Source organism: Pseudomonas sp. fls2-241-TYG-175 (assembly GCF_030209155.1).
Lineage (GTDB): Bacteria > Pseudomonadota > Gammaproteobacteria > Pseudomonadales > Pseudomonadaceae > Aquipseudomonas > Aquipseudomonas viridiflava.
Genome location: NZ_JARVSO010000006.1, coordinates 113,603 through 171,273, shown reverse-complemented (window position 1 = coordinate 171,273; position 57,671 = coordinate 113,603). Strand labels below are relative to the sequence as shown.

Here is a 57,671-nt window from a genome sequence, read left to right as displayed (position 1 = left end):
GCGCAAGGCTGAAGCTTTCGCCGCTGCCTGATGCCGCTTCCACGCGAACGAAGCCTGCGGTCTCGCTGCCACACACGCCCAGCAATGGACGGCTACCGGGGTGCCAGACGACGGTGTTGGTGCTGTCGCCGGTGTCGATGTTCAACTGTCGCGCCCAGGCCGGATCCTGAAGCTGTAACGCGCCCTCGTGCTCGAAGACTCGCTGGCAGCCGCCCGCCACCCGCAGCGCACCGTGTTGTTGGCACGCCTGACGACTCAGTTCGTCATAGCCCGGCGCACCGTCCAGACCTTGCAGCGCCACCTGGGCAACGTCGCTGATGCGCCAATAGGCGTGCAGTGCATGACTGAAATGACAGGGTTCGCTGTCTTCATGGCAGGTGCTCAGGCTCAGCTCCATGCCCTGCCCCAGCTCGGCATGCAGGTCGGCCTGCCAGTCGCAGAGCTGCAAGCGCCAATGCAGGCTCACGCCCGCCTCGCTTTCGCTGCTGTCGATCAGCTTCCAGTCCAGCAAACGGCCCCAGCCATGGGCCGGCCAGCCGTTTTCGCCCGGATGCCGCCCGTACCAGGGCCAGCAAACCGGCACTCCGCCCCGAATCGCCCCTACCTGCGGCCATTGCGCCGCGCACCAGAGCCAGGGCTTCTGGTCGCGGGGCTGAAAGTGCAACAACTGCGCGCCCTGCCGACTGAACACCGCCTGACACTGCGGATGGTCGATCACCAGCACATCGCGCAACTGGTGGCGCTCCCACTCGAACGTCGGACGGGCGCGGCGGGATCGGAAGAAGCGTTGCAGGGGATGCTCGGAAATCTGCGCGTCGTCGGAAGTCATCGCCAGTCGCGTCCTGAAAAAAAGGGGAATTCAAGCCAATAAAAAACGGGCAGCCAGGCTGCCCGCAAAGCACACACGACCCTTGATCGCTCTATGCGTCATTCATGATTCATGTAAGTCCCGAATCAGAACTTCGACTGAATCTTCAGACCTGCCACGATGGCATCGTCAACCTTGTCAACACCGCCTGGGTGCTTGACGTACTGCAGGTTGGGACGCACGGTCAGCCAGTTGGTGACGTGGAAGCCGTAGTAGATCTCGGAGTTGTATTCGGTCTGCTGCACTGGCAGGAAGCCCGGATTGTCGTAGTCGTTGATGTTGTTGATCTGGTTCTGCAGACGGCGGCGATCCTGAACATCATCGTTTACGTGGATACGGGCGAAGCCGATGCCGATGTCATCCTTCGGACGGGAATCGAACGGACCTTTATAGGTGAAACCGATCTGCTGGTAGTTGTCGACAAAGTTGGTTTCCTTGTCGTGCACGGTGGCGTTGGCGAAGATGCTCAGACCGCGCGAGGCATCGCCGTTGTGTGCAGTCAGCTGTTGCTGAGCGACGACCCACCAGCCTTTCTTGCTGTCATGCGACTTGAACGCAGCGCCGGTAACAGCCTGAGGCTGACCGTTGACGTCTTCATAGACATCGTCGGCATTCGGCGTGCTCTTGTAGAAGCCGACACGGTACTCACCCGGCAACGAATTGACGGTAGGTGTCCAGACCAGTTCCACCGGCAGGATCATGCCTTTGGTGCCGCTGCCGCTGAGCTTGAAGCCGTTGCCGGTTTCCAGGTTCGACGGGTTCTGCTCGTACACGCCGATCTGCGCATACACTTCAGGCGTGATGTTGTACTTCACGCGCAAGGCCCACTGGCTGATTGGCCAGTTGTACCAGGTGTTCACGTAGTTACCGACCTGCGAGCCGCAGAACGACAGGTTCTGGAAATCGCACGGGAAGCTGTTGAAGTCTTCGCCCGGTCCGAAACGACCGACCTTGACGTCCAGCGCGCCGTCGAAGTATTTCTGCTTGACCCACATTTGCGTCAGACGCCAGGTCTGACCACGACCCCAGACTTCCTGCGAGGAGCTGAGGGTGCCGGCGCGAGGATCGCCGATGCGGTCGTTGGAGATGTTGCGGCCACTACGCTCAGTGATCGCCAGCTTGAATTCAGCGTCGTTCCAGCCCAGCACCTTCTCCAGATCGACCTTCATGCCCAGCGCGAACTGATCGCTGTAACGGCCGGTCTTGTCATCGTTGTAGCCGCCCTTGATGTTGCTGGCCATCTCGGACACGTATTCCAGCGAGAAGTCGTAACCCTTGTCGAGCAGCTCGGTACGTTTTCCGCCCCAGTCACCGGTCATCCATGGTGAGTCGTAGGAAAACGCATCTGCCGCATGAGCGCTACCTGCCAGGCTCATTGCACCAATAACGGACAGCTTGCCTACCAACTGCAGCCGGAAATGCGATTTAGCCTTGTTGATCTTCTTCATCCCATCAATCCTCGTTTTATTGTTATTAGCTTTGGTTTACGTCTTACAACACTGCTTCGTGTTCGCTGGTGGGTCGCTTGCCTGAGCGAAAGGCGACCCGCCAGCTGTGCTCGGGTGGATCAAGCTATCACTTGCGGCTCAACTGGGAAACATTGTTGACACGCTCAGCCGAAGGCTGACTTCCCAGCACGCCCAGACGCTCACCGCTCTTGGCGTCGAACAGCAAAACCTTCGAAGGATCGAATTGCAGGGTCAGGCTTTCGCCGACCTGTGGCGCAACGTCCGGCGCCAGACGGCAGCAGACTTTACTCTGATTCAGCGTGACGAACACCAGCGTGTCCGGACCGGTCGGTTCGGTGACCTGGACTTCGGCGCGAATGGTCGGCAGCGCGGTAGGTTCGCCGCTCGCCAGGGTGATCTGCTCGGGGCGGATGCCCAGAATGATTTCCCGATCCTCAAGACCCGCGTCGCTGACGCCAACCGGCAGCTCGCAGCGCGCCTGACCGCTATCGAGCAGCGCAACCAGACGGCCGTCCTGACGTTGCAGGCGCAGCGGGATGAAGTTCATCGGCGGCGAGCCGATGAAGCTGGCCACGAACAGGTTGGCCGGGTCGTTGTAGATCTGCTTGGGCGTACCGAACTGCTGGACGATGCCATCCTTCATGACCGCGACCTTGTCACCCAGTGTCATGGCCTCGATCTGGTCGTGGGTCACGTACACAGTGGTGGTTTTCAGACGCTGGTGCATCAGTTTCATTTCGGTACGCATCTCGACGCGCAGCTTGGCGTCGAGGTTGGAAAGCGGTTCGTCGAACAGGTAGATCTTTGGACGGCGTGCCAGGGCACGGCCCATGGCCACACGCTGTTGCTGACCACCGGACAGCTGGCCCGGCTTGCGGTTGAGCAGGTGCTCGATCTGCAGCAGCTTGGCGACCCGTGCCACCTCTTCTTCAATGGCAGCAGGCGCCATCTTGCGAATTTTCAGGCCGAACGCGATGTTTTCTCTCACGCTCATGGTCGGGTACAGCGCGTAGGACTGGAACACCATCGCGATGTCGCGATCCTTCGGGCTGGTGCCGCTGACGTCTTCGCCGTCGATCAGGATCGCGCCGCCAGTGATGTTTTCCAGGCCCGCGATGCAGTTCATCAGGGTGGATTTGCCGCAACCGGACGGACCGACCAGGATCAGGAACTCGCCGTCCTTGATCGACAGTTCGATGTTCTTCAGCGTGTCCGGCAGGTTGGTGCCGTAGGTCTTGTTGACGTTGCGTAGCTCGAGAGTCGCCATGATTACCCCTTGACCGCGCCGGCTGTGAGCCCACGCAGGAAATACTTGCCAGCCAGTACGTACACCAGCAGTGTCGGCAGCCCGGCGATCATCGCCGCCGCCATGTCAACGTTGTATTCCTTGGCGCCGGTGCTGGTGTTGACCAGGTTGTTCAGCGCCACGGTAATGGGCTGCGATTCGCCACTGGAGAACACCACGCCGAACAGGAAGTCGTTCCAGATCTGGGTGAACTGCCAGATCAGGCACACCATCACGATCGGCGTCGACATCGGCAGGATGATGCGGCCAAAGATGGTGAAGAAACCTGCGCCATCCAGGCGTGCGGCGCGCACCAGCGCATCCGGCACGCTGACGTAGTAGTTACGGAAGAACAGCGTGGTGAATGCCAGACCGTAGACCACGTGAACGAACACCAGGCCCGTGGTGGTGTTGGCCAGGCCCATCTTGCCCAGCGTGAAGGACGCAGGCAGCAGAACGGTCTGGAACGGCAGGAAGCAGCCGAACAGCAACAGGCCGAAGAACAGTTGCGAGCCGCGGAATTTCCACATCGACAGCACGTAGCCGTTGAGTGCGCCAATGGCGGTGGAGATGATCACCGCCGGAACGGTGATGCGCAGCGAGTTCCAGAAATAGCCGTCGACGATGTCCCAGGCCTTGACCCAGCCGATGACGGTGACGACGCTCGGCCAGCTCAACAGGTTGCCGGTGCCAATGTCTTCCGGAGTCTTGAAGCTGGTGAACAGCATGACCACCAGCGGAACCAGATAAATCAAACAGGCCAGCAACAGCACGGCGTGAATCACCACGCGGCTGAGGCTGATGCCTGGCTTGCCTACAAGACTAGTCATTGCGCTTGGTCCTCAGCTCGGAGTACAGGTACGGCACCAGAATCGCCAGGATCGCGCCGAGCATCAGAATCGCACTCGCCGAACCCATGCCCATCTGGCCACGGCTGAAGGTGAAGGAATACATGAACATGGCGGGCAGGTCCGAGGAGTAACCGGGGCCACCGGCCGTCATCGCGGCCACCAGATCGAAGCTCTTGATCGCGATGTGCGCCAGGATCATCACCGCACTGAAGAACACTGGACGCAGGCTTGGCAGCACCACACGCCAGTAGATCATCGGCAGGCTCGCGCCATCCATTTGCGCAGCACGGATGATCGATTGATCGACACCGCGCAGGCCGGCCAGGAACAGCGCCATCACAAAGCCGGACGACTGCCAGACAGCGGCGATCACCAGGCAATACACCACACGGTCAGGATCGATCAGCCAGTCCAGGCGGAAGCCTTCCCAGCCCCAGTCGCGCAGCATCTTGTCCAGGCCCAGGCCCGGGTTGAGCAGCCACTTCCAGGCCGTACCGGTGACGATCATCGAGAGCGCCATCGGGTACAGATAAATAGTGCGGATCGCGCCTTCGCGACGGATGCGCTGGTCCAGCAAGATCGCCAGAAAGACACCGATCACCAGACTGATGCCGATGAACATGCCACCGAACACTGCAAGGTTCTTGCTCGCGACCCACCAGCGGTCGTTGTCCATCAGGCGCGCGTATTGCGCCAGACCGACCCACTTGTAGGACGGCAGGAACGTCGAGTTGGTGAACGAAAGGACGAACGTCCACAGGATGTAACCGTAGAAACCAACCAACACGATGAACATGCTTGGCGCCAGCACCAGTTTCGGTAGCCAGCGTTGCAATGTATCCAGTGGCGAGGCTTTGCTGAACACAGCGACAGAGCTCATCGGGAGTATCCCATTCGGTGTATCGAATTCAGGCCACAGGCACGGGTGGAATCGGGTTTCGATTCCACCCGCACCAACTGCGGCGGTACGTCAGGTTATGCGGATTACTGGGCTGACTTGACGGCGGTGGCCAATTGCTTGGCGGTCGCGGCCGGATCGGCTGACGGGTTGTTGATGTAATTGGTGATCACATCAAAGAACGCGCCCTGGACTGCCAGCGAGGTGGCCATGTTGTGCGCCATGCTCGGTTGCAGACCGCCGGTTTTCGAATCCGCCAGGAAGTCCTTGGCTGCGGTTTGCGCGCAGGAATCGAAGCCGTATTTGGCCATGTCATTGAGCATGTCTTCACGAACCGGAATCGAGCCCTTGTTGATGCTGAAGACTTTCTGGAAGTCCTCACCCATCGCAACCTTGGCCAGGTCCTGCTGGGCAGCGGTCGTGCCCTTGTCCTTCTGCTTGAACACTGCCAGCGAGTCGATGTTGTAGGTGAACGCCTTGTCGGTGCCCGGGAAGGCTACGCACTGGTAATCCTTGCCCGCGACTTTCTTGGCGGCGGTCCATTCACTCTTGGCCCAGTCACCCATGATCTGCATACCGGCCTTGCCGTTGATGACTTTGGCCGCTTCCAGGTTCCAGTCCTGACCCTTCCCGTCGGCGTCCATGTAGGTCGCGACTTTCTTGAGTTCGGTGAGCGACTTGACCATGCCTTCGCCGGTCAGTGCGTCCTTGTCGAGGTCGACCAAGGCTTTCTTGTAACCGTCTGCCCCCATGACCGACATCACGACCGCTTCGAACACGGTGCTGTCCTGCCACGGCTGACCGCCGTGAGCCAGCGCAATGAAACCGGCTTTCTTCAGCTTGTCGCCAGCGGCATAGAACTCTTCGAGGGTGGTCGGCGCTTTTTCGATGCCGGCTTTCTTGAAGACCTCAGGGTTGATCCACAGCCAGTTGACGCGGTGAATGTTCACCGGCACGGCAACGTAATCACCGTCGTACTTCACGGTATCGGAGACTTTCTTGTCCAGCAGCGAGTCCCATTTTTCTGCCTTGGCGACGTCTTTCAACGCGTCGGTGTCGAGCAGACCGGTGGACGCCCATTCCTGAATGTCCGGGCCTTTGATCTGGGCAACGCCAGGCGGGTTGCCGGCAACGGCGCGGCTTTTGAGCACGGTCATGGCAGTGGAACCACCACCACCGGCCACGGCGCCGTCTTTCCAAGTGAAGCCGTCTTTTTCAACTTGCGCTTTCAGGACATCAACCGCAGCTTTTTCGCCACCCGAGGTCCACCAGTGCACGACTTCTACAGTGCCTTTGGCATCAGCAGCATGGGAGCTCAGCGGGAACAGGGAGGCGAGGGAGATGACAACGGCGAGGCGTGACATTGAATTCATCGAATTGACCTTTCTTGTTGTTATGCATGAGCAAGTCTGGTGCTTGCGCTTCGTGGGAGTCTAACCAAGCGAATCGCGAGGACGGTAACGAAGGGATGCGCGAATGTCACCGGATGGTTACATTCGATATCACTCTGATGTACGCGGCAGGTACAGCGTGACGCGCAGCCCGCCTTCGCGAAGATTCTGCAGGCTCACCTCTCCGCCATGGCTATGAGCGATATTGCGCGCGATACCCAGCCCAAGCCCGTAACCCTGCTGATTGCCGCCTGCCAGACGGAAATGCGGCTCGAATACATGCTCCAGCCTCTGTTCAGGCACACCCGGCCCTTCGTCATCGACATGCAGCACAAAGGCCAGCGCGTTGTCCTCGACCTTGAGGTGCGCCCGGTCACCGTACTTGAGAGCGTTGTCGATCAGATTGCCGATGCAGCGCCTGAGGGCCAGCGGCTTGCCGGGATAGCAGGACAGGGCTGCGCCGGTCTGAGTGACACGCCCTTCTCCGTCGGGACGCAGATAGGGCTCGACTAGACAGTCGAGCAGCACGTTGAGGTCCACCTGCTCGATGTTTTCATGGATATCAGTGTCCTTGACGCACTGCAGCGCGCCCTTCACCAGCAGCTCCAGTTCGTCGAGATCGCGTCCGAACTTGTATTGCATCTGCTCGTCTTCAAGCAGCTCGACACGCAGGCGCAGGCGAGTAATCGGCGTACGCAGGTCATGGGAAATGGCGCTGAACAATTGGCCGCGCTCGGTCAGGTAGCGACTGATCCGGGTGCGCATGGCATTGAAGGCACGGCTCACTTCGACCACTTCACTGCCGCCGCCCTCCACCACCGGCTCGACATCCGCGCCCAGTGACATGTCCCGCGCAGCACGCGCCAGACGCTTGAGCGGCCGGCTTTGCCAGTGCACCAGCAGGCCAATGAACAGCAGCAGAAACGCGCTGGTCAGGCCGATGAACCAGACCTGTTGAATCGGCAGATCCTGCTCTTCGAGGGTGGTGTAAGGCTCGGGCAGCAACGAGGCGATGTAGAACCATTCGCCGGGCGCCATTTCGATCTGCGTAACCAACACCGGCGGGTTGACCGGCTCCAGGGTCAGTGCGTAATGCGCCCAGGAACGCGGCAACTCGTCGAGCTTGAGCCCGCTGTTGAAGATTCGCAGATCATCGGGTTTGACGAACCACACGGCAATGTCGGGATCGTTGCCCAAGTGCTGACGCAGCACCTGGCCGACCACATCGAGCACCGCCTGTTTGCGCGGCGTGGGTTGCAGGATCTGCATGTCCAGCGGGTGATCGTTGAGCGACACCACGAAGCGCGTGCCGCCCATGCTGCGCAACTGATCCAGCACCAGCGGGCGATAGGCGAGCGGCAGGGAACGGAAGTAACTGACGCTGGCCGCCATCGAGTACGCCAGGCTACGCGCACTGGTCACCAGCCCTTCCATCTGGGTGGCTCGCAGTTGCGACAACCAGATCACGCTAGACAGCGTCTGGGCGATCAACACCGCCAACAGGGTCAACAGCAGCATTCGCCCGAGCAGCGAACGCGGTAGCGGCAGGCTGCGTTTTTTAGGGCCTGCCACCGGCGTGTTAATAGCCGCTGCCTGCTTGTGCGTTGACGTTGGCGGCCAGCAGATATCCGCTGCCGCGCACGGTCCGGATCAGACGAGGCGACTTGCCTGTGTCACGCAGCCGCTGACGCAGACGGCTGACCGCCATGTCAACGATGCGCTCCAATGGCATCAGCTCGCGGCCACGGGTGGCGTTGCCAATGGTGTCGCGATCCAGAATCTGCTGAGGGTTATCCAGAAACAGCTTGAGCAAGGCGAAGTCGGCGCCCGACAGGATCACTTCTTCGCCGTCGTTGTGAAACAGCCGGTGGCTGACCATGTCCAGGCGCCACTCGTCGAACAGGATAACGTCGCCACCGGGACGCTCCTGACCGAACTGCGCGCGGCGCAGCAGCGCCTTGATGCGCGCCTGAAGCTCGCGCGGGCTGAACGGCTTGCCCAGGTAATCGTCGGCGCCCAGCTCCAGACCAATGACCCGGTCGGCCTCGTCGGAACTGGCGGTGAGCATGATGATCGGCACATGCGGCTGACGCGGATGCTGGCGCACCCAGCGGCACAGGCTGAAGCCGTCTTCGTCGGGCAGCATGACGTCGAGAATCAGCAGGTCGCTGGACGCCTCGTTGAACGCCTGACGAAAACCTGCGCCGTCGCCGACCGTGCGAACCTGAAAACCGGCACGGCTCAGGTAGGTGTCCAGCAACTCCCGAATCTCCTGGTCGTCATCCACCAGCAGGATCGATTTACTGACTGAACTCACGTGAAGGCGTCCTCGTTGGCTGTTGATTTTGTTGTTAGGGACGCGGTTCAGATGTCTGAACCGAAGGCCTGTTGCAGCGCAACCCCCGCGCCCATCAGGCCGGGATATTCAGCGGTGACCAGCCAGACTGGCAACCCCTTGAAATAATCGCTCATCACGCCCTTTTCGGCGAGCGCGCGCTTGAAGCCGCTGTTCATGAAGAAGTCGGTAAAGCGTGGCACCACGCCGCCAGCGATGTAGACACCGCCCAGGCCGCCCACCGTCAGCACCTGATTGCCGACCACGCGGCCCAGAAACACACAGAACTGGTCCAGCACAGCCGCAGCCACCGGATCGCCTGCAAGCGCTGCCGTGGTGATAGCCGCCGGTGACTTGAGCTCAGGCTCGATGTCATCCAGCGCGCAACTGACCTGATAGAGCAGCAACAGGCCTGCACCGCTGAGCACCACTTCCGCGCTGACATGCTCGTGCTCGGCCATCAGCCGCGTCCACAGCAGCGCTTCACGTGCGGTACCGATCGGCAGGTCGACATGCCCCCCCTCGCCCGGCAACGCCAGCCAGCGCGTGTCACTTTCCTTGATCAGCGTGCCGACCCCCAGCCCGGTGCCAGGTCCGACCACGGCGCGTGGGCGATCCGGCTTGCCGACACCGTGACAGACCGTCAGGTACTCGTCGTCCTTGAGCCGGGTCATGCCCAGCGCCATGGCGGTGAAATCATTGATCAGCAGCAGGTGGTCGACTTTCAGGTCTTCGCAAAACGCCTTGCGGCTCAGCTCCCAATGACTGTTGGTGAACTGGAAAAGATCGCCATCCACGGGTCCGGCAACCGCCAGACAGACGTAGCCGATGTCGCCACGCTTGAGCTCGAGGTCCTGCAGGTAGACCTCGATGGCTTTTTCCGGACCGATGTAGTCGATGGTCGGGAATACGCGGACAGAATGCAGCGTGTCGTCTTCCCAGATGGCAAAACGAGCATTGGTACCGCCTATATCACCGACCAGGGCCAACTTCACTTAAGCGTCTCCAGACTAGAGGTAAAGGCGCAAGCGCCCTGCTCTGCGGAGCTGAAGGCCATGCGCATGAATCCAAACAGCTCCCGACCGCAGCCGACGCTGTTGTCGATCTGGCAGGTGGCGGGTTCTCTGGCGGCCAATTCTGACGCTTCGACCAGAACTTGCAACGTTCCTTTCACGCCATCGACGCGAATCACGTCACCCTCTTGCACCAGCGCAAGAGGACCGCCCACGTAAGCTTCCGGGCAAACGTGAATGGCCGCCGGGATCTTGCCCGAAGCGCCGGACATCCGTCCATCGGTTACAAGAGCGACCTTGAAGCCACGGTCCTGCAGCACGCCGAGGAACGGCGTCATCTTGTGCAATTCCGGCATGCCGTTGGAGCGCGGCCCCTGGAAACGCATGACTGCAACGAAGTCACACTCCAGCTCACCGGCCTTGAAGGCGTCGGCCAGTTCCTGCTGATCCTGAAACACCTTGGCGGGCGCTTCGACAATCTGGTGTTCAAGGGCCACGGCGGACACTTTCATCACACCACGGCCGAGATTGCCTTCCATGACGCGCAGACCACCTTCCGCTGAGAATGGACGGGACACCGGACGCAGGATGTTCTCGTCCAGACTTTCCAGCGGGCCTTCGCGCCAGACCAGCTTGCCGTCTTCCAGAAACGGCTCCTTGGTGTAGCGGCTCAGGCCATAACCGGCCACGGTGTTGACATTTTCGTGCAACAGGCCGGCCGCCAGCAGTTCGCGGATCAGGAACGACATGCCGCCCGCTGCCTGGAAGTGGTTGATGTCGGCCTTGCCGTTCGGATAGACGTGGCTGAGGGTCGGCACGACTTCCGACAGGTCGGCCATGTCCTGCCAGGTCAGTTTGATACCGGCTGCCATGGCGATGGCGGGCATGTGCAGGGTGTGGTTGGTCGAGCCGCCGGTAGCGTGCAGGGCCACGATGGAGTTGACCAGCGAGCGCTCGTCGACGATTTCGCCGATCGGCATGAAGCTGCCGCTCTGCTTGGTCAGGCGCGTAACCTGATGCGCAGCCTCAGTGGTCAGCGCGTCACGCAGCGGGGTGTACGGGTTGACGAACGAAGCGCCAGGCAAGTGCATGCCCATCACTTCCATCACCAGCTGGTTGGTATTGGCAGTGCCGTAGAACGTGCAGGTGCCGGGGCTGTGGTAGGACTTCATCTCCGAGTCCAGCAGCTCCTCGCGGGTCGCCTTGCCTTCGGCATAGCGCTGGCGAACGTCGGCTTTCTGCTTGTTGGAAATGCCGGACACCATCGGCCCGCCCGGCACGAAAATGGTCGGCAGATGACCGAAACGCAGTGCGCCCATCATCAGGCCCGGCACGATCTTGTCGCAGATGCCCAGCATCAGCGCGCCATCGAACATGTTGTGCGACAGCGCCACGGCCGTGGACATCGCGATCACTTCACGGCTGGCAATCGCCAGCTCCATGCCCGGCTCGCCCTGGGTCACGCCATCGCACATCGCCGGCACACCACCGGCAAACTGACCGACCGAACCAATGTCACGTAAAGCCTGTTTGATCTGGTTAGGGAAGTGTTCGTAGGGCTGATGCGCGGAGAGCATTTCGTTGTAGGAGGAGACGATGGCGATGTTGGCGGCGTTCATCATCCGCAGGCTCTGCTTGTCTTCCGGACCGCACGCCGCGACACCGTGAGCAAAGTTGGCGCATTGGAGTTTGCCGCGCATCGGGCCTTCGCTGGCTGCGCCGCGAATCAATTGAAGATAGCGCTCGCGGGTATCACGACTGCGAGCGATCAGCCGCTCGGTTACCTCAAGAATGCGGGGATGCATGTGATGAACTCCAGGCTAACGTCTATGGTCACCCGTAAAGACGGTTCCGATGATCGGGTCCGAATGCTGTCGCGCAAAGGCCTGGTTTCGATCAACGGGGCATGCCTTTCAGGCTTGTAGTTGTAGATAAAACAAAATATTGCCACTAAAAAGGCTTGTTTTCTATTTCTATGAGAATAATCTTGTAATTCCAACAACAAATTTATGAAGGACGGCTGTATGACTCTTCGTATCGCAATCAACGGTTTTGGCCGCATCGGCCGCAACGTCCTACGCGCACTGTATACCCAAGGTTACCGACAGGACCTGCAGGTCGTCGCCATCAACGATCTGGGCGACAGCGAAATGAACGCGCACCTGCTGCGTTTCGACACTGTACACGGCCCGTTCAGCGGCACCGTGGAGTGTGACAAAGAGAGCCTGACGGTCAACGGCGACCGTATCGCCGTGAGCGCGATCCGCAACCCTGCGGAGCTGCCATGGAAGTCGCAGAACATCGATGTGGTATTCGAGTGCACCGGCCTGTTCACCAGCCGCGACAAAGCCTCCGCCCACCTGACTGCCGGTGCGCGCAAGGTCATCATCTCCGCTCCTGCCAGCGGCGCAGATGCGACCATCGTCTATGGCGTGAACCACGACACGCTGCGTCAGTCGCACCAGATCATCTCCAGCGCTTCCTGCACCACCAACTGCCTGGCGCCGGTTGCCCAGGTGCTGCACCGTGAACTGGGTATCGAAAGCGGCCTGATGACCACCATTCATGCCTACACCAACGACCAGAACCTGATCGACGTCTACCACACCGACCCGTACCGCGCGCGCTCGGCCACGCAGTCGATGATCCCGAGCAAGACCGGTGCCGCCGAAGCGGTCGGCCTGGTGCTGCCGGAGCTGGCGGGCAAGCTTACGGGTATGGCGGTGCGGGTTCCGGTGATCAACGTTTCGCTGGTGGATCTGACCGTCACCCTGAAACGCGAAACCACTGCTGAAGAAGTCAACGCGCTGATGAAAGAAGCCAGCCAGCACTCCAAGGTACTGGGTTACAACACCCTGCCGCTGGTCTCCCACGACTTCAACCACAACCCGCTGTCGTCGATCTTCGATGCCAACCACACCAAAGTGAGCGGCAAACTGCTCAAGGTGCTGTCCTGGTACGACAACGAATGGGCATTCTCCAACCGCATGCTGGACAACTGCCTGGCGCTGCATAACGCTGAGTAATTCATCCTGCCTGATCGTGCCGATGCTTTGCGTCGGCATGCAGTCCATGACGCTTCGTGTCTTCAAGAGCGGACGCGGAGCGTCCTGAGAGGCATTCCCACGCAGAGCGTGGGAACGATCATGATCTCCAGCACACTGATCGTGCCCATCGCTCCGCGTGGGCATGCAGCCCGTGACGCTCCGCGTCACAAATGGCACAGACGCGAATTCAATAAGCCGAGTGCTCTAGCCTGCTGAGCATGTGCAACTTCAACACTCAAAATAAACCTGAATCCTCACTTGACCGATCACAAAGATGATAAGCATTATCATTTGAATAATTTGCCGGTCGAGCCCTTCTGTGTCGCAGTCTCACTTCAACGATGTCTTTATCGCCCAGCGCGATGTGCTATTGCGCACGCTGCAGCGCATGGTGGGTAACCGCAGTGCTGCCGAAGATCTTTTGCAGGAAACTTGGCTGCGTGTCAGCCGGGCGCTGACCGAGCACCCTATCGATCACCTTGAGCCATTTGTTTTCCAGACCGCCCGCAACCTGGCGCTGGATCATCTGCGCGCGCGGCGGATTCGTGGCCGTACGCTGATCGAGGACGTTCCGCTCGCCCAACTGGAAAGCGTCGTCGCCCAACTCAGCACGCCGGAAGATGCCGCCCACGCCAAACGTTTGATCGACAGCCTCAGCGCCAGCCTGAGTACCTTGACCCCGCGCCAGCAGACAATCTTCACCCTCAGCCGGCTCAACGGGCAGAGTTACCTGCAGATCGCCGAGCAGTTGAATGTCTCGGCCAGCACCGTACAAAAAGAACTGAAACTGATCATGGCGATCTGTGTAGGGGTCGTCTCAAGGCTTGACCCGCCCTGAGTGCTGCCGCAGGCTGCAAATCCTTCGCCCTTGCCGATACCGAATAAGAACTGTCGAGGAACACCGTGACTCCGGAAACATCAGCGCAAGACGTGCTGAGCAACCACGCAATGGATCAGGCGCTGAACTGGCTTATCGAGCTGGAGGGCGTCGATGAACAACAGCACATCCTCTTTCAGGAATGGCTCGGTGCCGATCCTGAAAATGCCCGCGCGTTCGACAGGGCAAAGTCGATCTGGAACGGTGCCTCCGTGATGCAGGCAGCTGCGCAGCTTGCCGAGCCGCGCAAGCCGACGAGGATGCAACGCATCCGCCGCCACTGGAAACCCGTAGCTACAGCGGCCGTTCTGCTACTGGCCGTATTGAACTTCAGTAACCTGCCGTTGCGCCTGCAGGCCGACCACCTGACTGTCGTGGGTGAACGTCAGCGTCTGGAGCTGGCTGACGGGTCGCGGGTACTGCTCAACACCGATTCGGCGTTGTCCAGCAATGTTGGCGACACCCAGCGCTCGGCGCGGCTGTATCAGGGCGAGGCGTATTTCAGCGTACCCGCCCGTCCCGGCCTGCCGATGGAAATCGAGGCCGGTCCGGTGCGCATGCGAGCTGACAGCACCGACTTTTCAGTGCGTTATCTGGATGGCATCGCTCAGGTGCAAGTGCAGCGTGGCGCTGTGAACGTACAAGCCATTCGTGGAGATTCCAGCGTCAGCCTCGGTGCCGGAGAAAGCGTGCGCGTGGGCCCTGGCGGTTTCGGCAGTCGGGAAAAACTCGACGCCAATCGCGATCTGGCCTGGGTGCAAGGCCGCCTTGTTTTCGATAACTGCCCTTTGAACGAGGTGTTGGCCGAACTGCGCCGCTACTACCCCGGCTGGATCATCAACACCAATGCGCAACGAGGCCATGTGGCGGTGACCGGTAATTACCGCCTGGACAACCCGCTGGACGTGATTCGCTCGCTGGCGCACATCACTTCTGCAAGCGTGCACGAGATGCCCGCACTGGTGATCATCAACTGACAGAAAGTTTTTTTACTCGATAGCTGCAGGTCGTTCGTCTAGTCATTGCCAATACAAATGATTCTCATATGAGAATTCTGCGCAATACTAGAACGAGACCTCACAGGGAGCGCTATCGATGTCGTCCACCACCACACCCACTGCCCGCAATCGAGCACGGTTCACCCTCTCCCTTCTGACGCTGGCAGTGCTGGGCGCGGGCCTGCCGATGACTTCGGCAAGCGCTGCCAATACACACGCTCAGCCCACGCGCGCCGTCGGCACTTATACATTTGCCATCGAGCGCCAGCCGCTGGTGTCGGCACTGAACGAGTTCAGTCGCGTGACCGGCTGGCAGGTGGGTGTGTCATCGGACCTCACGCAGAATGTGACCTCATCGGGCACCAGCGGCAACCTTACGCCTGCCAGGGCACTGGAAAACCTGCTGGCAGGCAGTCAGTTGAGCTATCGATCGCTGGGCAATAACAACGTGGTGCTGGAAAAACGTATCGCAGGCGTGATGTCGCTCGAACAGATCACTGTCAGCGCCACGCGTCAGGCGCAGGACGTGACCACCGTGCCCAGCACCGTCAGCGTGCAGTCGCGTGAGGAACTGGACCGGCGCAACGTCAACACCATTCGTGATCTGGTGCGTAACGAGCCGGGCGTCTCGGTCGGCGGCGCAGGTCAGCAAGCAGGCACCACCGGCTACAACATTCGTGGCATCGATGGCGACCGGATCATGACCCAGGTCGACGGTGTCGAAGTGCCCGACAGTTTCTTTACCGGCCCTTACGCGCAGACCCACCGTAACTACGTGGATCCCGAAATCGTCAAACGCGTGGAAATCCTGCGCGGCCCGGCCTCGGCGCTGTATGGCAGCAGCGCCATTGGTGGCGTGGTGAGCTATTACACGCTGGACCCGGACGACGTTATCAAACCCGGCAAGGACGTTGGTGCCCGCTTGAAAACCGGCTACAGCTCAGCCGACGACAGCTGGCTGAACTCCGCGACGCTGGCCGGACGTCAGGGTGATTTCGATGGGCTGTTGCACCTGAGCCAGCGTAACGGTCATGAAACCGAATCCTACGGCAGCACGGGCGGCACGGGCCTGAATCGCACCGAAGCCAACCCCGAAGACGTGCGTAGCACCAACGTGCTGGCCAAGCTGGGCTGGAACTACGGCGACGGCTCGCGCCTGGGCCTGACCTATGAAAAGTACAAGGATGACCGCGACACCGATCAGAAAAGTGCGGTGGGCGGGCCTTTCGCCAATGGCACCGGGCTGGGCATGTATCAGTCGCGGGAAGGCAACGACACCATTACCCGCGAGCGCTTCGGCATCGAAAACAGCTTCGCCCTCGACAGCCTGCTGGTGGACAACGTCAAGTGGAGCCTCAACTACCAGACCGCCAAGACCGACCAGACCACGCAGGAACGCTACTTCCCATTTTCGCGGGACGTGAACCGCTACCGTGAGACGGTGTATCAGGAAAAGCAGTGGATTTTCGATGCACAGCTCGACAAGGCGTTTTCGGTCGCCAGCACTGATCACGTGCTGACTTACGGCACCACCCTCAAACAACAGAAAGTCACCGGCCTGCGCAGCGGCAGTGGCACCTGTGCCCGTGTCTTCGGCTCGTGTCGCGTACTGGGCGCCGACAGCCCGAGCGACCGTCTGGTGGCGACCAGCGACTTCCCGGACCCGACCATCAACAGCTACGCGCTGTTCGCCCAGGACCAGATCAGCTGGAACGACTGGACCTTCATGCCGGGCGTACGTTACGACTATACGAAGCTCGATCCGAAGATCACCCCGGCGTTTCTCAACTCGGTCAGCCTCACTGACGCCAGCCAGGCGAGTGACGAGAGCAAGGCCTGGCATCGCGTCTCGCCCAAATTCGGCGTGACCTACGCGCTGACCGACGCCTACACATGGTACGGCCAGTACGCCGAAGGTTTCCGTACCCCGTCGGCCAAGGCGCTGTATGGCCGCTTCGAAAATCTCAATGCCGGTTATGTGGTCGAGCCCAACCCGGACCTGGACCCGGAGAAGAGCAAAAGTTATGAAACCGGGCTGCGCGGCCGCTTCGAGTCGGGCTCGTTCGACGTCGCGGTGTTCTATAACAAGTACCGCGACTTCATCAACGAAGACGCGATCACCCCCGGTTACAGCCAGACCACGTTCCAGTCCAACAACATCAGACACGCCACCATCAAAGGTGCAGAGTTCAAGGGCCGCTTGAACCTGGACAGCTTCGGTGCCCCGCACGGCCTGTACAGCCAGGCCTCCATCGCCTACGCCCAGGGCCGTAACAACGACACCGGCGAGCCGATCAACAGCGTCAACCCGCTGACCGGCGTACTCGGCCTGGGTTATGACCAGAACCAGTACGGGGGTCTGTTGAGTTGGACGCTGGTCAAGCGCAAGACCGCCGTGGATGACAGCAACTTCCACACCCCGGACGGCACCTCCAGCCAGTTCAAGACGCCCGGCTTCGGCATCCTCGATTTGACCGGCTACTACAAGGTCACCAACGACGTGACAGTCAACGCGGGCCTCTACAACCTCACCGACAAGCAGTACTGGCTGTGGGACGACGTGCGCGGCTACGACGGGGTCGGCGAGGCAGGCGTGACCGCGCCCGCCAACCTCGACCGCCTGACCCAGCCGGGCCGCAACTTCAGCGTCAACGTGGTGTGGGACATCTGAACCGTGACCGAAGAGCGCGCTGTCGAGGCTGATGGCGTGCTTTTTTTACGCTCACGAGGATGACCATTCGTCTATTCAACATGCCCTATTGATCAGCAAGGAAGACTTCGATGACACTTGATCCCACCCGTCCGGTCCTGCGTTCACAACGCCTCAATCACATCACCCACGCCCCGCACGAACAGCTCGACAAGGCAGTCAAGGCGCACGCCCCTTTCGAAACCCTAGGCAGCTACGCACGCTTCGTGGTTGCGCAGTACCTGTTTCAGGCTGAGTTGCAGGGCCTGTATAACGACCCGGCACTTCAGGCGATCATCGCCGACCTGCCTGAGCGCTGCCGGGCTGCACAGGCCAGAGACGACCTTGCCGATCTGAGCCTTGAAACGCCCTCGCCGGTTGCCGGGGCCGTGCATCAGCCGTCCCTGGCGCAGGCGCTGGGCTGGTTGTTCGTTTCAGAAGGTTCCAAGCTGGGTGCCGCGTTCCTGATCAAACGCGCCGTGGCGCTGAACCTCAGTGACAGCTTCGGCGCACGGCATCTGGGTGAGCCCGCTGGCGGTCGAGCGGCAGGCTGGAAAACCTTTGTCAAAATCCTTGACGAGCTGCCCTTCACGGCCGAGCAGGAAGCCGAACTGGATCAAGGCGCGGTCGCTGCATTCGAGCGTTTCAACGTTCTGCTGCAGCACGCCTATGCCGATGCGCCGACAGCCGAAGTGGCACACGCATGAAAAAGCGCCCGGTGCTGTTAAGCTGGCCGGGCTTTTCGAACCTGCCTGTAGAGACCATGACGTACAAACCACCCGGTTCCAGACTTTCACGCTTTCTGTTTGGCATTCTCGCGTATGCCAGCCTGGGCATTGGTATTGCCGCGATTTTCATTCCCGGCCTGCCGACCACCGAGTTCATTCTCCTGGCCGCCTGGGCTGCAACACGCAGTTCGCCGCGCCTGAATGCCTGGCTGGAGAACCACCGCGTGTTCGGGCCGATCCTTTACAACTGGCGCAACGGCCGACTGGTCACCCGGCGCGCCAAGATCAGCGCCACGGTCAGCATGCTGTTCTGCGCGGTGATGATGCTGAGCCTGCTGACTCATGTCTGGTGGCTGTATTTGGCAATCGCCGGGATGGCGCTGGGCAATCTGTGGATATGGTCGCGCCCCGAGCCGGTCAAGGCCGAGCGCCCGCCTTCGCGCTGAAGAGCGGTCCGATATCCGGCTGAACCGCCCTGATGCGAACAGTGTCCTACGTGGACACTCAATTTCAATGGGGCAATCTCCATGTTCGAGCCAGGCCATCTGCACATGACTCACGCGGCGTTCCAGCCATCGGAGATCGCTTACGACGTTCATCTGCGTTACGAAGTGAGTCAGGATCCCAAGCAAGGAACCGGCATGCACTTCACGATGGAGGGCGAGATCGATGGCAAGAGCTTTTCCGAAGCGTTCGACCTGCCCCGCGACCTGGCTTTCAACTTCGCCCACGACGCCGGACGCATCGCCCTCAAGCATGGTCTGCCCCACAGCGATTCCCTGCCGATCGCCAAACATCCGGACTACGACCGCATGTTCGAAGACATCCGCGACAAGCTGGACGCCAAGTCCGGCGAGCCGGTGAAGCCTGAACATCTGGAGTAAGGCATCTACCGGACGCGGAGCGTCCTGAGCGGCGTTACCACGCAGAGCGTGGGAACGATCAGTGCAAGGTTGATGATCGTGCCTTCACTCCGCGTGGGCATGCCGCCCGTGACGCTCCGCGTCACATTCTCGTCATCACGCTGAATTTCACCAAACGCCGCGCCACAGGGCATACTTGCCAGCCTCTCGTTTGCGAACCCGCTCTGCCTCATGCGTATCCATGTCAGTTTCATCGACCGTGTCGGTATCACCCAGGAAGTGCTGGCGATTCTGGGTGGGCGCAATCTGAATCTGGATGCCGTGGAAATGGTGCCGCCGAACGTCTATATCGACGCGCCGACCCTGAGCCATCAGATGTTGGAAGAACTCAAGGACGCTCTGTTCAGGGTGCGGGGTGTCGAGGCGATCACGGTGGTGGACATCCTGCCCGGTCAGCGTCGTCACCTGCAGCTTGATGCGCTGCTGGCCGCGATGACCGATCCGGTGCTGGCGCTGGACAGTGCCGGGCATGTGTTGCTGGCCAACCCGGCACTGATCGCGCTGATCGGCCGCGAACCCGCAGGCGAGCCCATTGGTGAACTGTTCGCCGACACTAGCCTGCACACTGCGTTGCTGGATAACGGCTTTCGTCTGCCGCTGCGCGAAATCACCCTCAACGGCGAAGCACTGCTGCTCGATGCCACACCGATCACCGAGGCGGGCGCGCTGATCACGCTGTACCTGCCCAGCCGGATCGGCGAACGCCTTTCAGCGCTGCACCACGACCACGCCGAAGGCTTCGATGCGCTGCTGGGCGAGTCACCGGCCATCCGCACCCTCAAGGCGCGTGCCCAGCGAATTGCCGCACTCGATGCGCCTCTACTGATTCAGGGCGAAACCGGCACCGGCAAGGAGCTGGTTGCCCGTGCCTGCCACGCCAGCAGCGCCCGGCATGGCGAGCCGTTTCTGGCCCTCAACTGTGCAGCGCTCCCAGAGAACCTCGCCGAAAGCGAACTGTTCGGCTACGCCCCTGGCGCCTTCACCGGTGCCCAGCGGGGCGGCAAGCCGGGCTTGATGGAGCTGGCCAACCAGGGCACGGTATTTCTCGACGAAATCGGCGAAATGTCACCCTACCTGCAGGCCAAACTGCTGCGTTTTCTCAACGACGGCAGCTTTCGGCGGGTGGGCGGCGACCGCGAGGTCAAGGTCAATGTGCGCATCCTCAGCGCCACCCATCGTGACCTGGAAAAGATGGTCAGCGAGGGCACCTTCCGCGAGGACCTGTTCTACCGCCTCAACGTCCTGAACCTGGAAGTGCCGCCCCTGCGCGAACGCGGCCAGGACATCCTGCTGCTGGCGCGCTACTTCATGGAGCAGGCCTGCGCGCAGATCCAGCGACCGGTCTGTCGTCTGGCACCCGGTACTTACCCTGCCCTTCTGGGCAATCGCTGGCCTGGCAATGTCCGGCAGCTGCAGAACGTGATTTTCCGCGCGGCAGCCATCAGTGAAAGCGCCGTGGTGGACATCGGCGATCTGGACATCGCGGGCACCGCTATTGCAGGCCAGAGCACGGTCGAAGTCGACAGCCTTGAGCACGCCGTGGAGTCTTTCGAAAAGGACCTGTTGGAAAGACTCTACGCCGACTATCCCTCCACTCGCCAACTGGCCACGCGTCTGCACACTTCGCACACCGCCATCGCCCACCGGCTGCGCAAGTACGGCATTCCCGGCAAATCCTGAAGGTAGCGTGCCTGCAGCGACAAACGGCCAATCTGAAGCAAACCATTGGTAGCTATTTAGTGGCAAACCACTGATAGTCAAGGTGTGACTGGCAACACTTTCTGGAGTGGCCGGTCGCTAGACCGATGGTCGCAGACGGTATAGCCTCGTCCTCAGGAAGGTTCACGAAGTCACGGGAGCAATGATGCAAACCCCGCAAGTAGAACCCGAGTCTCGCGACGAAAGGATCACGGAATCACGTCGTCAGAAATCCCTGCTCAAGACAGGCGCGCTGCAGGACGCGATTTTCAACAGCGCCTACTTTTCAAGCATCGCCACCGATGAGCACGGCGTCATCCAGATTTTCAACGTCGGCGCCGAGCGCATGCTCGGCTATCAGTCCGAAGATGTGGTCGACAAGATCACCCCGGCCGACATCTCCGACCCTACCGAGCTGATCGCCCGTGCGGCGGCCCTCAGCTACGAACTCAACACACCCATCACGCCAGGCTTCGAAGCACTGGTGTTCAAAGCGTCTCGCGGGATCGAAGACATTTACGAACTGACCTACATCCGCAAGGACGGCAGTCGTCTGTCGGCCATGGTCTCGGTCACGTCGTTGCGTGACAGCAACGAAACCATCATCGGTTACCTGCTGATCGGCACCGACAACACGGCGCGCAAGCAGGAAGAAGAAACCCAGGCCCTGCTCGACCAGCGGCTTCGCGATCAGCACTTCTACACCCGGTCGCTGATCGAGTCGAACACCGATGCACTGATGATGACCGACCCACAGGGCATCATTTCCGACGTCAACAAGCAGATGATGGCGCTGACCGGAAGAACCCGTGACGAACTGATCGGCGCGCCGTGCAAGAACTTCTTTACCGACCCGGCCAGCGCCGAAGCCGCCATCAAGCGCGTGCTCAGCGAACACACCGTCAGCGATTACGAACTCACCGTGCGCGCCTACGATGGCACCGAAACCGTGGTGTCCTATAACGCCGCGACCTTCCACGACCGCGACCGCAAGCTCAAGGGTGTGTTTGCCGCCGCCCGCGATGTCACCGAACGCAAGCGCTTCGAACGCACCCTGGAAGAGAAGAACGTCGAGCTGGAACACGCCAGCCACATGAAGTCCGAATTCCTGGCGACCATGTCCCACGAACTGCGTACGCCGCTCAATGCCGTGATCGGCTTTTCAGAGGCGCTGCGCGACGGCATGGTCGGCGACATGACCGACACGCAACGCAAGTACATCGGCGACATATTCAACAGCGGCCAGCACCTGCTGTCATTGATCAACGACATTCTCGATCTGTCCAAGGTCGAGGCCGGCATGATGGAACTGGAGCTGGAGCCGGTCGAGCTGAGCGAGCTGCTGAGCAACAGCCTGCTGATCGTTCGTGAGCAGGCTGCACTGCAGAGCATTCAGCTCAAACTGGAATCGGAAGCCGATTTCGGCCTGATGGAACTGGACCGGCGCAAGACCAAACAGATCGTCTACAACCTGCTGGCCAACGCGGTGAAGTTCAGTTCGCCCGGCGGCTGGGTCACGCTGGCCGTGCGTCAGGTGCCCCGCGCACTGGCCGGCACGATCAAGGGCGACTGGCCAACCCATGGCTTCGAGTTGCCCGCCGGCGAGCATGATCAGTTCCTGGAACTGAGCGTCAGCGACACCGGGATCGGCATTGCACAAAGCGACATGAGCAAACTGTTCAAGGCCTTCAGCCAGATCGACAGCAGCCTGTCACGCAAATTCGAAGGCACCGGGCTGGGCCTGGCAATGGTCAAACAGCTGGCCGAGTTGCACGGCGGCAGTGTCGCGGTCGCCAGCGTCAAGGACTTGGGCGCACGTTTCGTGGTCTGGCTGCCGATTCGCGCACACACACCTGTGGAGGCGCCGTGGCCCAAATCCTGATCATCGAAGACAACGCAGCCAACATGCGCCTGGCCGAGTTACTGCTGACCAGCGCCGGGCATGGTGTGACCGCAGCAACCGATGCAGAGACCGGCCTCAGACTGGCGCAGGAGGGTCACCCGCACCTGATCCTCATGGACATTCACTTGCCCGGAATGGACGGCCTGCAGGCCACCTCACTGCTCAAGAGTGATGCCAGGACCGCGACCATTCCAGTCATTGCCCTGACCGCCATGGCCATGAAAGAAGACGAAGAAAAAATCCGTCTGGCCGGCTGTGATGCCTACATCACCAAGCCGCTGAGTTACAAGGAACTGTATCGGGTCATCGAGACCTTGCTGGCAAAGAATCCGCCCGAACGGCCAACCACCTGAGTGCTCGTCATGCCCGAAACCAACGCAACGATATTGATCGTCGATGACGACGTCCATGTACGCGATCTGCTCGAAGTGCTCCTGCAGAATCAGCAGTATCGGACGCAGACGGCGGAATCTGGCGAACAGGCGCTGGAGATGGTCGAGAAGCATGCGCCTGACCTGATCCTGCTGGACATCATGATGCCGGGCATGGACGGCTACGAAGTGGCCAGTCGGCTGAAGTCCGGGAAGACCACTTCCAATATCCCGATCATCATGCTGTCGGCACTCGACGAGCGCAGCGCGCGCATTTCCGGGCTGGAAGCGGGCGCCGAGGAATACCTCAACAAACCGGTGGACAGTGCCGAGCTGTGGCTGCGGGTACGCAACCTGCTGCGGCTCAAATCGTTCGGCGACTACATGAAAGACCACAATCTGATCCTCGAGGATCAGTTGCAGCAGCGGACCATTGACCTGGAGCGCTTTCGCTCGGTGATGGACGCCTCGGACGATGCGATTTTCCTCATCAACCGCAACACCATGAGCCTGATCGAATTCAATCGGCGAGCCTGCCAGTTGCTGGGGTATACCGCAGACGAGTTGCAGCGCAAGACGCCTGCGGAACTGGGCGACAGCTCCATGGAACAGCTGGAAGTGGTCTACGACCAGATCATTGCCGGCAATGGCCCGAGCGAACCACTGGAAACCATGATCCGCGACAAGAGCGGTCGGGATGTGTCAGTGGAAATCCATCGCCAGGCCTATCAGGCGGGCAACGACTGGATCATCGTCGGCATCGTGCACGACATCACCCGGCGCAAGGAATCCGATCAGCGTCTGCTGAAAATGGCTCACTACGACAGCCTGACCGGCCTGCCCAACCGCGACCTGTTTTACACCAGCCTGCAGATGGGTCTGACCCAGGCCGCCGTCAGCCGCTGGAAGCTGGCGGTGATGACCGTCAACCTGGACGGCTTCAAGAACATCAACGAAACCTGGGGCCACGTGCTCGGTGATCAGACCCTGCTCGAAGTCAGCAAACGTCTGGCGCGGTGCCTGAATGCCAGTGACACGCTGGGCAGGGTGGACGGCGATGAGTTCGCGCTGATTCTGATGATCCGCGAAGGTCAGGCCGATACTCACCAGATACTGGAGCGCATCCGCACCACCTTGCGCACGCCCTTCCAGATCGAAGACCAGCGGGTGGTGATGACCGCCAGTATCGGCGTCGCGCTGTTCCCCGAGGACGGCGAGGACGCCCGTGAACTGGTGCGCCACGCTTACACGGCCATGAACAACGCCAAGAAGAAAGGGGTGGATGGCTATCGGTTCTACACCGCCCAGATGAACACCGAAGTCTCGGAGCGTCTGGACCTTGAAAACGCACTGCGTGAGGCCGTCCAGCAACGCGCTTTCGAAATCGCCTACCAGCCCAAGGTCAGCCTGGAAGACGGCAGCATCTGCGGACTTGAAGCCCTGCTGCGCTGGCCGCGCCCGGATCAACCCAGAATATCGCCCGCCGTGTTTGTACCGGTGCTGGAAAGCCTGGCGCTGATCGGTGAGGTGGGCAGCTGGATGATCGACAGCGTCTGCGCCCAGATTGCCCTGTGGCAACGTTCAGGACTGGGATCGTTTCAAGTGGCGGTCAACGTCTCCGGCCAGCAGATCGAGGGCAGCGGCCTGATTACTGACATCGGTCAGGCCCTTGAACGGCATCAGGTCGACCCAAAGTGGCTGGAGGTCGAGCTGACGGAAAGTTCGCTGATGGAGAACACTTCGCACACCATCACGACCTTGCAAACCCTCAAGAACATGGGCGTGAGAATTTCCATCGATGACTTCGGCACAGGCTACTCGAGCCTGGCTTACCTGCGCCGGTTCCCCATCGACAAGCTGAAAATCGATATTGCCTTCATCCGCGAAGTGACCAGCAACCCGCAGGACGCTGCCATTGCTCGAGCGATCATCGAGTTGGCGCACAGCCTGGATCTGAAAGTTATTGCAGAAGGTGTTGAGACCCCTGAGCAACGAGCCTTCCTGACCGAGAACCACTGCGATCAGATTCAAGGCTATCTGGTCAGCAAACCGTTGCCGTTGGACGAACTCGAACTCTATTTGCGGTCGCGTCAGGGTGTGCCTGCATAACGGAAAATCGACTGTTGCAGAGGACAACCGTCAGGCAGGCATCTTTCGTAATGAAATCATTCCATTGTAATGATTTCATTCCAGCAAGGGCTGACCCTGTGCAATCAAGGCCCTGATCGGAAGGGATTTTTCTGGAACGCAGTGACTGTAGCGATTTCGCTACACCTGCTGATTTCAAGGACGATCACAAAACGCTTAAACCATTGATTCAAAAAGATAAATACAAAGTGGCAACGATATTGCTTTGCTTCAGGGATAACGTCGCGCCCAGCGCGAGAATCTGTCCCGAGGAGTTTTTATGAGCGAGTTGCGCTTCACTGTCGATCACGAATGGCTGCGTGCCGAAGACGATGGCAGTGTTACGGTCGGCATCACACCCTACGCGCAGGAATCGCTTGGGGATGTGGTATTCGTACAGCTCCCGGAACTGCAGGCCTACACTCAACACGCCGAAGTGTCGGTCGTGGAGTCGGTAAAAGCCGCAAGCAGCATCAACATGCCGCTGGACGGTGAAGTGGTCGATGTCAATTCGGCCCTCGACGCCACGCCGGAACTGGTCAACGAAGACGCCCTCGGCGCCGGCTGGTTCTTCCGCTTCATTCCGCAAGATGCCAACGCCATCCACGGCCTGCTGAATCAGGACGCTTACGACCGCCTGATCAAAGCCAACGCCGAAGCCTGAGGAGCGAGCCATGACAGACCGTATTCAACTGAGCACCGCCAACGAATTCATCGCTCGCCACATAGGCCCGCGCGCCGACGACGAGCAAGCCATGCTGCAAACTCTGGGTTTCGATTCCATCGAAGCGCTGAGCGAAAGCGTGATCCCCGAGAGCATCAAGGGCACCAGCGTCCTCAATCTGCCAGCCGGGCAAAGCGAAGCCGACGCACTGGCCTCGATCAAGGCCATCGCCAGCAAGAACCAGCTGTTCAAGACCTACATCGGTCAGGGTTACTACAACACCCACACACCCGCGCCAATCCTGCGCAACCTGCTGGAAAACCCGGCCTGGTACACAGCCTACACGCCGTATCAGCCAGAAATCTCCCAGGGTCGTCTGGAGTCGTTGCTCAATTTCCAGACCCTGATCAGCGACCTCACCGGCCTGCCGATTGCCAACGCCTCGCTGCTGGACGAAGCCACCGCTGCTGCCGAAGCCATGACCTTCTGCAAACGCCTGAGCAAGAACAAGGGCAGCCAGCAATTTTTTGCTTCCAGCCACTGCCATCCGCAGACCCTCGACGTGCTGCGCACCCGTGCCGAGCCGTTGGGCATCACCGTTGTCGTGGCGGATGAAGCGGAACTGGGTGACGTGAGCGACTACTTCGGCGCTCTGCTGCAATACCCGGCCAGCAATGGTGACGTGTTCGACTACCGTGAGCTGGTCGAGCGCTTCCACGCCGCCAATGCACTGGTCGCCGTCGCCGCTGACCTGCTGGCCCTGACCTTGCTGACGCCTCCGGGCGAGTTCGGCGCGGACGTGGCCATCGGTACCGCCCAACGCTTCGGCGTGCCGCTGGGCTTCGGCGGCCCGCATGCCGCCTACTTTTCGACCCGCGATGCCTTCAAGCGTGACATGCCGGGCCGTCTGGTCGGCGTGTCGGTGGACCGTCATGGCAAGCAGGCCCTGCGTCTGGCGATGCAGACCCGCGAGCAACATATCCGCCGCGAGAAAGCCACCAGCAACATCTGCACCGCGCAAGTGCTGCTGGCCAATATCGCCAGCATGTACGCCGTTTACCACGGACCGCGCGGCCTGACGCAGATCGCCAACCGTGTGCATCACCTGACCGCAATTTTCGCCGACGGCATGAAACAGCTGGGCTACACGATCGAGCAGGAATACTTTTTCGACAGCCTGACCGTGCAGACCGGTAGCAAAACCGCTGCCCTGCACACTGCGGCCCGTGCCCAGCACATCAATCTGCGCGAAATCACCGATTCACACCTGGGTCTGTCGTTCGACGAAACCACCTCGCCGTCCGCCATTGAAACGCTGTGGTCGATTTTCGCAACTGACGGCCAGAGCGTGCCGGACTTCGCCGAGCTGTCGGACAATGTCCAGCCGCGCCTGCCTGCTGCGCTGACACGTCAATCGGCGATCCTCAGCCACCCGGTGTTCAACCGTTATCATTCGGAAACCGAGCTGATGCGCTACCTGCGCAAGCTGGCCGACAAGGATCTGGCACTGGACCGCACCATGATCCCGCTGGGCTCGTGCACCATGAAACTCAACGCCGCCAGTGAAATGATCCCGGTCACCTGGGCCGAGTTCGGCAACCTGCACCCGTTCGCACCTGCCGAACAGAGTGCGGGTTATCAGCAACTGACCGACGAACTGGAAGCCATGCTCTGCGCGGCGACCGGCTACGACGCCATTTCGCTGCAGCCAAATGCCGGTTCGCAGGGCGAATACGCCGGCCTGCTGGCGATTCGTGCCTATCACCAGAGCCGTGGCGATGAACACCGTGACATCTGCCTGATCCCGTCCTCGGCTCACGGCACCAACCCTGCCACCGCCAACATGGCAGGCATGCGCGTGGTGGTGACAGCCTGCGACGCACGCGGCAACGTCGACATCGAAGACCTGCGCGCCAAAGCCCTGCAACACCGCGACCAGTTGGCCGCGCTGATGATCACCTACCCGTCCACCCACGGCGTGTTCGAGGAAGGCATTCGCGAAATCTGCAGCATCGTTCATGACAATGGCGGCCAGGTGTATATCGACGGCGCCAACATGAACGCCATGGTCGGCCTCTGCGCTCCGGGCAAGTTCGGCGGTGACGTCTCGCACCTGAACCTGCACAAGACCTTCTGTATTCCGCACGGCGGCGGCGGTCCGGGCGTCGGCCCGATCGGCGTGAAATCCCACCTCGCGCCCTTCATGCCGGGCCACGCTCGCATGGAACGCAAGGAAGGCGCGGTCTGCGCAGCGCCGTTCGGCAGCGCCAGCATCCTGCCGATCACCTGGATGTACATCCGCATGATGGGCGGCGAAGGCCTCAAGCGCGCCTCGCAATTGGCGATCCTCAACGCCAACTACATTTCCCGCCGTCTGGAAGATCATTACCCGGTGCTTTACACCGGCAGCAACGGTCTGGTCGCGCACGAGTGCATTCTGGATCTGCGTCCTATCAAGGACAGCAGCGGCATCAGCGTCGATGACGTCGCCAAGCGCCTGATCGACTTCGGCTTCCACGCCCCGACCATGTCGTTCCCGGTGGCCGGCACGTTGATGATCGAGCCGACCGAAAGCGAATCCCGCGAAGAGCTGGACCGCTTCTGCGACGCCATGATCAAGATCCGCGAAGAAATCCGCGCAGTGGAAAACGGCACGCTGGACAAGGACGACAACCCGCTGAAGAACGCCCCGCACACCGCCGCCGAAATCGTCGGTCAGTGGACGCATCCCTACAGCCGCGAACAGGCGGTGTACCCGGTTGCGTCGCTGATCGAGAACAAGTACTGGCCACCGGTCGGCCGCGTGGACAACGTATTCGGTGACCGCAATCTGGTCTGCGCCTGCCCGTCCATCGAGAGTTATCAGGAAGCCTGATCACTCATGCCCGCACACTGCCCGCGCTGACGGGCAGTGTTGTCCCGCACGGCCCGTTCTACAAGGAATCGAACATGTCCACAGAATCCCTGCTGACTACTCCGCTGCACGCTTTGCACCGAGAACTGGGCGCAAAGATGGTGCCGTTCGCCGGTTACGGCATGCCTGTGCAATACCCGGCAGGCGTCATGAAGGAACACTTGCACACCCGCGCTCAGGCCGGTCTGTTCGATGTATCGCACATGGGACAGATTCGCCTAACAGGTGCCGATGCCGCCAAGGCGCTGGAAACCCTCGTCCCCGTGGACATCGTCGACCTGCCGGTCGGCATGCAGCGCTACGCAATGTTCACCAACGAAACCGGTGGCATTCTTGATGACCTGATGGTCGCCAACCTGGGCAACGAACAGCTGATGCTGGTGGTCAACGCCGCCTGCAAGGATCAGGACCTCGCTCATCTGTGCAAACATCTGGCCGGTCACTGCAAGATCGAACCCCTGTTCGAGGAACGCGCCCTGCTCGCCCTGCAAGGCCCTGCGGCGGTGACGGTATTGGCACGACTGGCCCCTGAAGTGGCAACCATGACCTTCATGCAGTTCGCCACCGTCAAGCTGATGGGTGTGACGTGCTACGTCAGTCGCTCGGGTTATACCGGCGAAGACGGTTATGAAATCTCGGTGCCTTCCGACAAGGCTGAAGCCTTGGCCCGCCGCCTTCTGGAAGAACCCGAGGTTGCCCCCATCGGCCTCGGCGCGCGCGACTCGCTGCGTCTGGAAGCCGGTCTGTGCCTCTACGGGCACGACATGAACACCGACACATCGCCGATTGAGGCCAGTCTGCTGTGGGCCATTTCCAAGGTCCGCCGTGCTGACGGCCCACGCGCTGGTGGTTTCCCGGGCGCCGAGCAGATTTTCGCCCAACAGCAGGCCGGGGTAGACAAAAAACGTGTCGGCCTGGTGCCACAGGAACGCACGCCGGTGCGCGAAGGCACACACATTGTCGATGCAGAGGACACCGTGATCGGTACAGTCTGCAGTGGGGGTTTCGGCCCGAGCCTGGGCGGTCCGTTGGCCATGGCCTATCTCGACAGCCGGTACACCGCCCTGGACACCCCCGTCTGGGCGATGGTGCGCGGCAAGAAGGTTCCGATGCTCGTCGCAAAAATGCCTTTTGTTGCACAGCGTTACTTCCGCGGCTAAATGCAGGCGTCAAAAGACAGCCACTATAAAAGTGTATCAGGCACTGTTTGCGCACCCTCTTTCGGGGGTGCGTACGACTGTCTGGATGGCTCGGAAATGCACCGACGAAGTGCAGAAAAACGCTGCAAAACATTTACTGCACTGATTCAGGGAAACAGTGCCCTGCAGGCTTCAACCCCCTGCAAACAGGGTGTCAAGCGGGGGCTTGTTTTTGTAACGAGACTTGGCGTAGAGTTTCTGAACTGTGTTTGCATAGGTCGCTGAATCGGGACCTGGGCAGTAGCTTTAGGTTTGCTACACCCGCTCTACGCTTCTTACTTCCTGCAACCAGCCCCAGTACTCTTTCATCTGAAAGGGACTGTCATCAATTCAAGCGTCAAGGAAATAAGAAAATGGCTGAACGTCAGAGCGGTACCGTCAAGTGGTTCAACGACGAGAAGGGTTTTGGTTTTATCACTCCAGAAAGCGGTGCGGATCTGTTCGTGCATTTCCGCGCTATTCAGGGTAACGGCTTCAAGAGCCTGAAAGAAGGCCAGAAAGTCACCTTCATCGCAGTGCAAGGCCAAAAAGGCATGCAGGCTGACGAAGTCCAAGCCGAAGGCTAAGCGAAACCCGAAAGCCTCTGGCAGCAATGTCAGAGGCTTTTTTGCAGGTCAAGTCGCGACAATCATCGTGATCGAGAGCCGCCAGATGCCCCGACACGTACTCCGGCCACAGGGCGATTTCCCGCCTGCAAGCCTCCCCCGCCGTCTGGCTGCCATCAGCTACGACGCACTGCTCATCCTCGCACTGCAACTCATTACAACATTCCTCTACAAGCTGTCGCAGATGGCCTTTATCGGCGAAGCACGCCTGCGCGAACTGTCCGAGTCTGGCGCACTGGATGGCGATCCGCTACTTTCGTCACTTCTGCTGGTGGTAACGTTCGCCTTTTTCGCGAAGTTCTGGACGTACGCTGGTCAGACCCTCGGCATGCAGGTGTGGGGCATACGCGTACAGAACGCTGACGGCACTGCCATTTCCCTGATGCAGGCGTTGCTGCGCTTTTTCAGCGCGATTGTGTCCTGGCTGTGCGTCGGGCTCGGTTTCATCTGGAGCCTGTATGACAAACAGCGTCTGACCTGGCATGACCGCTTCTCCGGCACCCGGCTGGTGCGAATCCCCAGGCGCACGTAAAAACAGTCGCCCACAAAAAAGCCGACATCGCGTCGGCTTTTTCGATGCTGCGGCTCGTCAACCGGCGCGGCGCAGTAACCACAGACCAGCGATGGCACAGGCCGTTGCCGGAACCAGTACCGCCAGGAACGGCGGAAAGCCGAACACCAGACTGGACGGCCCCAGCAGGTCCTGCACGATGCGGAACGTGAAGCCCACCAGCACACCCGTGAACACACGCTGACCGAGCGTGACCGAACGCAGCGGACCGAAGATGAACGAGATCGCCATCAGCACCAGCGCCACGGTCACGAACGGCTGCAAGACCTTGGTCCAGAACGCCAGCCAGTAACGGCCGTTGCTCAGGCCCTGATCAGCCAGATAGTGCGAATAGCTCCACAGACCGGTGATCGACAACGACTCCGGCGGCATGACCACGGTGCTCAGCAACTGCGGGCTCAGGGAAACGTCCCAGCGCTCGATCGGCGTATTGACGACCTCGGTCTTGCCTTCACGGAAGTACGTGGTAGCGACGTCGCTCAGCTCCCAGTAGTCCGTCTTGAAATTAGCCTGACGGGCGAAGCTCGCGGTCAGCATGTGACGCTGGTCGTCGAAACGGTAGCGCGTCACACCGTACATCAACCCATTGGGCTGGACCGTGTTGATGTGGATGAACTCGTCACCCTGACGATGCCACAGGCCGTGCTTGGCGCTCTGTGAATCGCCGGTGCCCTGCGCCAGCGAGCGATTGGCCTGAGCCTGATTCTCGGCGTAAGGCGCAACGTATTCGCCCACCAGTACACCGGCCACCATCAGGAACAACATGGGTTTCATGACGGCCCAGACGATGCGGCCGATGGAAACACCTGCCGCCCGCATGATGGTCAGCTCGCTGCTGCTGGCCAGACTGCCCAGACCAATCAGACAGCCGATCAGTGCTGCCATCGGCAGCATGTCGTAGACACGTCGTGGCGCGGTCAGCAACACGAAGCTGCTGGCATCCATCAGCGTATAGCTGTCCGAGATATCGCCCATTTCGTCGATGAACGCGAACAGCGAAGCGAGTCCCAGAATGATCCCCAGTACCGCGAGGATCGCCATGAAAACGCTTTTACCGATGTACCGATCGAGCTTAACCACGAGCCACCTCCGCAACGCTACGGCGACTCGCCATCTTCAGCCTCATCGGCTCCCAATAGAACAACCCCAGACCGATCAGCAGGAACAGACCGTGGACCCACCACATGCCAAGCGCCAGCGGCAGCTTGCCCTTCTCCAGCGCACCGCGGACTGCGATGAGGATGGTCAGGTACGACATGTAAAGCAGAATGGCGGGCAATAATTTCAGATAACGGCCCTGACGCGGGTTCACCCGAGCCAGCGGCACAGCCATCAGGGTCACGATGAAGACCAGAATCGGCAGCGAGATGCGCCACTGCAGCTCGGCGACATATCGTGGCGTGTCATTGCCGAAAAGTTCGCCGCTGGGAATCGCTTCACGATCACTGACATCGTTACTGATATCCGGCTTGGGCAGCTGTGCGCCGTAAGTGTCGTACTTGATGGCACGATAATCGGCCTGGCCCGGATTACCGTCGTAACGGTAGCCGTTTTCCAGAATCAGGAAGCGACTGCCGTCGGGCCGTACTTCCTGACGTCCCTTCTCGGCCACCAGAACCGTAATGCCACGGTCTTTGCTCTTGTCCGTGGACATCCGTTTTTCGGAGATGAAGACCCCGCTCAGCGTGGTGCGGTCTTCCGTCATTTCCTGGGTGTAGGTGATACGCGTACCGTCACGCAGCGCCTGAAAACGGCCCGGCACCAGCGTATCGAACTCGGTCATGGCGTCCTGCTTGTTGATGAGCAGCGAGAACTGCGTAGCCCCCTGGGGTGCAAGGCTGAAACTCAGCCAGGCCACCAGAAGTGCCACCAGCGCAGCCGGGGCCATGGTGATAGCCAGCAGACGCTGCTGACTCATGCCGGTGGCGGCAAGCACCGTCATCTCGCTTTCCAGATACAGACGACCATAGGCCAGCAGGATGCCGAGAAACAGCCCCAGAGGCAGAATCAGCTGCAGGAACCCTGGCAGGCGGAAGCCCATGATCATGAACAGCACACTCGGATCCAGTGCGCCAGAGGCGGCCTGGGCCAGGTATTTGATGAAGCGTCCGCTCATGATGATGACCAACAGCACAGCACTGACTGCGCTCAGGGTAACCAACACTTCTCGGGACAGATAACGAAAGACAATCAAACCAGACACTCCAGAGTTGTCAGGCTCAGGCAGCCAAACAAGGAAAATTGTGAGCCACGGCAACCGGATATTCACGCCCGCATAAACACGGGCCACCCAAAAATATGCGGCATTATCCTGTGAATGTACGTTTCTGTCACTGCGCACTCGGGATAGTTCGTACAGACACAGTCGACAAGCGGCCTTACGGGGTTGTCAGCAGTCATGCGCCGGGGTCAAACTGCGAGACTTGTCGCAGGCATTGTCCTTGAAAAGACCGCCGTTATGCCGCGTACCTTATTCGTATAGCGAATCTCATCGCTCAGCCGGGGACCCCACATGGAATTGGTTGTTAAAAGCGTAAGCCCAGAAACCTTGAAGACCGCAACGCTGGTTGTCACCGTGAGTGAGAACCGTGTGCTGGGCAATGCCGCACAGAACATCGATACCCTCAGCGGCGGTGCCATCGCAGCCGTTCTCAAACGCGGCGATCTGGCAGGCAAGGTCGGCCAGAGCCTGCTGCTGCACAACCTGCCGAACCTGAAAGCCGAACGCGTGCTGCTGGTCGGCGTCGGTAAAGAAGCCGAACTGTCCGATCGCCAGCTCAAGAAAATCGTGAGTGGCGTGCTTTCGACCCTCAAGGGTCTGGGCGGCACCGATGCGACGCTGGTTCTGGACGATCTGTCGGTCAAGAATCGCGACACCTACGGCAAGGCTCGCCTGCTGGTCGAAGCCCTGGCGGACGGCGAATACGTATTCGACCGCTTCAAGACCCAGAAAGCCGAAGTCCGCGCGCTGAAGAAAATCACCCTGCTGACCGCCAAGGTCAGCGTCGCCGATGTCGAGCGCGCCGCCACCCACGCTCAGGCAATCGCCACTGGCATGGCCCTGACCCGCGATCTGGGCAACCTGCCACCGAACATCTGCCATCCGACCTACCTGGGCGAAGAAGCCAAGGCGCTGGGCAAGGCACACAAGAATCTGAAAGTGGAAGTCCACGACGAGAAGAAACTCGCCGAACTGGGCATGGGCTCGTTCCTGGCCGTGGCGCAGGGCAGCGCCCAGCCACCACGCCTGATCGTCATGAACTATCAGGGCGGCAAGAAAAGCGACAAGCCGTTCGTGCTGGTCGGTAAAGGCATCACCTTCGACACCGGCGGCATCAGCATCAAGCCGGCGGCCGGCATGGACGAGATGAAGTTCGACATGTGTGGCGCCGCCAGCGTGTTCGGCACCCTGCGCGCCGTGCTGGAACTGAAGCTGCCGATCAATCTGGTCTGCATCCTGGCCTGCGCCGAGAACATGCCGAGCGGCACGGCGACCCGCCCGGGCGACATCGTGACCACCATGAGCGGCCAGACTGTCGAAATCCTCAACACTGACGCCGAAGGCCGTCTGGTGCTGTGCGACGCGCTGACCTATGCCGAACGCTTCAAGCCGCAGGCCGTGATCGACATCGCGACCCTGACCGGCGCCTGCGTGGTTGCACTGGGTGGCCACACCTCCGGTCTGCTGGGCAACAACGACGCGCTGATCAATCAACTGCTCGACGCGGGCAAACTGGCTGACGATCGCGCCTGGCAATTGCCGTTGTTCGACGAGTATCAGGAGCAACTGGACAGCCCGTTCGCCGACATCGCCAATATCGGCGGCCCGAAAGGCGGCACCATCACTGCAGCCTGCTTCCTGTCACGCTTCACCAAGGCGTATGACTGGGCTCACCTGGACATCGCCGGCACGGCATGGCTGAGCGGCGGCAAGGAAAAAGGCGCCACCGGCCGTCCTGTTCCCTTGCTGACCCAGTACCTGCTCGACCGCGTCGGGGCTTAAGCAAAGCGCTGCGGCGTATCGATCACTGATCGATACGCCGCACCTTGCGGAACAGACATGACCCAAGTCGATTTCTACATTCTTCCCAGCCCGGATCCGGCAGCTCGTCTGGATTTCGCCTGCAAGCTCACCGAAAAAGCCTGGCGCCTGGGCCACAAGGTCTACCTGCACTGCAGCGATGCGGCGCAACGTGCAGACCTCGATGCCCGCCTCTGGCGTTTCCGGGGCGAAGTCTTTCTGCCCCATGGCGATGCCGAGAGCGACCACGATGCACCCGTTGTCATGGGCCTGGGCGATGACGCTGGTACACATGACGACCTGCTGATCAATCTGGACCTGCGCATTCCGTCCTTCTTCAAACGCTTCGCCCGTGTGGCAGAAGTGGTTGTCGAAGACCCGGCCATACGTCTTGCCGCACGTGAGAGTTTCCGTTCTTACCGCGAACAGGGCTATCCTCCGCAGGATCACCGACTGCAGCGTCTTTGAGGACACGATGGACACTTCAAAAAAAGCTGAATCCGCGCACTTGCTGGACGACCTCGAATCGATCCGCCAACTGCTCGGCGACGACTCCCTTCAGCCCCCGCTGCTGACCGATACCGTCCACCGCGAAGGACAGATTCCTTTATTGTTCGACGTGGTCGGAACTAAAAATTCGAGTTCGCATGACGACGATGATTTCGACGAAGCGAACATCCCGACGCTGACTGCGGATTCGCCCGTGGTTGCAGAACAACCTGCCGCGCCACTGCTTCAGGCACCTGCACCGATCGAAGCATTGCCCAATCCGGACGCCCTGCTGCATCTGGATGCCGAGCTTCGTTCCGCTGCACAGCTGATCCTGCAGGACGTGATCGACGACTTCGCGCCGCACATCGAGACCGAGATCAAGCGTCGGCTCGAGGCGAGACTGGAGCGGTTGCTGGCGCAGCAGCAGAAGTAAGGTGGGCGCTCGATGTATAGCTCGGGCTCATGCCGGTATTTTGCTATCGAGGGTCAAGGTTGCGGCGTATGTCGTCTGCCAGACGCCCCAAGTCTGCTTGCTCATGAATGAGCGAGTTTTCGAGGCGGTCCAATTCACGATAGTTGCTCATTGCCCGATTAACACCCCGTAACGCAACAGCACTGTCAGCGTGACGCTGCCGATCACGAATGATCTGCGCCTCAAATGCGGAGTAACTGGCATTGGTCCGGTCTGCAACGCGATCAAGCAGTAACTGTTTTTGGTTGTGAACCCTTCCTATTTCACGACTCATCCTTTCCTGAGTGTTTACCGCCGCTCGCTCAAACCTTGCTCTATATAACGCGTTGCGCTTTAGCGCTGAAGGCAAAACACCTAGCGCCTCGCCACTCAGGTCGCCTTTAATTGTTTGTAGCGCCTGTGGAGCTTGGGTATCAACTGTGGGAATTTTTGAGACCCCCGAATTTGGCAATCCCGATGCAACCCTGGCCATCCTGGAAGACGTCCTGCTCATACTGACCAGGTCTTCTCCGCGCAGGTGCTTGAACACCTGTTCCAGAATCTCATCAGGAAAATGAGCCAGAGAAAAAATTGCAGGACTATGCCCGCTTGGGTCACTCCGGTTAACCGGATCCCCCAGACAATAGGCATAAGCGTTCAAGCCGCCCCGACCAAACGGGCTCAGGGTATCCGGCTGATTGAAACGCATCAGGACCGGATTGAAAGCTCGATAACCATTACCCAGCAAATAATGCCCGGTCACCGGATCAGCACGCTCCCCGTTGAAACCCGATACCTTAGCGCCTTGCAAGCGATGGCCATAAGGGCTGTAAACCAGCGACTGACGCTCATGCGCAGCCACAGCATGCAGCACGCTGCGCTGTGCGTCAGTCCCGAGCATGTCCACTCGTGCAGCGGAACCCTCCGTGCTGTGCTCAGCCAACAAATGGTCTCCACTTTGAAAGATGCGGCGACGCACCGCGCCTTGTATCTCGACCGTCAAACGACTCTTTTGATAGAAGCGCAACACTGAGTCTTGAGCGCCTGGGTCGACAATGGCAAGACGATCCTGCGCGTCATGGCGGTATCTACACAGTGTGCGTATGGTTTCGAGAGCATCGGTCATGGCGGCACACGCCCTGCAATCAGAGGCTGAAAACCTGATTGTTATTCCTCGCCCATCCGCTGTTAACTGACAGTTCTACGAGGAAAGCAGTCAACCAGTCGCCCAGCGCCTGTGGCTTGTCCCTTGCCCACAGGGCTATACTTGCCGGTTTCCGAATCAATGCCACAGGTTCCCGCCGCGCATGGACAAGACTTACCAGCCGCACGCCATCGAAACTTCCTGGTACCAGACCTGGGAGTCCGAGAACTACTTCGCTCCTCAAGGCGCGGGTGACTCGTACACCATCATGATCCCGCCGCCGAACGTCACCGGCAGCCTGCACATGGGCCACGGCTTCAATAACGCGATCATGGATGCCCTGATCCGTTTCCGTCGCATGCAGGGTCGCAACACCCTGTGGCAGCCGGGCACCGACCACGCCGGTATCGCCACGCAAATGCTGGTGGAGCGTCGTCTCGAAGCTCAGGGTGTGAGCCGCCATGACATCGGCCGCGAGAAGTTTCTGGACAAGATCTGGGAGTGGAAAGCCGAGTCCGGTGGCAACATCAGCCGTCAGATCCGTCGCCTGGGCTCGTCCGTTGACTGGAGCCGCGAGCGCTTCACCATGGATGACGGCCTGTCCGAGGCCGTAAAAGAAGCCTTCGTGCGCCTTCACGAAGACGGCCTGATCTATCGCGGCAAGCGTCTGGTTAACTGGGACACCAAGCTGCACACCGCCATCTCCGACCTTGAAGTGGAAAACCACGACGAGAAAGGCAATCTGTGGAACTTGCGCTACCCGCTCGCCGACGGCGCAAAAACCGCTGAAGGTCTGGACTACCTGATCGTTGCCACTACGCGCCCGGAAACCATGCTCGGTGACGCGGCTGTCGCGGTCAATCCACAGGACGAGCGTTACAAGGCGCTGATCGGCAAGTTCGTGGAACTGCCTCTGGTTGGCCGTCGCATTCCGATCATCGCCGACGATTATTGCGATCCTGAATTCGGCACCGGTTGCGTGAAGATCACCCCGGCCCACGACTTCAACGACTATGAAGTCGGCAAGCGTCACAACCTGCCGCTGCTGAACATCTTCGACAAGAACGCCGCCGTGCTGCCTGCCGCTCAGGTGTTCAACCTCGACGGCACACTGAACGACAGCGTCGACGGCACCCTGCCTGCCGAATACGCAGGTCTGGACCGCTTCGAAGCCCGCAAGCGCATTGTGGCTGCCTTCGACGCCGCAGGCCTGCTGGTCAGCGTTGACGATCACGCCCTGAAGGTCCCGAAAGGCGACCGCTCCGGCACCATCATCGAGCCGTGGCTGACCGATCAGTGGTACGTGTCCACCAAGCCACTGGCCGAGCCAGCCATCGCTGCGGTCGAAGACGGCCGCATCGCCTTCGTGCCCAAGCAGTACGAAAACATGTACTTCTCGTGGATGCGCGACATCCAGGACTGGTGCATCAGCCGTCAGCTCTGGTGGGGCCATCGCATTCCGGCCTGGTACGACGAGTCGGGCAAGGTCTATGTCGGACGCGACGAAGCCGAAGTACGTGCCAAGCACAATCTGGGGCCGGACGTTGCGCTGCAGCAGGACAACGACGTTCTCGACACCTGGTTCAGTTCGGGCCTTTGGACCTTCTCCACCCTCGGCTGGCCGGAAAAGACCGAAGCACTGAAAACCTTCCACTCCACCGACGTGCTGGTCACCGGTTTCGACATCATTTTCTTCTGGGTCGCCCGGATGATCATGCTCACCATGCACCTGGTGAAAAACGAGGACGGCACGCCGCAAGTGCCGTTCAAGACCGTCTATGTGCACGGTCTGGTGCGTGATGGCCAGGGCCAGAAGATGTCCAAGTCCAAGGGCAACGTGCTGGACCCGCTGGACATCGTTGACGGTATCGATCTGGAAACCCTGGTGCAGAAACGTACCAGCGGCCTGATGCAGCCACAACTGGCCAAGAAGATCGAGAAGCAGACCCGCCAGGAGTTCGCCGACGGCATCGCCAGCTACGGCACCGATGCCCTGCGCTTCACCTTCTGTTCGCTGGCGTCCACCGGTCGCGACATCAAGTTCGACATGGGCCGCGTCGAAGGCTATCGCAACTTCTGCAACAAGATCTGGAACGCGGCGCGCTACGTGCTCGACAAGGGCGAAGACTGCGGCCAGAACGGCGAAGCCGTCGAACTGTCCCTGGCGGATCGCTGGATCATCTCGCAGCTGCAACGCACCGAAGCCGAAGTGACCCGTCAACTCGACCAGTTCCGCTTCGACCTCGCAGCGCAAGCGCTGTATGAATTCATCTGGAACCAGTACTGCGACTGGTACCTGGAATTGTCCAAGCCTGTGCTGTGGGACGAAACCGCACCGGTCGAGCGTCAGCGCGGTACACGTCGCACTCTGGTGCGCGTACTGGAAGTTGCGCTGCGTCTGGCGCATCCGTTCATGCCGTTCATCACCGAAGAAATCTGGCAGCGCCTTGCGCCGCTGGCAGGCGTCGAAGGCAAGACCATCATGCTGCAGGCGTGGCCGGTGGCCAATGAAGCACGCATCGATCAGGCCGCCGAAGACGACATCGAGTGGCTCAAGGGCCTGATGCTGGCCGTGCGTAACATTCGTGGGGAAATGAACATCGGTCCGGGCAAGCCCCTGCAGTTGTTCCTCAAGAATGTGACCACCGAAGACCAGCGTCGCCTGAGCGAAAACGATTACCTGCTCAGGAAACTGGCCAAGCTGGAATCCATGACCGTGCTGACCTACGGTGCCGAAGCGCCATTGTCCGCGACCGCGCTGGTCGGTGACATGGAAGTGCTGGTGCCCATGGCCGGCCTGATCGACAAGGGCGCAGAGCTTGCGCGTCTGGACAAGGAAATCCAGCGCCTGCAGGGCGAAGTGCAACGCGTGGGCGGCAAGCTGTCCAATGCCGCGTTCGTCGACAAGGCGCCGCCTGAAGTCATCGCCAAGGAACGCGCCAAACTGACCGAAGCCGAACAGGCTCTGGGCAAGCTGGCAGAGCAACACGCACGTATCGCCAGTCTGTAAACGCAAGCCACCAACCTGAAAGGGCTGGTTGAGCTGAATCTGTAACAGCGCGCTTGCCCGCGCCCGCATCACGCCAGTCGAGCACCATTGGCTGAACGTACGCGGTCGCGGGCAAGCGCGTTATTACGGAACTCGGCATTCGCATCCTCAGAGCAACGCCCTCCATGACCACGTCTGAAAAACCCAAACCTCCCCGCAAAAAGCCCCAGCGCAACGTCAAGCCTGCGCCACCCCGCGAGAAAGCCACGTTGCACCCGCGCAACCGGCATCAGGGGCATTACGACTTTCCCAAGCTGATCAAGTCCAGCCCTGAGCTGGCGAAGTTCGTGATCCTCAATCCCTATGGCAAGGAAAGCATCGACTTCGCCAACCCGCAGGCCGTGCGGGTGTTCAACCGCGCACTGCTGAAGGCGTTCTACGGCATCGCCCATTGGGACATCCCGGCGGATTACCTGTGCCCGCCCATTCCGGGCCGTGCAGACTATCTGCATTTTCTGGCCGACCTGCTGGCCGAGGGCAATGGCGGCGAAATCCCGCGCGGCGCGTCCGTGAAGGCACTGGACATCGGCACCGGCGCCAACTGCATTTATCCGCTGCTTGGGCACAGTGACTATGGCTGGCACTTCGTGGGTTCGGACATCGACAGCACGGCAATCGCGGCAGCGACCACCATCGTCAAAGCCAACAACCTGCACAAGGCCATCAGCGTGCGCCTGCAGGCCAATCGCAAGCACATCCTCTCAGGGCTGCTCGACAGCGCCGAACGCTTCGACGTGAGCCTCTGCAACCCGCCCTTCCACGCTTCGCTGGAAGAAGCGCAGCGTGGCAGCCAGCGCAAGTGGCGCGCACTCGGCAAGGCCGACCCGAAACGCAAACTGCCGGTGCTCAATTTCGGAGGGCAATCCCAGGAGCTGTGGTGCGAAGGCGGCGAGATCCGCTTCGTCACTCAATTGATCCAGGAAAGCGCACTGATCCCGACTCAGGTTCTGTGGTTCAGTACGCTGGTATCCAAAGCTTCCAACCTGCCACCGATTCAAAGCGCCCTCAAGAAAGCCGGCGCGCTGGAGGTCAAGGTGGTGGAAATGGGTCAGGGGCAGAAACAGAGCCGCTTTGTGGCCTGGACCTTTCTGGACAAGGCGCAGCAGAGTGCATGGCGGCAGACCACTGCCTCGCAATGACGGAGTTACCTGCGGCTTGAGGTGCGTGGGATAGCAAGAGCGGACGCGGAGCGTCCTGGGCGTCGTTACCACGCAGGAACGTGGCGATCAGGGATACACAAGTCTGCCTCAACACTGATCGTGCCCATCGCTCCGCGTGGGCATGCCTCCCGTGACGCTCCGCGTCACAAATGGCACAGACTGCGGACTCAGTGAGCCGAGCGCATGGCTCCAGTCACCTTTTCGCCCCTCGGCGACCTACTTTGAGGGGCCAAAGTAGGCAAAGCCCGCTGCTCCGGTTCCGGCCCCGGCTTCGCCGGGGTTCCTTCGTCCTGACACTGATTCGGGGGTCGCTGCAAATGGGCCATCCATGGCCCAGTGCAGCTCAATCGGCATCCATGCCGATTGCCCCCCGAATCAGCGCCAGGACTCAGCCTTCACCCACGTCGCGATCTGCGGTGTTCTTACTACCGCGCTACAAAAGCACATGAGTGCCGCTGCCTTACTGGATAACCAGATGACTTGCATATAACGATGAGCGCAGCGGCGCGAGAACGATCAACCATGCATTCCATACACCCACAAAAAAGCCGTGCCCGGTTATCCGGTGCACGGCTTTTTCAACAGCAAGCGTATGCTTACTTGTTGATCGAGTCGGTCAGCACTTTGGCTGGTACGAACTTGACGACTTTCTTGGCAGCGATTTCGATGGCTGCGCCAGTCGAAGGGTTACGGCCAGTGCGAGCTGGACGCTCGGTGACTTTCAGCTTGCCGATGCCTGGCAGGGTGATTTCTGCGCCGTTTTCCAACTGGTCGGCAACGATTTGGCCCAATTGCTCAAGAGCATTACGCGCTGTGGTTTTTGGCGCGTCGATAGCTTCAGCGATATCGGCGATCAATTGGTCTTTAGTAAGAGCCATGGTGGTGTTCCTTCCCTATCAAATTCATTTGGATTGCAGAGCGCAACGTCGGCCAGTAGCCAGGCAATGAACCTGGCCACCCGCTAGCAGCCACGATTAATCGCGAAATGTAGATACTGAAACCGGATATTGGTTCGGCCTACGCGTACACAATCTGCATGCTTGACGCGCTAAGGTGCGCAAGACCGCGCAAAACTAGCACAGAGCCGGGTAAATATCCGCCTCTACCTATCCTTTTGGTCAGCTTTTAACAGTAATTGTGCAGTATTTAACCAGCTGCAGGGCCAGTACGGCGAAAACCAGCCCCTTCAAGGCCATTGCAGCCAAGCCTGCGTTACACTGACGACCTTGCACCGAGCTGCACGCTCTTCATCTTTTTTCAGCCGAGAAGCCCATGCCGATCCGTCATTGCATCGTCCACCTGATCGACAAGAAACCCGACGGTACGCCCGCTGTTCTCCATGCACGCGACTCCGAACTCGCTGAGTCTCAGGCCATCGAGAACATGCTGGCCGACCTCAACGAGAACTACAACGCTAAACAGGGCAAGGCATGGGGACTGTTCCACGCCGAATCCGGGGCGCACCCCTTCAGCGGCTGGCTGAAGGAATACCTGGAGGGCGGCAAGGACTTCACCGCGTTTTCCCGCGTGGCCGTGGAGCACCTGCAGAAGCTGATGGAAGAGTCCAACCTGTCGGTCGGCGGTCACGTTCTGTTCGCTCACTATCAGCAAGGCATGACCGATTACATGGCCATCGCCCTGCTGCACCACAGCGAAGGCGTAGCCGTGAATGACGAGCTGGACGTGACCCCGTCGCGTCATCTGGATCTGGGTCAGTTGCACCTCGCGGCGCGTATCAACATCTCGGAATGGCAGAACAACAAGCAATCCAAGCAGTACATCTCCTTCATCAAGGGCAAGAACGGCAAGAAGGTTTCGGAGTACTTCCGCGATTTCATCGGCTGCCAGGAAGGCGTCGACGGGCCGGGCGAAACCCGTACCCTGCTCAAGGCCTTCAGTGACTTCGTCGAAAGCGAAGATCTGCCCGAGGACTCCGCTCGCGAGAAGACCAAGACCCTGGTCGACTACGCCAGCAGCCAGAGCAAGATGGGCGAGCCGATGGGTCTTGAAGAACTGTCCGAACTGATCGATGAAGAGCGTCCGCGAGCGTTCTACGACCACATCCGCAACAAGGACTACGGCCTGTCCCCGGAGATCCCGGCGGATAAGCGCACCCTCAACCAGTTCCGCCGCTTCACCGGCCGTGCCGAAGGCCTGTCGATCAGTTTCGAGGCGCACCTGCTGGGCGACAAGATCGAGTACGACGAAACGGCAGGCACGCTGATCATCAAAGGCCTGCCGACCCAACTGACCGATCAGCTGAAGCGGCGGTAATCGACATGCTGATGCGCACGCTCAAGAAGGTCGCCCTGATCATGCTGGTGGTGGTGATCTATCAGAACTGGGGCAGGATCGAGAACTTCGTCAATCCGCCGCCTGTGAGCGTTGCGCAAAGCTACAGCCAGGCGAAGGTGGTGATGTACGCCACCGAGTGGTGCGGCTACTGCAAACAGACCCGTCGCTTTCTCGACAGCAAGGGTATTGCGTATCAGGAATACGACATCGAAAAATCCGAGGAAGGCCGCAAGGCATACGAAGCATTGGGCGGACGTGGTATTCCGCTGATCGACGTCAACGGGACGCTTATTCGCGGCTTTGCACCGGATGACATACTGGCGGCGCTGAAATAGATGCTGATCGTGCCAATGCTCCGCATGGGCACGATCGGTATGCTTGAGACCATGATCGTTCCCACGCTCCTGCGTGGTAACGCCGCCCAGGACGCTCCGCGTCCGCTCTCGAATGTGACGCGGAACGATCAGTTGCCGCTTTACCGCTTCTCGATCTTGAACCCGAGTCTCGGGAAGTGCACATGCACCACACCGGCTCGATCATCCTCGCGTCGCAGGATCAGCTCCTCAGTCCCCGCAAACACCAGCTCGCCTTCTACGCTATCAACTCCGTAGTCAGTCGCAGAGATCGCCACCTGATCGCCTGCCTTGAAGCCATTGGGGTCTACGAATGCCTCGCCAGGCAACGCCGCTGGCGTGGCATTGCGGGCGACCTCGATGGCCTCGGCCGAACTCAGGTCGCTGTGCGCGCCGTGGCCGAAGCCCAGCACGCGGCCAAGCCATGCACTGACCCCAGGGTAGTTATCCACAAACGGTGCCGTCACAGGCGTCTGCCTGAGGAACCACAGGGTGTGCGCCACGCTGAAATCGGCAATCGAAGGCTCACCGAACAGGAAGTCGCCATTGCGCGACAACTGCATCTCCAGACGCGCCATGAACGTCGGCCACTGATGTTTGGCCTGCTCGGCACTGATGCGCGTCGCGCTGCCGCCGGTGAACAGCGATGAACGATCTGCAACGAATGCCTTGGCGGCCTCGGGCGGGACCTTGGCAAAGCGCACGGCCAGCGATTCCGGCTGGAACACCAGACTCACCGCGTGCATGAACAGCACCGAATCGCCCCAGGCGGCGAGGCTGGCGACGGTAAATTCCTGACCTTCCGGGTAGAACGCCGGGGAAGCCTTTTCCTGTTCCAGACGGCGCGCCATCAGGGCTGTATCGCAATAGATATCCGCACCGATCTGCAACACTGGTGTCCTGCGATAACCGCCGGTCAGCGCCGTCAGATCAGGTTTGGGCATGATCGATGGAATGGTCACAGAACGCCAGGAAAGGCCCTTGAAACCCAGCATCAGACGGGCTTTTTCGGCAAACAACGAGGTGGGGTAATGGTGGAGAATCAACTCGGACATGTTCAGCCTCAGGGCGCGTGGAAAGCAGACAGCTTACCCCGCACCTCCCTGACAGCCTACCGCCTCAGGTGGATGACACGACATCACGCTCATTGATCGATACCTGAACCGGCACACCTTTGTAGCTGGCAGCCAGCACTTCCTTGGCCGTCTTGCGCAGCTTCTTGATCAGCCGCTCATGACGCAGGGCTTCGCCCTTGCTGACGTGCTGTTCGACATACACCAGCGCCACGGCCGGGCTTGAACAGAAAAAACGTGCACCTTTGCCGCTCTGGTGAGCGGCAAAGCGTCGGACAGGATCATCGCTGATGCCGCAGTACAACGAACCATTGGCAGCGCGCACGAGATAAACGAACCAGGGCTTGCAGACCACAGGCTTGTTGATCGACTCGGCAGCGACTGCACATGGCTCAGGCACGGCGGCTCTCGGTAAAGGTTTTCAGACCTTTCTGCGCCTGGCCGCGAATCGCGTTCTGCACCATCGGCGTCCAGCCCAGCAGCAGGCCTTTTGCACCCAGGGCCTGACGCGACCAGCGCCACAGGTCGAAATGGTCATGGTGCTCGCAGATCAGGCCGTCGCGGAACACGAAGCGCGCCTGAATGTCGTTGACCACTGTGCGCCCGGTCTGGCTGAACAGGTAGGTCGCCACCCAGTGGGCGCTCCCGGAACGGTCGTCGGCACGCACCTGATCGAACACCACCGAGAAGTCCTTGGCACGCGACGTGAGCATGCGCCACATGTCACCTGCCTGACGGCCACGCAACTCGCCGAACACCGGATCGCTGAACAGCACATCGTCGGTGTAACAGGCGCTCATCGCCTCGGCGTCCAGCTGAGCGAACGCTTCATAAAAGCGGGTGATGAGAGCGCTGTTGGCCTGACTGTCTTCTTCGTAACTCATGCGTGCAGATCCCTTGGCAAAAGATGCGTGCACGATAAGCGGCAAACGCGTCGGGAGCCACCAACATTTAGCAAACAAATAAGGTTATTGGACCTTCTCACTGCTCACCTGCACGAACAACGAGCGGCCCGCGCCCATGCCCGCGATCATGGCGCCAAGCCCCAATACGGCGAAGATCCAGCCAATCGCATTCCAGTTGCCGGTGACGTCGTGCACGACGCCGACCGCAAACGGCCCCATCGAGGCGATGGTGTAGCCGAAACCTTGCGCCATGCTCGACAGATTGGACGCGACATGGGAATCCCGTGAACGCAACACGATCAACGCCAGCGCAAGACTGAACGTACCGCCCTGCCCCAGGCCCAGCAGAATCGCCCAGCCCCACAGACCTTCCAGCGGCGCATAAAGGCAGCCGAACAAGCCGGTGAGGGTCAGCGACATGACCAGCATGATTGCCAGACGCTGATCCTTGCCGCGTGTCGCCAGCCAGGGCGCGCTCAGGGCGCTGATGACCTGCACGATGATCGAACCCGACAGCAGCAGACCTGCCTGGGTCGGGGTCATACCGCGGCCGATCAGAATCGACGGCAGCCAGCCAAACACGATGTAGGAAAGCGAAGACTGCAGCCCCATGTAAAGCGTTACTTGCCAGGCCAGCCGATCACGCAGCAAGCCTTTGACCCGATAAACATCGCGATGCGTGCCATGTTTTTCCCGGGCTTGCGGCAGCCAGAGCAGCGCTGCGATCAGTGCGGGAATCAGCCAGAACCCCAGACCGATCTGCCAGCTGTCATCGAAGTAATGACTCAGCGGCACGGTGGAGCCCGCTGCGATGGCCGCACCCAGACACAGCGCCATGGTGTAGACACCGGTCATGGCACCCGCCTGCTTCGGGAAGTCGCGCTTGACGATGCCCGGCAGCAGCACGCCGATGATGCCGATGCTCGCGCCCGCCATCAGGCTCCCCGTGAACAGGCCGAATTCACCGAACAGACTGCGCACTGCCAGACCCGACGCGAGCATCAGCAGAATCACCAGAACGACCCGCTCACTGCCAAAGCGGCGTGCCAGAATCGGTGCCAGCGGTGCGAACAGGCCCAGGCACAGCACCGGCAAGGTGGTCAGCAGGCCCGCTTCGGCAGCCGACATGCCCAGGCTGTCGGACACGTCATTGAGCAAGGGCGCGATGCTGGACAGCGCCGGGCGCAGGTTAAGAGCCACCAGCACCAGACCCAGCAGCAACAGCCAGGGGCGCTTGAGGATCGGAGGAATCGGGGCAGTAGCAGAGTCGGGGCTGGGTTGAGCCTTGGCAGTCATCTATTTCTCGGCAATCAGGTATGTCGACCCGTTTCAGGGGGCAAGTATCCTGTTGGAGAACGATGTGGAATACAAGGTTCAGGCGAGATTGCATACAAACCAGGCCTGACACCAGAAATGAAAAAACCGGGCGCGAGGCCCGGTTTTCTGTGTTGCCGCTGTGGCTCAGTGAATGATCTGGCTGAGGAACAGTTTGGTACGGTCGCTTTGCGGGTTGTCGAAGAAGTCGTTCGGCGCAGCCTGTTCGACGATCTCACCCTTGTCCATGAAGATCACCCGGTTCGCCACGGTGCGGGCAAAGCCCATCTCGTGGGTCACGCACAGCATGGTCATGCCCTCTTCCGCCAGGCCGACCATGGTGTCGAGTACTTCCTTGACCATTTCCGGGTCGAGTGCCGAGGTCGGCTCGTCGAACAGCATGATCTTGGGCTTCATGCACAGCGCACGAGCAATCGCCACACGCTGCTGCTGACCGCCGGAGAGCTGGCCCGGGAATTTGTGCGCCTGCTCTGGAATGCGGACGCGCTCCAGGTAATGCATGGCGATTTCTTCGGCTTTCTTCTTCGGCATCTTGCGAACCCACATCGGTGCCAACGTGCAGTTCTGCAGGATGGTCAGGTGCGGGAACAGGTTGAAATGCTGAAACACCATGCCGACTTCACGGCGGATGGTTTCGATCTGCTTCAGGTCCGAGGTCAGCTCAGTGCCGTCAACGATGATCCGACCCTGCTGGTGCTCTTCCAGACGGTTCAGGCAGCGAATAGTGGTCGACTTGCCCGAGCCCGACGGGCCGCACAACACAATGCGCTCGCCCTGACGCACATTCAGGTTGATGTCCTTGAGCACATGGAACTGGCCGTACCATTTATGGACGCCCTCCATGCGGATCATGCCTTCAGCGCCCAGAGGCTTGGTGATAACTTCACTCATGTCAAAACTCCTAACGCTTGTGGCCTGTGTCCAGCTTATGTTCCAAATGCATGGAATAGCGGGACATACCGAAACAGAAGATCCAGAACACCAGGGCCGCGAAGACATAGCCTTCGGTGGCCATACCCAGCCATGACGGGTCGGCGGTGGCTTGCTTGACGCTGTTGAGCAGGTCGAACAGGCCGATGATGATCACAAGGCTCGTGTCCTTGAACAGCGCGATGAAGGTATTCACGATGCCGGGAATGACCATCTTCAACGCCTGCGGCAGGATCACCAGACCCATGCTGCGCCAGTAACCCAGGCCCATGGCAGAGGCCGCTTCGTACTGACCCTTTGGAATCGCCTGCATGCCACCGCGCACCACTTCGGCGACGTAGGCCGACTGGAACAGGATGACGCCGATCAGCGCCCGCAGCAGCTTGTCGAAGTTCATCCCTTCAGGCATGAACAGCGGCAGCATGACCGAGGACATGAACAGCACCGTGATCAACGGCACGCCGCGCCAGAACTCGATGAAGGTCACGCACACCACGCGCACCGCCGGCATGTTGGAGCGACGCCCCAGTGCCAGCAGGATGCCAAGCGGCAGCGCACCGGCGATACCGACCGTGGCGATGACCAGCGTCAGCATCAGGCCGCCCCACTGGCTGGTCGGCACGTTGCTCAGACCGAATGCACCACCGTGCAGCAGGTAAAACGCAACGACCGGGTAGATCACCAGGTAAGCGATACCGTAAAGGGCCTTGCGCGGGAATTTCGAAATGAACAGCGGTGCAGCGCCCACGATGGCGAGGATGGCGGTCAGATCGACCCTCCAGCGCAATTCGGTGGGGAAGTATCCATACATGAACTGGCCGAAACGCTGCTGAATGAATACCCAGCAGGCGCCAGCCTTGGTGCAATCTTCCTTGGTGGTGCCGATCCAGTTCGCATCCAGCAATGCCCAACTGATCATCGGTGGGACGATCAGGTAAATCAGGTACAGCGACAGCAGCGTGAGGATCGTGTTGATCCAGCTGGAGAACAGGTTCTGCCGCATCCACGCCATAGGGCCGAACACTTTGCCCGGCGGTGGCATATCAGGTTTGAAAGTATGGGTTGTCATGCGCGTTTCCTCACCGCTCGATCAGCGCAATGCGCTTGTTGTACCAGTTCATCAGCAGGGAAATGCTGATACTGATCGCCAGGTACACGCTCATGGTGATGGCAATGACTTCGATCGCCTGCCCGGTCTGGTTCAGCACCGTACCGGCAAACAGGGAAACCATTTCCGGATAACCGATGGCTGCCGCCAGCGAAGAGTTCTTCGCCAGGTTCAGGAACTGACTGGTCAACGGCGGGATGATCACTCGCAGTGCCTGCGGAATGATGACCTTGCGCAGCGTAGGACCCGGACGCAACCCCAGCGAGCGAGCGGCTTCGGTCTGGCCATGGCTGACCGACTTGATGCCCGAACGCACGATTTCGGCAATGAACGCCGCGGTGTAGATGGTCAGCGCCAGTGTCAGCGAGATCAGCTCGGGGATCAGCACCCAGCCACCGGTGAAGTTGAAGCCCTTGAGCTGGGGCAGTTCCCAGTGCACAGGGCTGCCGAACACCAGCATGCTCAGGCCGGGAATGACCAGCAGCAATGCCAGGCCTACCCAGAACTTGTGGAACGGCTGACCGGTTGCTTCGAAACGCTTGTTGGCCCAACGCACCATCATCACGACGGCAACGATGGCGATCAGAACACTGACCAGAAACGCTGTCATGCCTTCGGCCGGCATCGCTCTGGGCATGTTCAGACCGCGGCTGCTGACGAAGAACATGTCGAAGTAGCCATGAGCCTGACGTGGCCCGGGCAGCGTCAGGAAGACCGCGGTGTACCAGAACAGGATCTGCAGCAGTGGCGGGATGTTGCGGAAGACCTCCACATAGACCGTGGCCAGTTTGCTGATCATCCAGTTCGGAGACAGACGGGCAACGCCGATAATGAAGCCCAGCAGGGTCGCCAGGATGATACCGATGACCGAGACCAGCAGGGTGTTGAGCAGGCCGATGACAAATACGCGGGCATAGCTGTCCGCTTCGCTGTAATCGATCAGATGCTGGGCAATGCCGAAGCCGGCACTGCGCTCAAGAAAGCCAAAACCGGACGTGATGCCCCGGTGCTGGAGGTTGGTCTGGGTGTTGTCGAACATGAACCAGCCCAACGAGACCACCGCAATGACAGTGATGATCTGAAACAACCACGCGCGCACTTTCGGATCGCTCAGGGTGAGCTTTTGCTTGGGTGCGACGATTTGCTTTTCCATGAAATGCCCCAGGAAAAATCCAACAGAACAACGCCCGACAGGCTGGGAAGCCTGTCGGGCGCCGGGTCAATCAGCGAATAGGTGGAGCGTACTGGATGCCACCAGCGTTCCACAGGGCATTCTGGCCACGCTTGATTTTCAGCGGGGTGGACTCGCCCAGGTTGCGTTCGAACATCTCGCCGTAGTTACCTACCTGCTTGACGATCTGTACGACCCAGTCCTTCGGCAGCTTCAGGTCTGCACCGTAGGCACCGTCAGCGCCGAGCATACGGGCAACATCAGGGTTCTTGGTCGACTTGGCTTCTGCTTCAACGTTCTTGGAGGTCACTTTGGCCTCTTCAGCGTTCAGCATGGCGAACAGGGTCCACTTGACGATGGAGAACCACTCTTCGTCGCCTTTACGTACGACAGGGCCCAGCGGCTCCTTGGAGATCACTTCCGGCAGAACGACGTAGTCGTCCGGCTTGGCCAGCTTGCTGCGCTGTGCGTACAGCTGCGACTGGTCGGAGGTCAGCACGTCGCAACGGCCGCCTTCCAGCGACTTGGCGCTTTCATCGGAGGTGTCGAAGGTGATCGGGGTGTATTTCAGGCCGTTGGAGCGGAAGTAGTCAGAGACGTTCAGCTCGGTGGTGGTGCCTGCCTGAATACAAACGGTCGCGCCGTCCAGTTCCTTGGCGCTGTTGACGCCCAGCTTCTTGTTCACCAGGAAGCCGATGCCGTCGTAGTAGGTCACGCCGGCGAAAACCAGGCCCATGCCCGAATCGCGCGAGCTTGTCCAGGTGGTGTTACGCGACAGGATGTCGATTTCGCCCGATTGCAGTGCAGTGAAACGCTCTTTGGCGTTCAACTGGCTGAACTTGACCTTGGTCGCGTCGCCAAACACAGCTGCGGCAACGGCGCGGCACACGTCAGCGTCGATACCGGTGATCTTGCCGGTAGCGTCCGGAACGGAAAAACCTGGCAGGCCATCGCTGACACCGCACTGAACAAACCCTTTCTTCTGAATAGCATCGAGTGTGGCACCTGCGTTAGCAGCCCCCGCCACGCCAAGTGCTGCTACAGCTGTGACTACCGCCAGGGTGGATTTCAACATCTTCATTCAAAATCTCCAGTTTGCTCTTTGTTGTGTGGGAGTTTCAGTGGCATCGCACCCTTGTGAGGCGTTAATGACCCGTGCTGGCTTTTTTTTGGGTCATGCGTGGCCGGACCTGAATCATGAAGCGCCTGAAAGATCATCCTGTCAGGCCTCACCATCATTCGAATCGGTCCCATGGACTGTCGCCCCGTGCTTTCCCGAACCCTAACGGTACAGGTTGAATCGTGCCGCGAATCCTGACGCATGGACTTCCGTGCTGCGTTTCGACCGTTACCAGTAATAGCTTTATAGTGTTACCGAACGATGAGAGCACTCAGTCTCCAGACGTCTTGTAGCAAAGCCCGTACCAGCATGCTGGCGATGTTGAATTAGTGACAGGTCAAGACAAAAACTTGTACCGTTGCGACATCTTCTTTCATATTCAAACAAGCTGCGCACTTTATTAATGCGCCCAAAAAGCGCCAGCGCACAAAAATGGAGCATTCATGAGCGACCCCCTGATTCTTGAACCATCCCGCACACCGGATGCGTGCGTCATCTGGTTGCACGGCCTGGGTGCCGACCGCTACGACTTTCTGCCAGTGGCCGAAGCTCTGCAGGAGTCGCTGCTGAGCACCCGCTTCGTTCTCCCTCAAGCGCCGACCCGCGCGGTGACTGTCAACGGCGGCTACCAAATGCCGAGCTGGTATGACATCAAAGCCATGAGCAGCGAGGCCCGCGCCATTGATCACGACGAGATGGAAGCCTCGGCGCAGCAGGTGCTGAACCTCATCGAGCAACAACGTGACAGCGGCATCGACCCGGCGCGAATCTTTCTGGCAGGCTTTTCCCAGGGCGGCGCAGTGGTGTTGCACGCAGGCTATCTGCGCTGGCAGGGCCCGCTCGGCGGTGTTCTGGCGCTGTCCACTTATGCACCGACATTCAATAACCAGATGACGCTGTCCGCCAGCCAGCAGCGCATTCCTGCCCTTTGCCTGCACGGCCAGCACGACGAGGTGGTGCACAACGTCATGGGCCGGACCGCCTACGAGCATTTGAAGGCGCAAGGTGTCACCGCCCAATGGCAGGAGTACCCAATGGGGCACCAAGTGTTACCGCAGGAAATTCAGGACATTGGCGTATGGCTGGCTGAAAAGCTGCGCTGAAATCCGCTTTGCAGCGCTCTGGACCGATCGGTTCTGTAGCGCAACACGGATGACACTACGCCGAGCACGGTTCTTGCTTTACACTGCTCGGCGTACATTCCTTAACCAATTGACGAGATGACCGTGCTCAAAGCACTCAAAAAGATGTTCGGTAAAAGCGAGGCCGAACAGCTCGCGCCTGCTCCGGCAGCACCTGCCCCCGCCCCAGTCATGCCCGTTCAAGAGCAGAATAAGGGCCAGAATCATGACCGCCCCGCTCAGGTGGCCGACATGGCTGTCGAGCCTGCCAAAGCCAGAGCACCGCGCTCCGACAAGCCCAGGGCCGAGCGCCCACGTCGCGAACGTGTGGAAAAGCCCCCTGCTCCAGCGTGGAAACTCGAAGATTTCGTCGTTGAGCCGCAGGAAGGCAAAACCCGCTTTCACGATTTCAACCTCGCGCCCGAGCTGATGCACGCCATACAGGACCTGGGCTTCCCTTACTGCACGCCGATCCAGGCAGGCGTATTGGGCTACACCCTCAAGGGCAAGGACGCGATTGGTCGTGCGCAGACCGGCACCGGCAAAACCGCAGCCTTCCTGATCTCGATCATCGAGCAACTGACCCAGACTCCGCCACCTGCCGAGCGCTACATGGGCGAGCCACGTGCCCTGATCATCGCGCCGACCCGTGAACTGGTGGTGCAGATTGCCAAGGACGCCGCCGACCTGACCAAGTACACCAACCTGAACGTCATGACGTTCGTCGGTGGCATGGACTTCGACAAGCAGCTCAAGCAGCTGGAAGCCCGTCACTGCGACATTCTGGTTGCAACGCCGGGCCGCCTGCTGGACTTCAACCAGCGCGGCGAGGTGCATCTGGACATGGTCGAAGTCATGGTGCTGGACGAAGCCGACCGCATGCTGGACATGGGCTTCATCCCGCAAGTGCGTCAGATCATCCGCCAGACGCCGCACAAGGGTGAACGCCAGACCCTGCTGTTCTCGGCCACCTTCACTGAAGACGTCATGAACCTGGCCAAGCAATGGACCACGGATCCGTCCATCGTCGAGATCGAGTCGCTCAACGTTGCCAGTGACAACGTCGAGCAACATATCTACGCCGTGGCCGGTGCCGACAAATACAAACTGCTGTACAACCTGGTCAACGACAACGGCTGGGAACGCGTGATGGTCTTTGCCAACCGCAAGGACGAAGTGCGGCGCATCGAAGAACGACTGGTGCGCGATGGCGTCAACGCGGCGCAATTATCAGGCGACGTGCCTCAGCACAAGCGGATCAAGACACTGGAAGGCTTCCGCGAAGGCAAGATTCGTGTGCTGGTCGCCACTGACGTGGCCGGTCGCGGCATTCACATCGACGGCATCAGCCATGTGATCAACTTCACACTGCCAGAAGTGCCGGATGATTATGTGCACCGCATCGGCCGCACAGGGCGTGCCGGCGCCGACGGCGTGTCGATCAGCTTCGCAGGTGAGGATGACTCGTATCAGTTGCCTGCCATCGAAGAGAAGCTGGGCCGCAAAATCAGCTGCGAAACACCGCCGACCGAACTGCTGCGTGCAGTGGTGCGTCGCACGACTTGAGTGTTTTCCCGCCTGAAAGATGATCGTGCCAATGTCCCGCATTGGCACGCTGCCCGGGACGCGGAGCGTCCTGAGAGGCATTCCCACGCAGAGCGTGAGGAACGATCGGGGACAAGTCATCTCACTTCCAGCGATCAGCCGCTGCATGATCACTGTCACGCCCTTCTACCCAACGCTCGCCTTCAGGGGTGTTCTCACGTTTCCAGAACGGCGCGCGGGTTTTCAGGTAATCCATGACGAAGTCACAGGCCTCGAACGCGGCCTGACGATGGGCGCTGGCGACGCCAACGAACACGATGGGCTCACCCGGCTCAAGTGCGCCGACCCGATGCAACACGTCCAGCCGCAATAACGGCCAGCGCTGCTCGGCTTCGACAACGATCTTCGCCAATGCCTTTTCGGTCATGCCTGGATAGTGCTCCAGAAACATGCCCGACACTTCGCGACCGTCGTTGAAGTCCCGCACGTAACCGACAAAACTCACCACCGCTCCGATGCCGACATTGGCCGCATGCAGCGCGTTGACTTCTGTGCCCGGATCGAACGCAGCAGATTGCACGCGAACCGCCATGATCAGCCTCCGGTCACGGTAGGAAAGAACGCCACTTCATCGCCATCCTGCAAAGGCTCGTCCAGCGGGCACAGCTCCTGATTGCGGGCGCACATCACGTTCTGCTCACCCAGCACCTGCCAGGCTTCGCCACGCTGCAGCAGGTGCTGACGCAAGGCGTCCAGGGTTGCGAAATCACCTTCGATCCGCTCGCTGTCCAGACCCAGCGCTTCGCGATAGCGGGCGAAATACTGAACCTGCAGTTTCATTGCCCTGCCTCCACATCGTCGGCGACGAAGTGACCGCTCTTACCGCCGAGCTTTTCCAGCAGGCGGACCGATTCGATGACCATGCCGCGATCCACCGCCTTGCACATGTCATAGATCGTCAGCGCCGCGACACTGGCGGCCGTCAGGGCTTCCATTTCCACACCGGTCTGTCCGGCCAGTTTGCAGCGCGCCATGATCAGTACAGAGTCGTCACCCTCGGCGCTGAGTTCTACCTTGACGCTGGTCAGCATCAGCGGATGGCAGAGCGGGATCAGATCGCTGGTCTTCTTCGCCGCCTGAATACCCGCGATACGGGCCACAGCGAAGACATCGCCTTTGGGGTGGCCACCGCTGACAATCATTTGCAGGGTCGTCGGCAGCATGCGCACACGCGCACAGGCCACAGCTTCACGGGACGTGACCGCTTTATCGGTGACATCGACCATGTTGGCACGGCCTTGGGAATCGAGATGAGTCAGCACAGTTCTACTCCTGAACAGGAGCGGGGATTGTAAACCTAAATGTGTGGGATAGGGCTGGAGGAGCTGCCAGGTCAGTCACCTGATCGGACGCGGAGCGTCCTGAGAGGCGTGCCCACGCCTGCGCGTGGGCACGACCAACACCGTTACAAATGACTCTCTGCGTACTCGGCCAATATCGAGCGAGGCACACCCTGCAGGGTGATGTGCACGCCGTTGGGGAAGTCCTTGAAGCGCTCCGTCAGGTAGGTCAGCCCGGAGCTGGTAGCTGACAGATAAGGGGTGTCGATCTGCGCCAGGTTGCCCAGGCAGACCACTTTGGAACCGGCACCGGCACGGGTGATGATGGTTTTCATCTGGTGCGGCGTCAGGTTCTGGCACTCGTCGATCAGGATCAGACTCTGTTGGAAGCTGCGACCTCGGATGTAGTTGAGGGATTTGAACTGCAACGGCACCTTGCTGAGGATGTAGTCGACGCTGCCATGGGTGCTTTCGTCATCCATATGCAAGGCTTCGAGGTTGTCGGTGATCGCGCCGAGCCACGGCTCCATTTTTTCCGCTTCGGTACCCGGCAGGAAGCCGATTTCCTGATCAAGACCCTGCACGCTGCGGGTCGCGATGATGCGGCGATAGCGCTTGGTGACCATGGTTTGCTCGATGGCAGCGGCCAGGGCCAGAATGGTTTTACCCGAACCGGCAGCACCGGAGAGGTTGACCAAGTGGATGTCCGGATCCAGCAGGGCAAACAATGCAAGCCCCTGATAGATGTCCCGCGGCTTCAGGCCCCAGGCCTCCTGATGCATCAGCGGCTCCTGATGCATATCCAGAATCAGCAGCTCGTCATTCTTGACGCCCTTGATCCAGCCGACGAAGCCCTGTTCGTCGACAATGAACTCATTGATATGGACCGCAGGCAGCGTTTCGTTCAATTGCACACGGTGCCAGGTTCGCCCCCGCTCCTGACGAGTATCGACCTTGTTGACCCTGTCCCAGAACGAACCGGTCATATCATGGTAGCCACGGGACAACAGCGAGACGTCGTCCACCAACTGGTCGGTACTGTAATCCTCGGCTTCGATACCGCACGCGCGGGCCTTGAGGCGCATGTTGATGTCTTTGGTCACCAGCACCACGCTCAAGTCCTTGTTGCGCGCGTGCAGGTCGATCAATTGGTTGATGATGATGTTGTCGTTCAGATGCTCGGGAAGCAGGCTGTTGGGCTCCTCGCGCTTGCTCATCAGGATCGACAGAAAGCCTTTGAAGACGCCAGTACCGCGATCGATCGGCACACCCTTCTCGACTTCTTCGGGTGACGCTTCGCCCAGCGTCTTGTCGATCAGGCGGATCGCCTGTCGGCATTCGGCGGCTACCGAGTGTTTACCTGCCTTGAGTTTGTCCAGTTCCTCCAGAACGGTCATGGGGATGGCGACGTGGTGCTCTTCGAAATTCAGCAGTGCGTTTGGATCATGGATCAATACATTGGTATCGAGCACGTAAAGGATTGGCTGGTTAGTGGAGGGGGTGCGTCCGTGATCATCCATACTCGCTCACCTTTGTAGTAGCCAGGCGACGCAGAACCACAACAGCACTGCGCCACGAAAAGGCCGCCGGTTTTCTTCCCTTCAGGCAGGGTAGAAGTGTTGCTCAAGGTGGGT

General features: G+C 60.0%; 50 protein-coding genes and 1 pseudogene (1 of these 51 cut by a window edge). 25 read left to right on the top strand and 26 right to left on the bottom strand.

All coding sequences use genetic code 11. The features are described from left to right. From QRN20_RS06705 to edd, 10 genes are all read right to left on the bottom strand, one after another. Nucleotides 1–829, bottom strand: the 5' portion of a protein-coding gene (locus QRN20_RS06705; protein WP_058431882.1) for a D-hexose-6-phosphate mutarotase. 47 nt of this gene lie to the left of the window's left edge; only the first 829 of its 876 coding nucleotides appear in the window; its start codon is at nucleotides 827–829; the stop codon falls past the left edge of the window. A 125-nt stretch (nucleotides 830–954) separates the two neighbouring features. Then, complete coding sequence (locus QRN20_RS06700; RefSeq protein ID WP_285360040.1) at nucleotides 955–2,316, bottom strand: carbohydrate porin; 1,362 nt, start codon at nucleotides 2,314–2,316, stop codon at nucleotides 955–957. 127 nt (nucleotides 2,317–2,443) lie between these two features. Continuing rightward, nucleotides 2,444–3,604 carry an ABC transporter ATP-binding protein gene (locus tag QRN20_RS06695; protein WP_029241967.1) on the bottom strand — a complete coding sequence of 387 codons (1,161 nt, stop codon included), beginning with the start codon at nucleotides 3,602–3,604 and terminating at the stop codon, nucleotides 2,444–2,446. Nucleotides 3,605–3,606: 2 nt separating this feature from the next. Further along, complete coding sequence (locus QRN20_RS06690) at nucleotides 3,607–4,452, bottom strand: carbohydrate ABC transporter permease (protein ID WP_025995015.1); 846 nt, start codon at nucleotides 4,450–4,452, stop codon at nucleotides 3,607–3,609. Beyond that, nucleotides 4,445–5,353 carry a carbohydrate ABC transporter permease gene (locus QRN20_RS06685; protein ID WP_004878565.1) on the bottom strand — a complete coding sequence of 303 codons (909 nt, stop codon included), beginning with the start codon at nucleotides 5,351–5,353 and terminating at the stop codon, nucleotides 4,445–4,447. The genes QRN20_RS06690 and QRN20_RS06685 overlap by 8 nt, the downstream gene beginning before the upstream one ends. A 104-nt stretch (nucleotides 5,354–5,457) precedes the next feature. Next, entirely contained in the window at nucleotides 5,458–6,744 is a 1,287-nt protein-coding gene (locus tag QRN20_RS06680; protein ID WP_122606695.1) for an ABC transporter substrate-binding protein, read from the bottom strand. A 129-nt stretch (nucleotides 6,745–6,873) separates the two neighbouring features. Beyond that, entirely contained in the window at nucleotides 6,874–8,280 is a 1,407-nt protein-coding gene (locus QRN20_RS06675; protein WP_004878562.1) for an ATP-binding protein, read from the bottom strand. Between the two features lie 61 nt (nucleotides 8,281–8,341). After that, entirely contained in the window at nucleotides 8,342–9,079 is a 738-nt protein-coding gene (locus tag QRN20_RS06670; protein WP_004878560.1) for a response regulator, read from the bottom strand. A 47-nt stretch (nucleotides 9,080–9,126) separates the two neighbouring features. After that, complete coding sequence (locus tag QRN20_RS06665; RefSeq protein WP_004878557.1) at nucleotides 9,127–10,092, bottom strand: glucokinase; 966 nt, start codon at nucleotides 10,090–10,092, stop codon at nucleotides 9,127–9,129. Further along, nucleotides 10,089–11,915 carry a phosphogluconate dehydratase gene (edd, locus tag QRN20_RS06660; RefSeq protein ID WP_004878554.1) on the bottom strand — a complete coding sequence of 609 codons (1,827 nt, stop codon included), beginning with the start codon at nucleotides 11,913–11,915 and terminating at the stop codon, nucleotides 10,089–10,091. The genes QRN20_RS06665 and edd overlap by 4 nt, the downstream gene beginning before the upstream one ends. A 219-nt stretch (nucleotides 11,916–12,134) precedes the next feature. Here edd and gap point away from each other — a divergent pair, with 219 nt between their 5' ends. The 16 genes from gap (at nucleotide 12,135) to QRN20_RS06580 (ending at nucleotide 31,385) form a co-directional block, all read left to right on the top strand. Further along, nucleotides 12,135–13,136: a type I glyceraldehyde-3-phosphate dehydrogenase gene (gap, locus tag QRN20_RS06655; protein ID WP_025995014.1), complete on the top strand. Its 1,002-nt coding sequence runs from the start codon at nucleotides 12,135–12,137 to the stop codon at nucleotides 13,134–13,136. A 340-nt stretch (nucleotides 13,137–13,476) separates the two neighbouring features. Then, a complete protein-coding gene (locus QRN20_RS06650) occupies nucleotides 13,477–13,995 on the top strand; it encodes an RNA polymerase sigma factor (RefSeq protein WP_025995013.1) in 519 nt (172 codons plus the stop codon). A 50-nt stretch (nucleotides 13,996–14,045) separates the two neighbouring features. Continuing rightward, nucleotides 14,046–15,011: a FecR family protein gene (locus QRN20_RS06645; RefSeq protein ID WP_370454387.1), complete on the top strand. Its 966-nt coding sequence runs from the start codon at nucleotides 14,046–14,048 to the stop codon at nucleotides 15,009–15,011. 118 nt (nucleotides 15,012–15,129) lie between these two features. Then, complete coding sequence (locus QRN20_RS06640; RefSeq protein WP_122588653.1) at nucleotides 15,130–17,703, top strand: TonB-dependent receptor; 2,574 nt, start codon at nucleotides 15,130–15,132, stop codon at nucleotides 17,701–17,703. Between the two features lie 110 nt (nucleotides 17,704–17,813). Next, complete coding sequence (locus QRN20_RS06635) at nucleotides 17,814–18,428, top strand: biliverdin-producing heme oxygenase (protein ID WP_122588652.1); 615 nt, start codon at nucleotides 17,814–17,816, stop codon at nucleotides 18,426–18,428. After that, nucleotides 18,425–18,895, top strand: a complete 471-nt coding sequence (locus tag QRN20_RS06630) for a YbaN family protein (protein ID WP_025995009.1) — start codon at nucleotides 18,425–18,427, stop codon at nucleotides 18,893–18,895. Before QRN20_RS06635 ends, QRN20_RS06630 begins: the two co-directional genes overlap by 4 nt. Before the next feature lie 81 nt (nucleotides 18,896–18,976). Then, nucleotides 18,977–19,333, top strand: a complete 357-nt coding sequence (locus tag QRN20_RS06625; RefSeq protein WP_285360039.1) for a DUF5064 family protein — start codon at nucleotides 18,977–18,979, stop codon at nucleotides 19,331–19,333. Between the two features lie 210 nt (nucleotides 19,334–19,543). Next, the gene (gene gcsR / locus QRN20_RS06620) at nucleotides 19,544–21,052 is read left to right on the top strand and encodes a transcriptional regulator GcsR (protein WP_088235856.1); all 1,509 of its coding nucleotides are present in this window, start codon (nucleotides 19,544–19,546) and stop codon (nucleotides 21,050–21,052) included. Between the two features lie 181 nt (nucleotides 21,053–21,233). Beyond that, the gene (locus QRN20_RS06615; RefSeq protein WP_088235857.1) at nucleotides 21,234–22,952 is read left to right on the top strand and encodes a PAS domain-containing sensor histidine kinase; all 1,719 of its coding nucleotides are present in this window, start codon (nucleotides 21,234–21,236) and stop codon (nucleotides 22,950–22,952) included. After that, nucleotides 22,937–23,326 carry a response regulator gene (locus QRN20_RS06610; protein ID WP_029241869.1) on the top strand — a complete coding sequence of 130 codons (390 nt, stop codon included), beginning with the start codon at nucleotides 22,937–22,939 and terminating at the stop codon, nucleotides 23,324–23,326. The genes QRN20_RS06615 and QRN20_RS06610 overlap by 16 nt, the downstream gene beginning before the upstream one ends. 9 nt (nucleotides 23,327–23,335) lie before the next feature. Continuing rightward, nucleotides 23,336–25,453, top strand: coding sequence for an EAL domain-containing response regulator (locus tag QRN20_RS06605; protein WP_058432820.1), 2,118 nt, complete (start codon nucleotides 23,336–23,338; stop codon nucleotides 25,451–25,453). Between the two features lie 298 nt (nucleotides 25,454–25,751). Beyond that, complete coding sequence (gcvH, locus tag QRN20_RS06600; protein WP_004887998.1) at nucleotides 25,752–26,135, top strand: glycine cleavage system protein GcvH; 384 nt, start codon at nucleotides 25,752–25,754, stop codon at nucleotides 26,133–26,135. Nucleotides 26,136–26,145: 10 nt separating this feature from the next. Further along, the gene (gene gcvP, locus QRN20_RS06595; protein ID WP_122466323.1) at nucleotides 26,146–29,010 is read left to right on the top strand and encodes an aminomethyl-transferring glycine dehydrogenase; all 2,865 of its coding nucleotides are present in this window, start codon (nucleotides 26,146–26,148) and stop codon (nucleotides 29,008–29,010) included. A gap of 74 nt (nucleotides 29,011–29,084) precedes the next feature. After that, nucleotides 29,085–30,209: a glycine cleavage system aminomethyltransferase GcvT gene (gene gcvT / locus QRN20_RS06590; protein ID WP_122606697.1), complete on the top strand. Its 1,125-nt coding sequence runs from the start codon at nucleotides 29,085–29,087 to the stop codon at nucleotides 30,207–30,209. A 392-nt stretch (nucleotides 30,210–30,601) separates the two neighbouring features. Next, complete coding sequence (locus QRN20_RS06585) at nucleotides 30,602–30,814, top strand: cold-shock protein (protein ID WP_004887993.1); 213 nt, start codon at nucleotides 30,602–30,604, stop codon at nucleotides 30,812–30,814. Nucleotides 30,815–30,899: 85 nt separating this feature from the next. Beyond that, complete coding sequence (locus QRN20_RS06580) at nucleotides 30,900–31,385, top strand: RDD family protein (RefSeq protein ID WP_004887992.1); 486 nt, start codon at nucleotides 30,900–30,902, stop codon at nucleotides 31,383–31,385. Nucleotides 31,386–31,442: 57 nt separating this feature from the next. Here the strand turns inward: QRN20_RS06580 and lptG are convergent, their stop codons facing one another. Continuing rightward, entirely contained in the window at nucleotides 31,443–32,504 is a 1,062-nt protein-coding gene (gene lptG / locus QRN20_RS06575) for an LPS export ABC transporter permease LptG (RefSeq protein WP_058432817.1), read from the bottom strand. Beyond that, nucleotides 32,497–33,618, bottom strand: a complete 1,122-nt coding sequence (gene lptF, locus QRN20_RS06570; protein WP_029241862.1) for an LPS export ABC transporter permease LptF — start codon at nucleotides 33,616–33,618, stop codon at nucleotides 32,497–32,499. The genes lptG and lptF overlap by 8 nt, the downstream gene beginning before the upstream one ends. 318 nt (nucleotides 33,619–33,936) lie before the next feature. Between lptF and QRN20_RS06565 the strand changes: the two genes are divergently transcribed. The 3 genes from QRN20_RS06565 to QRN20_RS06555 are packed head-to-tail and all read left to right on the top strand — an operon-like array spanning nucleotide 33,937 to nucleotide 36,370. Next, nucleotides 33,937–35,427 carry a leucyl aminopeptidase gene (locus QRN20_RS06565; protein ID WP_029241861.1) on the top strand — a complete coding sequence of 497 codons (1,491 nt, stop codon included), beginning with the start codon at nucleotides 33,937–33,939 and terminating at the stop codon, nucleotides 35,425–35,427. 57 nt (nucleotides 35,428–35,484) lie between these two features. Further along, nucleotides 35,485–35,913, top strand: a complete 429-nt coding sequence (locus QRN20_RS06560; RefSeq protein WP_088235860.1) for a DNA polymerase III subunit chi — start codon at nucleotides 35,485–35,487, stop codon at nucleotides 35,911–35,913. Nucleotides 35,914–35,920: 7 nt separating this feature from the next. Further along, the gene (locus tag QRN20_RS06555; RefSeq protein ID WP_058433068.1) at nucleotides 35,921–36,370 is read left to right on the top strand and encodes a hypothetical protein; all 450 of its coding nucleotides are present in this window, start codon (nucleotides 35,921–35,923) and stop codon (nucleotides 36,368–36,370) included. A gap of 43 nt (nucleotides 36,371–36,413) precedes the next feature. On the opposite strand, the gene QRN20_RS06550 is transcribed toward QRN20_RS06555, so the two are convergent. Further along, nucleotides 36,414–37,514 (bottom strand): RHS repeat-associated core domain-containing protein, encoded by a 1,101-nt coding sequence (locus QRN20_RS06550; RefSeq protein WP_088235862.1) that lies wholly within the window; start codon nucleotides 37,512–37,514, stop codon nucleotides 36,414–36,416. A gap of 181 nt (nucleotides 37,515–37,695) precedes the next feature. Between QRN20_RS06550 and QRN20_RS06545 the strand changes: the two genes are divergently transcribed. Both QRN20_RS06545 and rlmF read left to right on the top strand, forming a co-directional pair. Then, nucleotides 37,696–40,542 (top strand): valine--tRNA ligase, encoded by a 2,847-nt coding sequence (locus QRN20_RS06545; RefSeq protein WP_122606699.1) that lies wholly within the window; start codon nucleotides 37,696–37,698, stop codon nucleotides 40,540–40,542. 164 nt (nucleotides 40,543–40,706) lie between these two features. Next, nucleotides 40,707–41,720, top strand: coding sequence for a 23S rRNA (adenine(1618)-N(6))-methyltransferase RlmF (gene rlmF / locus QRN20_RS06540; RefSeq protein ID WP_122606701.1), 1,014 nt, complete (start codon nucleotides 40,707–40,709; stop codon nucleotides 41,718–41,720). A 617-nt stretch (nucleotides 41,721–42,337) separates the two neighbouring features. Here rlmF and QRN20_RS06535 read toward each other — a convergent pair. After that, the gene (locus tag QRN20_RS06535) at nucleotides 42,338–42,619 is read right to left on the bottom strand and encodes an HU family DNA-binding protein (RefSeq protein ID WP_004882926.1); all 282 of its coding nucleotides are present in this window, start codon (nucleotides 42,617–42,619) and stop codon (nucleotides 42,338–42,340) included. Between the two features lie 394 nt (nucleotides 42,620–43,013). Between QRN20_RS06535 and yejK the strand changes: the two genes are divergently transcribed. Beyond that, nucleotides 43,014–44,015, top strand: coding sequence for a nucleoid-associated protein YejK (yejK, locus tag QRN20_RS06530; protein WP_004882927.1), 1,002 nt, complete (start codon nucleotides 43,014–43,016; stop codon nucleotides 44,013–44,015). Nucleotides 44,016–44,020: 5 nt separating this feature from the next. After that, nucleotides 44,021–44,371 (top strand): glutaredoxin family protein, encoded by a 351-nt coding sequence (locus QRN20_RS06525; RefSeq protein WP_088235866.1) that lies wholly within the window; start codon nucleotides 44,021–44,023, stop codon nucleotides 44,369–44,371. Nucleotides 44,372–44,511: 140 nt separating this feature from the next. Here the strand turns inward: QRN20_RS06525 and QRN20_RS06520 are convergent, their stop codons facing one another. From QRN20_RS06520 to QRN20_RS06485, 8 genes are all read right to left on the bottom strand, one after another. Then, nucleotides 44,512–45,444: a glutathione S-transferase family protein gene (locus tag QRN20_RS06520; protein ID WP_122606705.1), complete on the bottom strand. Its 933-nt coding sequence runs from the start codon at nucleotides 45,442–45,444 to the stop codon at nucleotides 44,512–44,514. Between the two features lie 64 nt (nucleotides 45,445–45,508). Then, on the bottom strand, nucleotides 45,509–45,862 hold the full coding sequence (locus QRN20_RS06515) for a GIY-YIG nuclease family protein (protein WP_167630869.1): 354 nt from the start codon (nucleotides 45,860–45,862) through the stop codon (nucleotides 45,509–45,511). After that, on the bottom strand, nucleotides 45,855–46,346 hold the full coding sequence (locus tag QRN20_RS06510) for a nuclear transport factor 2 family protein (RefSeq protein ID WP_004886192.1): 492 nt from the start codon (nucleotides 46,344–46,346) through the stop codon (nucleotides 45,855–45,857). The genes QRN20_RS06515 and QRN20_RS06510 overlap by 8 nt, the downstream gene beginning before the upstream one ends. Nucleotides 46,347–46,430: 84 nt before the next feature. Further along, the gene (locus tag QRN20_RS06505; protein ID WP_122501255.1) at nucleotides 46,431–47,663 is read right to left on the bottom strand and encodes a CynX/NimT family MFS transporter; all 1,233 of its coding nucleotides are present in this window, start codon (nucleotides 47,661–47,663) and stop codon (nucleotides 46,431–46,433) included. 165 nt (nucleotides 47,664–47,828) lie between these two features. Further along, nucleotides 47,829–48,593, bottom strand: a complete 765-nt coding sequence (locus tag QRN20_RS06500; RefSeq protein WP_004886196.1) for an amino acid ABC transporter ATP-binding protein — start codon at nucleotides 48,591–48,593, stop codon at nucleotides 47,829–47,831. A 10-nt stretch (nucleotides 48,594–48,603) separates the two neighbouring features. Continuing rightward, complete coding sequence (locus tag QRN20_RS06495; protein WP_029242295.1) at nucleotides 48,604–49,701, bottom strand: amino acid ABC transporter permease; 1,098 nt, start codon at nucleotides 49,699–49,701, stop codon at nucleotides 48,604–48,606. Between the two features lie 10 nt (nucleotides 49,702–49,711). Further along, nucleotides 49,712–50,893 carry an amino acid ABC transporter permease gene (locus QRN20_RS06490; protein WP_029242294.1) on the bottom strand — a complete coding sequence of 394 codons (1,182 nt, stop codon included), beginning with the start codon at nucleotides 50,891–50,893 and terminating at the stop codon, nucleotides 49,712–49,714. 70 nt (nucleotides 50,894–50,963) lie between these two features. Further along, complete coding sequence (locus QRN20_RS06485; protein ID WP_004886204.1) at nucleotides 50,964–51,992, bottom strand: amino acid ABC transporter substrate-binding protein; 1,029 nt, start codon at nucleotides 51,990–51,992, stop codon at nucleotides 50,964–50,966. A gap of 482 nt (nucleotides 51,993–52,474) precedes the next feature. On the opposite strand from QRN20_RS06485, the gene QRN20_RS06480 reads away from it, so the two are divergent. Further along, nucleotides 52,475–53,134 carry an alpha/beta hydrolase gene (locus QRN20_RS06480; RefSeq protein ID WP_122588649.1) on the top strand — a complete coding sequence of 220 codons (660 nt, stop codon included), beginning with the start codon at nucleotides 52,475–52,477 and terminating at the stop codon, nucleotides 53,132–53,134. A 279-nt stretch (nucleotides 53,135–53,413) separates the two neighbouring features. Continuing rightward, nucleotides 53,414–54,718 (top strand): annotated as a pseudogene (gene rhlB / locus QRN20_RS06475) (ATP-dependent RNA helicase RhlB); the annotation flags it as partial. A gap of 121 nt (nucleotides 54,719–54,839) precedes the next feature. On the opposite strand, the gene moaE reads toward rhlB, so the two are convergent. From moaE to QRN20_RS06455, 4 genes are all read right to left on the bottom strand, one after another. Beyond that, a complete protein-coding gene (gene moaE, locus QRN20_RS06470) occupies nucleotides 54,840–55,289 on the bottom strand; it encodes a molybdopterin synthase catalytic subunit MoaE (RefSeq protein ID WP_088235870.1) in 450 nt (149 codons plus the stop codon). Nucleotides 55,290–55,291: 2 nt separating this feature from the next. Continuing rightward, nucleotides 55,292–55,537, bottom strand: coding sequence for a MoaD/ThiS family protein (locus tag QRN20_RS06465; protein ID WP_043303086.1), 246 nt, complete (start codon nucleotides 55,535–55,537; stop codon nucleotides 55,292–55,294). Beyond that, the gene (gene moaC, locus QRN20_RS06460; RefSeq protein WP_043303085.1) at nucleotides 55,534–56,019 is read right to left on the bottom strand and encodes a cyclic pyranopterin monophosphate synthase MoaC; all 486 of its coding nucleotides are present in this window, start codon (nucleotides 56,017–56,019) and stop codon (nucleotides 55,534–55,536) included. Before moaC ends, QRN20_RS06465 begins: the two co-directional genes overlap by 4 nt. 143 nt (nucleotides 56,020–56,162) lie before the next feature. Further along, entirely contained in the window at nucleotides 56,163–57,557 is a 1,395-nt protein-coding gene (locus tag QRN20_RS06455; RefSeq protein WP_004886223.1) for a PhoH family protein, read from the bottom strand. Nucleotides 57,558–57,671 lie beyond the last annotated feature (114 nt).

Excerpts from the sequence above, each read along its gene's own strand:
- QRN20_RS06700 (WP_285360040.1), bottom strand. The coding sequence starts at position 2,316 with ATGAAGAAGATCAACAAGGCTAAATCGCATTTCCGGCTGCAGTTGGTA.
- QRN20_RS06695 (WP_029241967.1), bottom strand. The coding sequence starts at position 3,604 with ATGGCGACTCTCGAGCTACGCAACGTCAACAAGACCTACGGCACCAAC.
- QRN20_RS06690 (WP_025995015.1), bottom strand. The coding sequence starts at position 4,452 with ATGACTAGTCTTGTAGGCAAGCCAGGCATCAGCCTCAGCCGCGTGGTG.
- QRN20_RS06685 (WP_004878565.1), bottom strand. The coding sequence starts at position 5,353 with ATGAGCTCTGTCGCTGTGTTCAGCAAAGCCTCGCCACTGGATACATTG.
- QRN20_RS06680 (WP_122606695.1), bottom strand. The coding sequence starts at position 6,744 with ATGAATTCAATGTCACGCCTCGCCGTTGTCATCTCCCTCGCCTCCCTG.
- QRN20_RS06675 (WP_004878562.1), bottom strand. The coding sequence starts at position 8,280 with ATGCTGCTGTTGACCCTGTTGGCGGTGTTGATCGCCCAGACGCTGTCT.
- edd (WP_004878554.1), bottom strand. The coding sequence starts at position 11,915 with ATGCATCCCCGCATTCTTGAGGTAACCGAGCGGCTGATCGCTCGCAGT.
- gap (WP_025995014.1), top strand. The coding sequence starts at position 12,135 with ATGACTCTTCGTATCGCAATCAACGGTTTTGGCCGCATCGGCCGCAAC.
- QRN20_RS06640 (WP_122588653.1), top strand. The coding sequence starts at position 15,130 with ATGTCGTCCACCACCACACCCACTGCCCGCAATCGAGCACGGTTCACC.
- QRN20_RS06635 (WP_122588652.1), top strand. The coding sequence starts at position 17,814 with ATGACACTTGATCCCACCCGTCCGGTCCTGCGTTCACAACGCCTCAAT.
- QRN20_RS06630 (WP_025995009.1), top strand. The coding sequence starts at position 18,425 with ATGAAAAAGCGCCCGGTGCTGTTAAGCTGGCCGGGCTTTTCGAACCTG.
- QRN20_RS06625 (WP_285360039.1), top strand. The coding sequence starts at position 18,977 with ATGTTCGAGCCAGGCCATCTGCACATGACTCACGCGGCGTTCCAGCCA.
- gcsR (WP_088235856.1), top strand. The coding sequence starts at position 19,544 with ATGCGTATCCATGTCAGTTTCATCGACCGTGTCGGTATCACCCAGGAA.
- QRN20_RS06615 (WP_088235857.1), top strand. The coding sequence starts at position 21,234 with ATGATGCAAACCCCGCAAGTAGAACCCGAGTCTCGCGACGAAAGGATC.
- QRN20_RS06605 (WP_058432820.1), top strand. The coding sequence starts at position 23,336 with ATGCCCGAAACCAACGCAACGATATTGATCGTCGATGACGACGTCCAT.
- gcvH (WP_004887998.1), top strand. The coding sequence starts at position 25,752 with ATGAGCGAGTTGCGCTTCACTGTCGATCACGAATGGCTGCGTGCCGAA.
- gcvP (WP_122466323.1), top strand. The coding sequence starts at position 26,146 with ATGACAGACCGTATTCAACTGAGCACCGCCAACGAATTCATCGCTCGC.
- gcvT (WP_122606697.1), top strand. The coding sequence starts at position 29,085 with ATGTCCACAGAATCCCTGCTGACTACTCCGCTGCACGCTTTGCACCGA.
- QRN20_RS06585 (WP_004887993.1), top strand. The coding sequence starts at position 30,602 with ATGGCTGAACGTCAGAGCGGTACCGTCAAGTGGTTCAACGACGAGAAG.
- QRN20_RS06580 (WP_004887992.1), top strand. The coding sequence starts at position 30,900 with ATGCCCCGACACGTACTCCGGCCACAGGGCGATTTCCCGCCTGCAAGC.
- QRN20_RS06565 (WP_029241861.1), top strand. The coding sequence starts at position 33,937 with ATGGAATTGGTTGTTAAAAGCGTAAGCCCAGAAACCTTGAAGACCGCA.
- QRN20_RS06560 (WP_088235860.1), top strand. The coding sequence starts at position 35,485 with ATGACCCAAGTCGATTTCTACATTCTTCCCAGCCCGGATCCGGCAGCT.
- QRN20_RS06555 (WP_058433068.1), top strand. The coding sequence starts at position 35,921 with ATGGACACTTCAAAAAAAGCTGAATCCGCGCACTTGCTGGACGACCTC.
- QRN20_RS06550 (WP_088235862.1), bottom strand. The coding sequence starts at position 37,514 with ATGACCGATGCTCTCGAAACCATACGCACACTGTGTAGATACCGCCAT.
- QRN20_RS06545 (WP_122606699.1), top strand. The coding sequence starts at position 37,696 with ATGGACAAGACTTACCAGCCGCACGCCATCGAAACTTCCTGGTACCAG.
- rlmF (WP_122606701.1), top strand. The coding sequence starts at position 40,707 with ATGACCACGTCTGAAAAACCCAAACCTCCCCGCAAAAAGCCCCAGCGC.
- QRN20_RS06535 (WP_004882926.1), bottom strand. The coding sequence starts at position 42,619 with ATGGCTCTTACTAAAGACCAATTGATCGCCGATATCGCTGAAGCTATC.
- yejK (WP_004882927.1), top strand. The coding sequence starts at position 43,014 with ATGCCGATCCGTCATTGCATCGTCCACCTGATCGACAAGAAACCCGAC.
- QRN20_RS06525 (WP_088235866.1), top strand. The coding sequence starts at position 44,021 with ATGCTGATGCGCACGCTCAAGAAGGTCGCCCTGATCATGCTGGTGGTG.
- QRN20_RS06520 (WP_122606705.1), bottom strand. The coding sequence starts at position 45,444 with ATGTCCGAGTTGATTCTCCACCATTACCCCACCTCGTTGTTTGCCGAA.
- QRN20_RS06510 (WP_004886192.1), bottom strand. The coding sequence starts at position 46,346 with ATGAGTTACGAAGAAGACAGTCAGGCCAACAGCGCTCTCATCACCCGC.
- QRN20_RS06505 (WP_122501255.1), bottom strand. The coding sequence starts at position 47,663 with ATGACTGCCAAGGCTCAACCCAGCCCCGACTCTGCTACTGCCCCGATT.
- QRN20_RS06500 (WP_004886196.1), bottom strand. The coding sequence starts at position 48,593 with ATGAGTGAAGTTATCACCAAGCCTCTGGGCGCTGAAGGCATGATCCGC.
- QRN20_RS06495 (WP_029242295.1), bottom strand. The coding sequence starts at position 49,701 with ATGACAACCCATACTTTCAAACCTGATATGCCACCGCCGGGCAAAGTG.
- QRN20_RS06490 (WP_029242294.1), bottom strand. The coding sequence starts at position 50,893 with ATGGAAAAGCAAATCGTCGCACCCAAGCAAAAGCTCACCCTGAGCGAT.
- QRN20_RS06485 (WP_004886204.1), bottom strand. The coding sequence starts at position 51,992 with ATGAAGATGTTGAAATCCACCCTGGCGGTAGTCACAGCTGTAGCAGCA.
- QRN20_RS06480 (WP_122588649.1), top strand. The coding sequence starts at position 52,475 with ATGAGCGACCCCCTGATTCTTGAACCATCCCGCACACCGGATGCGTGC.
- moaE (WP_088235870.1), bottom strand. The coding sequence starts at position 55,289 with ATGGCGGTTCGCGTGCAATCTGCTGCGTTCGATCCGGGCACAGAAGTC.
- QRN20_RS06465 (WP_043303086.1), bottom strand. The coding sequence starts at position 55,537 with ATGAAACTGCAGGTTCAGTATTTCGCCCGCTATCGCGAAGCGCTGGGT.
- QRN20_RS06455 (WP_004886223.1), bottom strand. The coding sequence starts at position 57,557 with ATGGATGATCACGGACGCACCCCCTCCACTAACCAGCCAATCCTTTAC.